Raw genomic sequence first — 57,671 nt, 5'->3', positions numbered from 1 at the left:
GAAGATCATAACCAACCTATTTACGAAAATCCGTCCCCAGGGAATAAAAAAGGCGGAATTACCACTCTGGAAGAAAAATCCCTAGGTTGTACGCAAAAAGGCGGTCGGAGTCAAGTTGTTGATGTTTTAGGATACGGTGATGTGGTAAAAAATAAAGGTCTTACTCTGCTTAGTGCTCCGGGCAATGATATTGTAGCTGCAACCGCATTGGCAGCTTCTGGTTGCCAGATTATCTTATTTACCACTGGCAGAGGAACACCCCTTGGCACTGCTGTGCCAACTATGAAAATTGCAACCAATAGTGAAATCTTTACTCGCAAATCCAATTGGATGGATTTTGATGCTGGTGTATTACTAGAGGGTCAATCCATGGAAGATACTGCGGAGAAATTATTGCAACATGTGATTGACGTAGCTTCTGGATCTTTAACAAAGTCTGAAAAAATGGGATTCCGTGATATTGCGATCTTTAAAAATGGCGTTACGCTATAAGCATACACGTCAGTTACAGTAGTATGGAGATGTTATGATGAGGCAGCAGAGAATTACAGAAGGAGTTCTTTTACTAACGGTTTTCATTTGGGGAGTGAACACTCCTCTTATGAAAATAGGATTAGGTTATCTATCACCTCTTTTATATAATGCTCTTAGGCTACTATTGGCATCCATATTTGCTTGGGTGATACTATTCTATTCAGGGACTAATAAACCAATCAAGGGATGCGATATTCCGTCGATTCTTGCTGTAGGGTTACTAGGATTTTGTTGCAGCCAGTTACTGCTCATGATCGGTTTACCCCATACTACAGCAGGGAATGCATCTATTATGAATGCTCTATTGCCACTTACTGTGATATTAATGAATCGTATATTTAAAAAGGAAACTATTTCTTTTTTTGTGATCGTTGGTATGCTCGTGTCTTTAGTTGGCATTATCTGTGTTGTATTAGGATCAGATAAAAATATCAGCTTGGACAGCAACCATGTAATGGGGGCGGCATTGATTTTAATATCCCAATTTGGTGTGGGTTATTATACTATTTTCTCCAGAGATTTGTTGGAACGGTATTCTGCCCACCAAATTATTGCCTATGTCGTGACGCTCTCAGCGATTGTATTTAGCATGGTGGCCATGCCGGAAGTGAGCCTTGTATCATGGGGAGATGTTCCTATTAAGGCATGGATTAGTATCCTTTTTTCTGGTTTGTTCGCCCTCTTATTGGCCAATGTTGCTTGGATTTGGTGTGTTGGTAAGCTTGGGAGCACAAGAGCCTCTCTCTTTCAAAACCTTGTTCCCATTTTTGCAATTATTGGAGCATGGATACTGTTGGGAGAAGTATTAACTTGGCTTCAATGGCTTGGTATGATCCTAGTGTTTAATGGACTCTATCTAGCACGTACCAATGGTAAAGAAAATTTTCTTATCCGTTTATTAGAACACTTAGCTTGCGCCAAGCCCTAAAAGGTACTCTAAGGTAGTTAAGATAAACAACTAAAAAATAAAAGAGAAGAAGGGAGCTTTTATTATGAAACCATTTATGGGAGAAAACTTTCTGTTAGAAAATGATTCAGCAGTCAAACTTTATCACGAATATGCAAAAGATATGCCAATTATCGATTATCATTGTCATTTAGATGCAAAAGATATTTTTGAGAATAAGCGCTTTAAAAACATTACTGAAGTTTGGTTGTATGGTGATCATTATAAATGGCGAGCCATGCGCAGTGACGGTACGGATGAAGAAAGTATTACAGGCAGTGCTACCGATTATGAAAAGTTCTTGGCGTGGGCGAAAACCTTAGAAAAATGTATTGGTAATCCGCTTTATCACTGGACGCATCTAGAACTTCAACGCTATTTTGGAATTTATGAGCCTTTAACAGTCAAGACCGCTGATGATATATGGAGAAAAGCCAATGCCCTATTAGCTCTTGATGAATATAGTGCTCAGGGAATGATTGAAAAGTCCAATGTAAAGTGTGTTTGTACAACGGATGATCCAGGGGATTCTTTAGAATATCATAAAAAAATTCGCGAAGATGATAGCATCAAAGTTAAGGTATTTCCTACTTTCCGTCCAGATAAAGGCATGGAATTAAATGCTTCTGGCTTTATCCAATGGATCGAAAAGGTTGGTTTGGCGGCAGGAATAACAATTACTAATTACAATGAATTTTTACAAGCTCTTACTAAGCGGATTGAATTCTTCCATGAAATGGGTTGCCGCGCAGCTGATCATGCTTTAGAAAAAGTTCCTTATCTAGAAAGTTCACAAGAAGTTTTAGAAGCAATCTTTGCTGACGCCTTGCAGGGCAAAGTGATTGTTGATGCTGATCTAGAGCGTTATAAGACAGCTGTATTGCAATTTTGTGGAAGAAAGTATGCAGACTTAGGTTGGGCGATGCAGCTTCACATTGGGGCACTACGGAATAATAATACGAAGATGTTCAAAATAATGGGTCCAGATACCGGATTTGACTCTATTCATGATCATCAAGTAGCCTTTTGTTTGTCAAGATTATTAGATTCTTTAGAAATAGAAGGATGCCTGCCAAGAGTTATTTTATACACCCTCAATCCAAAAGATAATGGGGTTTTAGGAACTATGCTTGGTAATTTCCAAGCTGGTGGTATCCCAGGAAAAATGCAATTTGGTACAGCTTGGTGGTTTATTGACAATAGAACAGGCATGATTGAACAGATGATTTCTCTAAGCAATTTAGGCCTATTAAGTCGTTTTGTTGGCATGGTTACAGATTCTAGAAGTTTCTTGTCCTATACACGTCATGAATATTTTAGAAGAATTCTTTGTAATTTATTAGGAACATGGATTGAAAATGGAGAAGTAGCTGCTGATTTTGACATGGTTGGCGAAATTGTGAAAGACATTTCCTTTAACAATGTAAAAACATATTTTGGTTTTCCCTTAGAATAATAGAGAAAAATTAGACAGAAATTAAGAAAAATGGCATCTTGGTTGGTAAATCTGAAGAGATGTATTCATTCGTCTTACTTCCAAAGAAAAATTAGAAACTATGCTACATAAACTTCTGGCTGCACTCAATAAGTTAGCAAAAAAATCTGCAGGAATTCCACCTTTTATAGAGAATGTTAACAAACAGATAGTTAATTAACATAAAAAAGATTTTTCGTTAAATGGAAGTAAGGTGATAAAATGGTAAAAAAACCTGGTAATAGTAAATATGTTAAAAATTTAAATAGAATGACTGTTCTTAATATCATCAAAGAAAATGAATTGGTATCTCGTCAGCAATTAGCTCAATTAACAGGCCTAACGCCACCTGCCATAACGGGTATTATTCGAGAATTACTAGAGATGGGATTTGTCATAGAAGTGGGGCTTGGGACTTCTCAAGGTGGACGTAAGCCTATGAAGCTTAAATTTAATGCTAAAGCTGGTTATGTTATTGGAGTTGAGATCACAAGTCATGAAACAGTGCTTGTGATCGCTGATTTGGAGAATGCTCCCATTCATAGCATAACCCTGGATCTTGATATGACAGAACCGGATATTGGCATTCCTCAATTGATAGGGGCCTTGGGGCAAGTCCGTTATAGTGAAGAAAACCGAAACAAGAATTTTTTGGGCATCGGGATTGCTTTCCCTGGGCTTATAAGTGCTAGAGAAGGGATCGTGAAGCGTTCCGTCAACTTAGGACCTAAGTGGCGTCAGTTTCCTTTAAAAGAAACATTGAAAAATGAAATGAAATTGCCTATATTTATTGAAAGCAACGCCAAATCTTCGGCCCTGGCGGAGTGGTGGTTTGGTGGTGGTATCAGCTTTAGAAACCTAGTTTACGTTAATCTAGGTGAAGGGATTAGTGCTGGTGTTATTAGTGCTGATCGAGTGATACAAGGTGCTCAAGGGCATGCTGGAGAGATTGGACATAGTTTCATGATGGAAAATGGTCCTTTATGTAATTGTGGGAATCGAGGTTGCTTAGAAGCCATCTGCGGCATTCCAGCATTACTGCGCAAAGCAAATGATGAATTAGCAATGATAAACCCTCAAGATCCTCTAAAAATAGTTTGGGAACAGACTGGAAAAATTGGCATTGAAGATATTTTGAAATCGGCAAAGAGTGAAGGTTCTTACTCATGGGAACTCTTGCAACAAGTAGGGAAATACGTAGGCTTGGTCATTGCCAATGTCGTTAATATGTATAATCCAGAAGCAATTTTTATTGGCGGTAAATTGGGGGGAGGGGCAGAAACTTTCATTAATCCTATTATAGATATGGTAAACAATCATTCTTTTCCTGAGGTTGCCAAGTCAGTACAGATCAAAATTTCAGATCTTGGTGTACATTCTGGAGTAATTGGCTCTTGTGCCTTGGCTTTGCGTGAACTGCTACATTCTGATTCCACAATTTTAGAAGATTATCAGTTGATGCTAAAAGAAAATTCTCGAAAATACTTGAAATAATAACTAATGGATGATCCGTATATACGAATGTTAAAAAAGACGCCTCTTTTTGAATCGTTTGTTAGCAACCACGATTTTAGAAAAAATGTCTTTTGTCTTTACTTTCTTTTTAATCAACATGCGTGATATAGAATGTCTTGCTCATCAATATGAATACTTCGTGTCAACATAAGCCACTGTTATGGGAAAGACCTCGGGAATCTCAAATTTATGCAATAAATGAAAAACTACCTATGTATTGTATAAAATAGGTAGTTTTTTATTTATATTATACCGTTTTTATTATTCGTCTTATTCATTATAAAAACTATAAAGAAATGAGAACAATGATAATTGAAATAACTACTAGCAATAAGAAAATAAAGAAAGGCGCTATTTATCGATAAGGTAAATGCGCCTTCTTCTATATAAGTTAAGATTTAAAGTGGATAGGAGGCTTAGTGTTTCAGTAAAATCACCATAGATTATCCCAAAGCTATAAGATAGCGTCAGTTATGTAAATGCTCGTACGTTAGCGGCAGATTATTATTTAAGCCTTTTGAAAAAAGGAGTTGATGAATATCCAGCCCTGTCGCTCGGAACGCAGCAGCGCAGCCTTGGAGGTAAAGACTCCACATTCGGACAAATTGGTCGTCAAATTTCTCTTTAATAATATCGATATGATCAGAAAAATTATGATACCAGCAGTCAAGAGTTTTGGCATAATGCATGCGGAGGCTTTCCATATGGAGGAGATGAAAATCATATTCTGGCAGTTGCCATATGACTTCACGCAGGGACGGAACGTAGCCGCCAGGAAATATAAATTTCTTAATCCATGAATTTTCTGGTTTGTTCTCAGTGGTATCGGTAATGGTGTGAAGCAGCGATAAACCTCCTGGTGCCAGCAGACTGGATATTTTCTCAAGATAATTGGGAATGTTCTTTTTGCCTACATGTTCAAACATACCCACGCTGACGATTTTATCGAAACGATAGGTTTTCTCATCCAGATCAAGATAATTTAGCAGTTTGACCGTTATTTGATCCGTTAAGTTTAAACTGGCAATTCGCTGCTGACTTTTTTTGAATTGCTCTTCACTTAAGGTTATGCCCATAGCTTTCACACCATAGGTTTGCACGGCTTTAATGATAAGCCAGCCCCAGCCGCAGCCGATGTCGAGCAAGGCTTCTCCCGGTTTTAGATTCAGCTTCTTTAAGATATAGTCAATTTTTTGCAACTGAGCTTGTTCCAGTGTATTGTCACTGTGTTTGAAGTAGGCGCAGGAATAGCTCATCGTTTTATCAAGCCATAAAGAAAAGAAATCATTGCCAAGATCATAATGATGTTGAATATTCTGTTTGGCTTGAAATCGGCTGCTTAACCCGCTCATTGCTTGAACAGTCTTTGTGAGAATATTGTTCTTTACAAAAGCCTGAGGGTTGGCATCGAGTAGGCGGAGGAAATCTTCTAGATGCCCTTCGTAATCAAGAGCGCCGCTCATATAAGATTCACCCATAGCGAGAATAGGGTCATTAGCGAAATGTAACGTTGGCATCGTTTTAAAAATAAGTTTCATGTTACCCTTTGGCTGACCGTAGATAATTTCTTCGCCATCCCAGTAGCGGATCGCAAGGCTGCCGTTTTCAATTTTTCCGAAGATGGTATGTAGTATTTGTTTTTCTAAAAGCGATGTTCCTTTTCGTTTCATAAGAAAATCACCAACCATTTAGCTTTCTTTTTATTGTCTTCCTTCTAAAAAGAAATGTCAAATATTGGATAGGGGTTAAATCTCCCAAAATCACGGTTTCTTTGCTAAAAATGCTGTTAAATGACTTACTACAGGTGTAGAATGCAAAAATTGATAAATTTGAATTTGCAACACTCATTCACTGATAGTCAATACATACAATAGTATGTTTTTTCATAGGTCAATTTAGAAAAATACGTAGTAGGCAAAAAAGAAGTATGCATTATTCCGATTGTATGCACGGTTTTTTCGATTATACCTGTCTGATAGTACCGTTTATAATAAAATAGGTTACTTTTGAAAGAAGATATAGCAAAATTGCTGGGAGGACTATATGAAAATATTAGGAATAAGCTGTGGCAGAAAAATGAGCAATACAGAAATATTAGTAAAAGAGGCACTGATGGGAGCGCAAGAGATGGGAGCAGAGGTAGAACTGATACGTCTGCATGATTTGCACATCAAACCTTGTACAGGCTGTAATGCCTGTGTAGTAAACTTATTTGAGAAGTCCGGGCCTGGCGACTGTATTCTAAAGGATGATGATTTTGCATTTATTGATGAGAAAATAATGGAATGCGATGGATTAATTCTAGGATCTCCTATTTATGAGAAAAGCCCAAGTGGATTGCTAAAAGTACTAAATGATAGAATGGGACCTTCTCATGATGTAGCATTCCGTATGATTGCTAAAAAGATACGGAATGAGAAAGGGATTACTACAGGCAGAGGACCGGATGAAAGAGCCTTTAAGCCAAGAGCAGCATCGTTAATTGCTGTTGGCGGAAGCGAGTGGGATAATTTGGCACTTCCTATGCTGCATTTGTTTGCTTTGCCTCTTCAAATCGAAGTGGTTGACAAAATATTGGTGAATTGGGTTGGATTACCTGCTTCAATCGTTTTCAAAGAAGAAGCACTGCAAAGAGCGCATCAGTCTGGCAAGCATGTAGCAAAAACAGTAATGAATCCGATAGCAGACGCCGAGTATATTGGCGAATCAGGAGTTTGTCCTATGTGTCATTCGAAGCTTATTGAAATTAGAAATGAAGAGCATAATTTTCCTGCAATATGTGGGACATGTGGAGTAAGAGGAACGCTGCAGGTGATAAATAATAAAGTGAAGTTTGAAATAGCTGAGGAAGATAAAGCGCATTCTCATGTGCTGCTTTCAGGAAAATTTGAACATGCAGATGAATTGATGAAAGTTTCTTTAAAGCCAAATCCGAATATACAGGAATTGCCGGAACGGCTGAAAAAATATAAAAATTATTTGGATTACTCGAAGCCGCCACGCTCATAGGGAACGTTAGCTAAGATTTGATAAAATCGTATCCAGCTCTTGAAGAAGCAAAGGGATGATTGGATTCGTATTATCTTTATTCCAAGAAATTACAATGGATATGAGGGCATCTTTATCTGAGATGGGTATAAAACGGAGATTTGAGTGACTATTTGCTTGCATTTTATAAGAAAGAATTGAAAGTCCCATACCTAATTCAACTAATAGAAAAAGTGTTTCTAAGGAAGCCGCTTCTTTGGTAATTTTCATAAAAAAGCCTTTTTGTATGCAGAGTTTCGTAATAAAATCAAAGCTATTGGGAACCTCGTTTCTAGACATGATTACGAAGGATTCCTCTGCTAATTCCGAGAGACTGATACTGGTAGTACTGGCCAGCGGATGGTCACAAGGAACGACCACTGCTAAACGATCAGTGTATAAGGTTTTGGACAATAAATTAGGGATATTTTGAACTTCAGACTCTAAAGAAAAACCAACATCGATATGTCCAGCTTCTAATGCCTGATTTAATTTTTTTAGACTAAACCAATCGATATGCAGTTGAATGTGCAGATGCTTTTCTGAAAAATTTTTTATCAGTTCAGGGAAAAAATATTTTTCAACGCCAAGGCAGCCAATTTTTAAATCACCAGTAAGGCCTTCTTGAAGTTGATGAATTTGTGTAATTAAGCCGTCTATCTTGCTGATTAGAGCGTCAGCCTCTTTTCGTAATAGATTCCCTGCTGATGTTAGAGTAACTGTTCGATTTGTACGAATAAATAAGGGAGCGCCAAGCTCTTTTTCCAACTCTGCAATCTGTCTGCTTAGTGAAGATTGTGCAAGAAAGAGATGTTTGGCTGCCTCTGTAAAATTTAAATAATGAGCTACAGCGAGGAAGGATTGTAATTGCCTGGTATCCATAGAGTCATCCTCCGTACTTAGAAAAAGTATCTAGTTATGGAGTCATTATACTCAATTGAAAGAGCACAAAGCAAGGTTTTGTCATAGTATTAATCATTCCGAACATCAGCAAAGAGGAATCGCTGCTGGTGTTTATTTTTTTAGACCGCATCATCATGAAAAGATGATTGCTAGTTTTATTATTTTGATGCTATTGCTACAAAGTGTTATTCCTACTAAAATCAGAGTAGAGGTCAGTCTCTTCTGATTTTAGTAGGAAGGGATAAAACTAGTATTTGAGGTGTATCGTGGATATTCGCTTATTAAAAACCTTTTGTGTAGTTGCTAAACTTGAGAATATTACACAAGCTGCAGAGTTGCTTAATTTTACACAGCCAACGGTTTCGGCCCAAATTCGTTCGCTGGAAGAACATTTTGGGGTACAGTTATTTGAAAGGATTGGTAAAAAACTGTATATTACGGATGCTGGCAGATACTTAATTGATCCTTCAGAAAAAATTCTTAGAATTTATGGTGAAACAGTTACTAACATTCATTGCTTTTCAGAAGTTCAGTATATGAGGGTTGGTATATCAAGCAGTTATATTAATTCTTTGCTTTCACCCGCATTACTACAACTACAAACAAGTGGTAATGCTGATAAAATTAACGTGGAAATTTGCTTAAATTCAAGCTGTGTGCTTAATGGACTTAATAACAATCAATATGACATCGGTATTGTACATGACTTTATCTCTGCGAAATACTTAAATACAATTATGATTCATTCGGAAGATCTTGTTTGGGCTGGGCATAAAAAGCTGATGAAAGATAAGAATTGTCCGCAAATTGATGAGTATCCAGTAATCAATTTTCGACAAGGCTGTACCTTTCGTATGTTGTGCGATGAATTGCTGCAAAAACATGGACTGAATTCAACTTTTGAATATAGTGATTTTGATTCTGTAAAAAATGCGATGATGGAGGGACTAGGGATTGCGCTGCTTCCACGCAGTGTGGTAGAGAATCTCAATAAAGAAAATGATAAATTTTATATATTTAACGAACGAAGTCAATTGAAAATACCGCTGTTTGCGATTACTCGCAAAGATAAAAATCTTTCACCCACAGTACACACTTTGATTAAAAAACTTCAAGAGAATTCGGTTATGATATAGGCTTTTTTTATATCATTCATAATCCTTTTCAATTTCAAAGAGACGTTACCCGCCAGTATAATAAAAGTAATACTAGCTGGGAGGCGAACAGGTTGCAAATAACTGCTTTGGAAATACAAAAGGATATAATAAAAACGTTGGATGCATTTGATCATCTATTATACGGGTTTGCTTATGTAGGTGATTTTTCTTCCGGTAAGTTTAAAAATACTTCATACGCAATAACAATTGGACTGCCTCTTTCGCCAACCATAGTTGATGAGATCATATCAGGACCAAATCAAGTGTATTATGATGAATATCTTAATGTAAATGATAAACTTGATTTGATAACGGAAACATTAAAAAATCAAATCAATAGGCAGGGGTATCTTGCTTACGCAATACCTTCTTCCAAAAGAACTGATTTTGTCAATATCAAAGGTGAATTTCCTCATAAAGTCGCTGCCGTCAGGGGCGGCTTAGGGTGGATTGGTAAAAGCTCTCTGCTAATATCGAAGAAATATGGTCCAAGGATTAGGATTTCTACCGTGTTAACTGATATACCATTTCAGACCAATGGTTTACTTCTAAAAAATTATTGTGGTACATGTAAAAGATGTGTTTATGCATGTCCAGCTGGTGCAATTGCCGGCAATCTCTGGAGTGAGGATTTATCAAGGGAAGAATTAATTGATGTAAGAAAATGCGACGTATGGAAAATAAACCACTACTCTCAATTTCAGGGGCATGTTTGTGGAATTTGTGTTGCTGTTTGCCCACATGGAATGAAAAAAGTCTTGGACCAGTAAATGAAGGGATTGGAAGAGCTAGCCGTTTATAGATGAGCAATAGGACCTAAATCTTGAACCATGGGGTTTAAGTCCTGAAAAAAGCTTGACTTATGTAGTTTTTAGTATTAATATGATGAAAGTAAGTAAATATTTGGCAAACCTGTCGAAAGATGGGGACGCAAAGCTATGGGTCTAAGGACGGAGGTCTATGATTGCCAGGTTGCCGTTTTGGTTTAATAAAAAGTAAACGGTCAGGGTATATCTCTGATCGTTTACTTTTATTTATGGAGCTGTGCGAATCATAGAGAGTAGCAGTGTATGTGATTAGTTCTATAGCAAGTGTAAATTGCATTAATCGGGAAAATGGAAGTAGCGGAGGTGAAAATAGTATAATGTTTATGTTTTTGTATATCATTATGATCATTCTTTTTGTAAGCAGTGTATTCCTATTTAGCCTGCCAGATCTTTATATTGTGGGTGCAATTATATTGTTCCTCTTTCTGCCATTTACGTTTAGAAAAAAGACACACTCTGAGGATGCATACCTTTTTGTGACTGTTGACCCAGTTCGAGTCGTTCCCGCTATGATAAAAGACTCAAACAAAACTTGGAGAAGAATGTAGCTGCAAGAGTTATAAAAATTAAATATTCTTTGCTGCTGTTGTAGGGGACGGCAGCTTTTTCGGAGCCGCATTTCTAGTGATTAAGAAGACAGAAGCTAAAATGATAAGCGCGGCTATAGCAGTGCTGGAGGTTAATTGTTCATTGGCAAATGCCCATCCTAAAAAGACCGCAACGATTGGATTAACATAAGCATAAGTGGAAGCAATAGCTGGTTCGGTTGCTTTCAGAACCCAAATATAAGCACTGAAACCAATAATTGAGCCGATAAAAATCAAGTATGCGAACGAGAAGAGCGAGCGAGTTGATACTTGCTCGATATTCAATTGACCTAATTCACCCAGTGAGATTGCCACGATTAGGCACAGTACTCCACCCATTATATTCTGAATTGCTATAGACATGAGCGCGGATTTGGGCAATTGTGCTTTTCGTGAATATAAGGAACCTATTGCCCACGATAAGGAAGCAAACATTGATACCAGATATCCATAGATTTGTGAGGAATCGTAGCTGGAGGAGTGAAAGGAATTGCTGACTAGCAGTACTTGACCTAAAAATCCCAATAATAACCCAAGCAGTACATAGATAGTGGGTCTTGCATTTCCTTGCCATATCCAAGCCAATATGGTCATCCATAAGGGAACAGTAGCAACAATTAATGCTGCAATACCTGAAGAAACTGTCTGCTCTGCCCAAACTACCAACGAATTACCGCCTAAAAGCATTAGCCCTCCAATAATGGCAGCGTTGCGCCAATGAAGCGTATCAGGCGTTTTTGTTCCTTTATACACCTCCCACAAATATAGGATTGCTCCAGCGATTACAAAACGAGTTCCTGCCAGCAAAAATGGAGGAAGAGTTTCCACTGCGAATTTCATTGCTAAATATGTGCCGCCCCAGGGAAAATAAACTGCTAATAATGCAATTACAATCGGAAAAGTGATGCGATTTGAAGAATTCATTTTTAAAACCTCCATTGATAATTGTATTTGAATTAAAATGTTAGTTTTGAAGTTTCTTTCAACGTAGTAAGAACAATGATTGTCTTTGTTGAGATAGACTCGCCTCTAACTTTTTCTTTTAATAGCTTGCTTAAAGATTCTGTATTCCGAGTCCGAATTTTAATCAGATAGCAATCATCACCAGCAACATTGTGGACCTCTTGAACACCTGGAATAGCAATTAATAAGCTTTCAATGTCTTTATCTCCTGTTACTTGAATTAAAACAAATGCAAGCATGTCTAAACCAAGTTCATGATGATTGAGTTTAGCCTCATAGCCTGTAATGATTCCTTGTTCCTCTAGCTTGCGGACGCGAGATAATGTAACAGAAGGAGCAAGCTTTATTTCTCGGGCTATATTTGCATTTGACATTCTTGCGTTACTTTGCAGTAAATAAAGAATCTTTTTATCAATAAGATCCATTGTTGATCACCTCAATGCTATTATAATTTTATACGCTTTTTCATGTAAATGCTAAAGTTCTCTTACTTATGAATAATTAAGAATAATATTCTAAATATATACTTAATAATAGAATTTTATTCTGTTTTCTGCGTAAAAAAGTAAAATTTAATAAAAGACCTCTAACCTACTTTCTTTTCAATAGGTTGGAGGTCTTTTGCATAAGCGTTAATTGATTGTTATTAAGTCCATTGATTTTCGTTCTTTAAAAAGGTATCCATTTTATCAGCAGGTATGGGTCTGCTGAACAGATAGCCTTGCATGATAGGACAATCAAGCTTTTTTAGAGATGCAAGCTGTTCTGATGTTTCCACTCCTTCTGCTACTACTTTAAAACGCAGGCTTTTAGCCACCTGTAAAATAGCTTGGATAATAGCTTGGCTTTCTTGATTTAAAGTGATATCACGAATAAATGATTTATCAATTTTCAAGATATCAATGGGGAAACTCTTCAAATACATAAAAGAAGAATACCCTACGCCAAAGTCATCAAGAGCTAGGCGCACTCCTATGGAGCGCAGGGAATTTAGCAAAGATAAGGTAAGTTCTGCATTTCTAATCGCTACCGTTTCCGTAATCTCTAGCTCCAGCAAATGAGGAGGTAAGTCTGTTTTTTGTAAAATACTCTGGATGTTCTGTAAAAGATGAGGATTTTGAAACTGTTTCACGGATAGATTTACAGAAATCCTCACAGGAGGGTAGCCTGATTTCTGCCATTGCATATTTTGCCTGCAAGCTGTGAGGATAACCCAATCGCCTAAGGGGATGATTAAGCCTGTCTCTTCTGCTAAAGGAATGAATGCATCGGGAAACAGCAAGCCCTTTGTTGGATGATTCCAGCGTACTAAAGCTTCCACTCCAATAATAGTGCCATCGTAAGAGATTTGGGGCTGATAGTGCAATACTAATCCGGAATGCTCATAAATTGCTTGATGTAAATCCATTTCTAATTGCAGGCGGTCGATCGATCGAACCTGCATTGTCTCAGTGAAAAAATCAAACCGATTTTTGCCTTGACGTTTGGCCTCATAAAGTGCCATAGCGGCGGTTTTAATAAGATCATCAAATAATTGACCGTTTTGGGGAGAAAAAGTAATCCCAGCACTGGCTGAAAGATAATAAAGACTTTCGCGATACGGCCATGGTTCCTTAATGGCATTAATCACTTTTTCAATTGCCAAAGTGGTTTCTTCTTTATCTAAATTGGGCAGCAATAAAATAAATTCATCTCCGCCGATACGAGCAATGATATCATTATTCCGTAAACAACTCAAAATTCTTTGTGTAACCATTTTCAAAAAGTCATCACCGACAGCATGTCCCATCGCATCATTAATTCTCTTAAAATCATCGAGATCAATAAATACAACCGCGAATTCATTTTCACCCTTTTGCGATGCGACTGCTTTTGCAGAGAGCATATTTTGGATGTACAGGCGATTTGGCAGGTTGGTCAAAATATCGTAATAAGCCAAGCGGCGGATTATCTTTTTCTTTTCTTTGAGTTCACTGAACTTTTTTTCTAGACGAAATGTCCTCTTACGTACTATATTTCTAAGTTTGATATTGAAAATGATAAATAAGATCAAGCACAATGTAAGAATGCCAATAATCGCAATGAGTGGGCGAATTAAAGAATTATCTACGCTGGGAAGGGATTGTACGACTTCATCTGCGATGGTAGTCTTGGGAGTTCCTTTTTCAATGGCAGCATAATAACCTGCAGCTTGAAATGGGTGTGTCCATTTTGATTGCAGGAGCATCTCTTGAGCGGATGCGCTAGCTGGTAGTAATAGTATCTTCCATATGGCAATAAACAAAATAAAGTTGCGGATTCTATGGATGACGATTTTCAAAGCTGATTCACCCCAATGCAAGCGCTGAATGTAAGAAAATAAAATTTGTGAAAAATAAGTCGAAAAATAGCGAAATATGGTATTTAAATAGTAATTCGCTACTATTTCTTTTGATACCTGCAACCTGAAAAGTATTTTTTTAGAGCATAGATGCTTTTCGTTTTCTTTAGTGATGTAAGATCGTAATGAATTACGATGCTAGTCCTTTTTATAGTGAATAAGCTGTTTGCACATATATGCAAACAGCTTATTCATCATAGCTTTTTAAAATAATTAGTTGTTATTTACAAAAAGAACAATTGGGATAATGACATCCTTCGGTGCAAGTCCGGCAAAGACCTCCATGCCCTAAGGAAGCAATGATGCGGGATGTAATTTTCTCGCCAACGAGAACTTTAGGCAAGATTACATCTAAAACAGTAATTTTACTAAACATTCCACAAGCAGGAATGCCTAAAATGGGTGTGCCATTAAGATAAGCGAATAAAAACATAGCACCCGGCAATACGGGAGTACCGTAAACAATAACATCTGCTCCAGTTTGGCGTACAGCCAGAGGCGTGATGTCATCAGGATCGACAGACATGCCGCCTGTGACAAAGACCAAGTCGTTTTCGACAGTAAGCTCTTTAATTGCAGCGGAAACTTTGTTGGCATCATCTGGTACAAAAATAGTTTGTGACAGATCACTGCCTAATTCTAACACTTTTTTCTGAATGACTTCTTTAAATCGATCTTTGATACGACCATAAAAAACTTCATTGCCAGTTACAACTAAACCAGCTTTTTTCGCTGGCATGGGTCTAATGGAAATAATCTTTTCCAAAGCGCAGATTTTTTCAATATGATCCAGGGTGTCTTGCGGCAGTGTTAGTGGAATGATTTTGGCAGCAGCCACTATGTCATCTTTTTTGACGAGGGTACCGGTATGCAGAGTTGATAAAGCAACACCTGTCATTTCATTAATTTGTAATAGTTTATCAATGTGGATATCTAATAAGCCAAAAGTGTCAGCTATCATCGTTACTTTACCTTCACTAGCATGCTGCCGAACAATATTAGCTCCAGCTGCAAGCCGTGAAAGCTGCTCTGCTGCAGCGTTTTCATGGACATCTCTAGGGCCCATTTCCAAAATATAAACATGATCTTTGCCCATACTTAGCATTACAGGGATATCTTCCTGACAAATGATATGTCCTTTATGAAATGCGACTCCTTTAAACTCGCCAGGGACAATTTTGGTTAGATCTTGACCAAGTACGAGTCCCACAGCATTGGTTACATGTACAGTTTTCATTTAGAATACTCCTTTAGAAAGAATGGTCCTCATTCTATAGTTGTAAAAGTACTGCTTCCAGCTCTGTTCCATTTTCTATAATGGGATTATGAGCTGGGATTTCAAGTAGTGCATTGGCTTCTAAAGCTGATTTTAGCATTCCATTGCCTTGATGGGATAGTGGTTCTGCATAAATGGTACCTTGCTTTACAAACCAGCGTGCCCAAACGAAACGGCGAGTTGGTGATGTTTTCTTAAAGGTACCCCATAGTTTTACCGTAGATTTTTTATGCTTCCAATTCCTTAATCCTGCAATTTTACGAATAAGTGGGGTGATTAGCATTTCAAAGGAAACACTGCCAGCTGCGGGATTGCCAGATAGAGCCATCAGTAAAGAATTTTTCCAAATCCCAGCTAAAACAGGCATGCCTGGCTTTATTGCGACACCTTTAAAGAGGAGAGGAACTTGTAATTCCTGAAATAGTTTTTCCATTAAATCATAATCGCCAACAGAAGCGCCCCCTGTTGTAATATATAGAGGCAGATTAGGATGAGCAGAAAGCTTTGTGATTATTGAGGATAAATTGTCTTCAACACGCCCAAGTAAAACCGGTTCTCCGCCAGCTTTAAGGACTTTTGCCAAGAGCATATAACTGTTGGAATCACGGATTTTTCCGGGTTTCATTGGATCAGAAGGAGATAAGAGCTCGCTGCCAGTGGCGAGGATACCAATCTTTGGTTTATGAAAAATCAGCGGATTGGCATGTCCCAACATGGACAAAAGCCCAAGTGCTCCTTCTTCTAAGAGAGTGCCTGCTGTTAAGACTTTTTCATTGATACGGATTTCTTCACCTTGCGAACAAATATTGGTTGCTGCTTTTTCAGCAGTCCATATTGCGATTTGACTGTTAACTGTGCCTGTATCTTCTAAGCGAACAACGGCATCAGCACCTTCTGGAATTTTTGCACCCGTCATAATTCGTGTTGCTTGTCCGGAACTGATTGTGTTGTAAGGAACCGATCCTGCAGGAACGGATTCAATTTGCGTCAGCAGGGCAGGATGTTCTGCTGATGCATGGATAATATCTTTGAATTGTACCGCATACCCGTCTAAAGGAGAACGATTAAAAGGAGGAAAATCCATAGTCGAAGTAATATCTTCTGCTAAAATACGGCCAAAACATTCTGCCAGCGGTAATCTCGTGGTATTGCAATGCAGTGGCGCATGGTTTAATAAAAGGGTAAGGGCATCTTCTAATACAATCATTTCATTCACCTGCTTTTGTGATATAAATAGGCCTGTTGATAGTCGGTAAAAGAATTTAAATTTTTAAATAAGAGTTCCAAATTGATTGTAGGCGGCCACATTTCTTCTGATAGGTAGAAGCTATTTAGCAAGTTGCAAAGTGATGATACTTTGTAATGACCAGCGTACAAAGCTTGTTCCATGATTGGGAGAGAACTTTTTTGGTAACAAGCAAAAATCGGTTGTATTTTACCCTGATATAAGGGCAGTATCGCATCTCGCTCTTTGTTAGCTGCTGCGCAGTTTACAATTGTTTGCACAGCTTCTGGTATGACAAAAGGCATATCACAGCTAATAACAAAAATAGTAGCAGATTTAGCATAATGCAAACCTGCATGTATTCCGCTTAAAGGGCCGCATTGGGGAATGATATCGGTCAAGACTCGGACTGAGGGAGGTAAAATACGAGACAGATTGCTGATGACAAGAATGTCTTGTGCGATTTTCTCCATACATTCAATAATACTGTGCAGAATATCATGCTTACCCCAAGGAAGAGAGGCTTTGTCTTGTCCCATACGCTTACTTTTACCGCCAGCTAAGATAACGGCACTGATTTGCTGCTGATTCAAGGCGTCGACGCTCCTTTCTAAAATTAGGATTGAGGAGAGGGAGCTTGCGTGATCGTTGTGAATAAAGTGAGGAAATGACGAGCAGCAGCCGATAAGTGGCGGTTGCGCATCCAGATAACTGCGGATGCAATATTGATACAAGGATCGCTAATCGTCTTAAACACGAGGTTTGTGTTCGGGATCAGACCAATGGCAGCTCGCGGTACAATTGCTAGACCTACATTTGCGTCGGCCCAGGCTAAAATAGGCATAATATCATCACTCTTACAAAGTAGATAAGGGTTAAAACCAGCTTGTTGGCAATGTTCCGTTATAATGATTTCGTATTTACGATGAATCATTAGTGGTTGATCAATCAGTTTTTGCAAGGGAATGGAATCTCCTGCTTCCTCTAAAATTCCAACATTGTCCTTATGAATAGCAATGACTAAAGGTTCCTTCGGTAATTCGATGGATTCATAAGTATCCGTATCAAAAGAGAAACGTACTAAGCCGATTTCAATTAAACCTGCATTTAGCAGTTCAATAATGCGAATTGACTCCCCTTCCCATAATTCAAACTTTAAATCAGGATAATGATTGCGAAAGATACGTGCTACTTTTGGCAGAATGGTTACACCGGACGAGGAAGCTGTGCCTATGGACAATGTACCGTAGGCACCAGAATCAATGTCTCTGATTTCTTTTACCGTTGTATCCATAAGCTTTAGTAATTGCTCCGCTCGGTTGCGCAGCAAGCGCCCTGCTTCTGTAAGTTGAATTTTTCGATGACCACGTTCAAAAAGCTTTGTACCTAAATTATCTTCCAGTTGTTTCATTTGCCGGCTAAGAGGAGGCTGAGCCATATGCAAGCGCTGAGCGGCTGTTGTGATATTGCCTTCTTGTGCAATGGCAAGAAAATATTGTATTTCACGAAGACTGATCATAAAAGCACTCTCCTATAAATATAAATACCTAAAAAGTATGGGAGACGAATGTTATTAGTATTATTAGTATGGAATAAATTTTGATATAATTGTAATCTGAAAGACTTATATAGTCAAATCATAATTGATGTTCGCAAAATACTAGAAAGCGCGAAGAGCAGAAGAAAACACGGGAAATAGGCAGTGTTCTTCATGCACTTCGTGTCTTCGTGTTTACATCTTTTTTAGTATAAGTAAAGAATGGAGGAGTGAGTCGTAATTTGAATTCATTTGTTTTGGGTGATCCAAAAAAATGCATTGGCTGTCGTGTCTGCGAAGTGGCTTGTGCTGTTGCTCATTTGGATACAGAAATTAAGACGGTAGGGAATATGAATTTTTCTCTAAATCCGCGTTTGTATCTCGTGAAAAGTCATGAGATCACAATGCCAGTTCAATGCCGCCATTGTGAAGATGCTCCTTGCTTAAAGAGTTGTCCAGTATCAGCCATAAAAAAGCAGAGCAATCGGATTGTAATTGATGAAACAGGCTGTATTGGCTGTAAAAGCTGTATGATCGCTTGTCCCTTTGGAGCCATTGAATTGATTTTTTCTCACCAAGAGTCCGTAGGTGATGGTGACCTTCTGCAAAATGAACCAGAGGTTATTGCTAGTAAATGTGATCTATGTGGGGGAGAGCCCGCATGTGTAAAGGCTTGTCCCCGCGAGGCCCTTCAATATGTTGATATGGTAAAAGAGCGAACACAACGGCGTATTGCGGCGGCCAATAAAATGGGTGGATTCCATAATGAATTCATGGTCAGGGAGTGATGCGTGGTGGCGAAGAAATTACAAGAAAATATTAAAATCGATGCAGAACTTTGTACAGGATGTGGGCGATGCTCGGAAGTATGTCCTGTGAATGCAATTGAAGGTCAGCAGGGAAAAGCTCAGTCGGTTAATGCGGCGAAGTGTGTTATGTGTGGACAATGTGTGCAAATATGCAGTGGTTACGATTCTCCTTTTGAACAGTACGCAACATCCCGCAGCCAACGACTGCAAGAGCGGAATATGCCAATTGTGAATGAACCACTATTTGCTGCTTATTACCATGGGGACTTTTTCAAAGTAAAGAAGCGGTTAGCGGATAAAAAACAATTTTCCATGGTACAATGTGCTCCGGCAGTCAGAGTCTCTCTTGCTGAAGAGTTTGGCATGCCTCTTGGCAGTCTGGTACCTGGTAAAATGGTTGCAGCTTTAAAGCGTTTGGGCTTTACGAGAGTGTATGATACGAACTTTGCTGCTGATTTAACCATAATGGAGGAAGGCAGCGAATTGGTTAAGAGAATCACAGAGGGCGGACCATTGCCGATGTTTACCTCCTGTTGCCCCGCATGGGTAAAGTTTGTGGAAAATGAATATCCGGAACTGATTGACCATTTATCAAGCTGTAAGTCACCTCAGCAAATGGCAGGAAGTATGTTTAAAACTTATGGTGCGGCTGTAGATGGAGTCGATGCCCAAGAAGTATACAGTGTTGCAATTATGCCTTGTACCTGTAAGAAGTTTGAGGCCGACCGGCCTGAGATGAAGTCCAGCGGTTTTCAGGATGTAGATGCTGTCTTAACGACTAGAGAATTAGCGTATCTGATTAAGGAAGCCTCGATTGATTTTAATGCTTTGCCCGAAGAGAGTTTTGATAAGCCCTTGGGAATGTACTCAGGTGCAGGTACTATCTTTGGAGTAACAGGTGGCGTTATGGAAGCTGCGATTCGTACTGCTTATGAACTCATAACGAAAGAAGCGATTGAAAATGTAAATATAACAAGTGCCAGAGGGGAACAAGGTGTCAGAAAAGTTGTCTTGGATACTGGCTCATTAAAGCTGAAAACCGTTGTGGTTTCAGGATTGAAAAATGTAGTTCCCGTTTTGGAAGAAATAAAAAGAGGAAAGACAGATTTTCACTTTATGGAGGTCATGACCTGTCCAGCGGGCTGCATCAGTGGTGGTGGTCAGCCGAAAATGCTCTTGCCTGTTGATGGAAAAAGAGCTTATGAAAATCGGAAAGCCAGTACCTATCAGCATGATGAAGAGCAGCGTTATCGAAAGTCTCATGAAAATCCAGAAATACAGGAGATTTATCAAAAGTTTCTGGGAGAACCTCTAGGGCATAGATCCCACAAGCTTTTGCACACCCACTATAAGCCTAGCAGATAAGGCTTGCATAATTAAACATGAACAAGTATGAGTAGGGCAGGTGAAGAAATGCTAGACGGGTATAAACGTGTCATAGATTATCTTAGAATTTCAGTAACAGATCGCTGTAATTTTCGCTGTAGATATTGCATGCCGCCGCAAGGAATACAGCTGCTGGATTCTCAGGAAATATTGTCTTATGAAGAGCTGCTGCGTATTATTACTGTCCTTGGTCAGCATGGTATCAGCAAAATTCGAATTACGGGGGGAGAACCACTGCTGCGCAGGGGTATTGTTGATTTTATTCGTCAGATACGTAAGCTTGATACCATTAAGGATCTTTCCATGACGACAAATGGTAGTTTATTAAGTCAGGGCCATATGGCCCTGCGATTAAAACAAGCTGGTTTAGACCGAATCAATATCAGTATGGATACGACCAATTTCATACGTTTTGCCCATATTACTGGTCAAGGGCAATTAAAGCAGGTGCTTGCTGGTGTAAAAAGTGCATTAGAAGCTGGTCTAAATCCTGTCAAACTAAATGTTGTAGTGACAGAAGCGTTATGCGATTCTGATCTTTCCTACTTTATTACTCAAGTGTATCAGCATCCTATTGCCATCCGTTTTATTGAATATATGCCCATTGGGGAGAAAAACATGGGGCAAAAAATTAGTATTGCTATTGTGAAAAGCAAAATTGAGTTCCAAGGACAAGGCGTTTTAGAGCCTGTTATGAACATTGAGGGCAATGGACCAGCCAGATATTATCGCTTACCAGGTGCACAAGGGGTATTTGGTTTTATCACGCCAATGTCCGAACAATTTTGCAATAGCTGCAATCGAATTCGATTGACTGCGGATGGGAAAATTAAGTCCTGTTTATTGTCAAACCAAGAAACGGATATTAAGTCCCTGCTGCGTAAGGGGTGTGATGATGAGGAAATCTATCGTTTATTTACTAACACTTTAAGAAGCAAACATTTGCAGCATTCTTTAAGTTACAAAGATCAAGCTTCAGTAAGACGTCCGATGGTTAGAGTGGGCGGTTAGAGGCAAGTCAAATATTATGAAGATTTAGGAGGTAGGAATATGAATGACTTTGTAATAGCAGACCCAGGGAAATGCATTGGCTGCCGTACATGTGAAGTTGCCTGTGTAATGGCGCATCAAAAGGAGCAACTCTTAGACAAGCTGACAGTAGAAAATTTTTCACCACGATTAAGAGTGGTCAAGACAGCAAAGGTGACTACGCCGATTCAGTGTCACCAATGTGAAGATGCACCCTGTGCTAAGGCTTGTACGGCTCAAGCGATTGTGCAGCAAGATCAGTCTGTGCAAGTGATTCAAGGAAGATGCATCGGCTGTAAGGCCTGTTTGATGGCGTGTCCTTATGGTGCAATGGATTTAGTGCTCACTGCAGCACCTGCACAAGGTGAAAGTAAAGTGGAAGCACTAAAGTGTGATTTGTGCCGCAAACAAGACGAGGGTCCCTCCTGTATTAAAGTTTGCCCAACAAAGGCTCTTTACGAAGTTCGTGGCTCTAAAATGGCAGAGCAGATGCAAAACAGACGCAAACGAGCAGCTCTTGGCGTGATGAGCAATAGATAATAGGAAAATGGAGGGTGTCAAGTGGCTAATAAAGTATTAACAATATGTCCTTATTGCGGCAGTGGCTGTCAAATTTATTTAACAGTAGAAAATGGGGAAGTCATAGGTGCCGAACCTGGCAATGGCCGTACAAATGAAAGTGAATTATGTTTAAAAGGATATTATGGCTGGGATTTTCTTAAGAATTCAAAACGTCTTACAGCGCGCTTAATGAAACCGCTGTTACGGCGTAAGCGTACCGATGAATTTGAAGAAGTATCCTGGGAAGAGGCAATTGAGTTCGCAGCAACCAGGCTGCAGGCGATTAAAGATAAATATGGTGCTGATGCAATTATGGCTACGGGATCGGCTCGTGGTCCCGGAAACGAAGCCAATTATATTATGCAAAAATTCGTGAGGGCAGCTTTAGGAAGCAATAATATTGACCATTGTGCCCGTGTATGTCATGGATCTTCGGTGTCAGGTTTGCAAGCTACTTTGGGAAATGGGGCAATGTCCAATTCCATTCCTGAAATTGAAGATACGAAATGTGTCTTTATTTTTGGGTATAATGCAGCAGAATCTCATCCGATTGTTGCCCGGCGCATTATTAAGGCCAAAGAAAAAGGGGCAAAAGTGATTGTTACCGATCCTCGCTTTACGGAGCAGGCTAAAATTGCTGATTTATGGCTGCCTATTAAGAATGGTACGAATATGGCTTTAGTAAATGCCTTTGGAAATGTCTTGATTGAGGAAGGACTATACAACAAACAGTATGTGGAAAATTTTACAGAAGGTTTTGCTGAATATAAAAAAACGGTTGCAAAATATACGCCGGAATATGCAGAAAGCATTACAGGAATACCTGCAAAAGATATTCGAGAGGCCATACGGACCTATGCTAAAGCTCCAAGTGCTACAATTCTCTGGGGAATGGGAGTTACTCAATTTGGTCAAGCCGTAGATGTTGTAAAAGGACTGTCCTCACTAGCCTTGCTGACAGGAAATCTAGGCCGCCCGAATGTAGGCGTAGGTCCCGTGCGGGGGCAGAATAATGTACAAGGAGCCTGTGATCATGGGGCATTGCCTAACTTATTTCCAGGTTATCAATCTGTGGAAGATGACGCAATTCGAGGTAAATTTGAAAAGTCTTGGGGTGTAGCCTTACCAGCAAAACCTGGTTACCGTCTGACGGAAGTTCCTCATCTAGCAAAAGAAGGAAAAGTGAAAGCGTATTATATTTTTGGTGAAGATCCTGTACAAAGCGATCCTGATGCCGCAGGTGTGCGGGAAGCCCTGGCTAGTATGGAACTTGTTATTGTTCAGGATATTTTTATGAATAAAACAGCATTGCATGCAGATGTTATTTTTCCGGCCACCTCTTGGGGAGAGCATGAAGGCGTATATTCTTCTGCAGATAGAGGCTTTCAGAAATTCAATAAGGCAATTGAGCCGAAAGGCGATGTGAAGCCGGATTGGGAAATCATTTCGTTGATGTCTACTGCTATGGGATATCCTATGAAATATAGTAAAACGGAAGAAATTTGGGAAGAGCTACGAACGTTATGCCCTATCTATGCTGGGGTCACCTATAAACGGCTGGAGGAGCTGGGAAGCATCCAATGGCCTTGTACCAGTGAAGACTCCGTGGGGACAAAATATCTTTATGAGGGAAATAAATTTGATACCCCAAGCGGAAAGGGACTTCTCTTCGCATCGGAATACCGTACACCGAAAGAAATACCTGATAAAAAATATCCATTAGTATTATGTACAGTAAGAGAAATTGGCCATTATTCAGTTCGGACAATGACAGGAAATTGTGCTGCTCTGCAGGTTTTAGCAGATGAGCCAGGTTATATACAAATGAGCCCTGCTGATCTTGCAGCATTGAATATTAATGATCAGGAATTGGTGTGGGTATCATCACGACGCGGGAAGGTCATGGCAAGGGCACTTTCGACTGAACGAGTCAATACAGGTGCTGTGTATATGACATATCATTGGTGGATTGGTGCTTGTAATGAATTGACAATTGATCATCTCGATCCGATTTCTTTTACGCCGGAATATAAATACTGTGCTGTGAAAGTGGAGAACATTGAAGATCAGGATTGGGCAGAAGGTTATGTACAAAGTGAATACAGCAAATTAAAGAAAAAGATGTATTGTTAGTTTGATAAAAAATAGCGTAGCAAAATTTTGCTGACGCTATTTTTTTAAGGATATTTTATTGACCTAGATTTTACCATTGCAGCAGGATCATCATAATAGCAGGTTTTTAATGAAAAAAGCAGAATATTGTCTTCAATAATGTGATTATTGAGAGGAGGATCCGATTCAATGCGATTTTTGCATAAATTCATACTATTACTCTGCTCATTGGTCATTATTAGTAGTTTTATTCAATTTGTTGCTTTTGATCGTTTTTTCCTTGCGAATACCAATTCTTTATTATTGGCGACCAATGAGAAAGCTGCAAATAATCTTAGTGAACAATTGCTCTCATACTTTAAAAATATTGAGAGCTCCCTTGCAATTATTGCATCGGACTCTAGCATTAGAAATAATAAGGAGCTTCTTGACAAAATTAATGCAGTAATTCCTGAGGTAAACGTGATACTAATCATTGATAAAGAAGGGAATATTTCTTTGTCCAGCCAGCCTGAAAAAGCATTAGGGATTAATTTAGCACAAAGAGATTACTTTCTGCATGCTATAAAGGGAGAAACATTTATCAGCGGCGTGTATAAAAGTGTAAAAGGACGTGAAGTGGTAGCCATTTCAGTTCCTATTATTGAGGATGGTATGATAGCCGGTGTAGTTGTCGGGACAGTGTGGCTGCATGAGAATAATTTAGCAATGATGTTTGATAATAAAACCTTTGGTCGTAACGGATATATCGCAATTACTGATCAGCGAGGGATTATCGTGTATCACTCTGATCAAGAGCGCATTGGTAAGAAAGGTGCAATCGTTGCGAATCTGCAAGGAGCAACAGGTTCGGTTATCATAGATAACTATTCTGGATTTGAACATTATATCGGGTATAGCAAGGTGCCGGAACTAGGCTGGCATGTCATTGTCAGTACACCTACAGCAGAGGTAACACAGTATCGCAATATGATGCTTTATCAAATCTTTGCAGTTGGGATATTTACCATTTTCCTGGTTGTTATTATTGCCACCTATACAGTGAAACGCTATATGAAGCCTTTTGAGACGTTGATTGAAGCTTTTGGTTCTGTAAGAACAGGAAGCTATAAAAAAATATCCTCATCTGGTTATGCAGCTGAGTTTGCTGGAATGATTCAAAGCTATAATGATACAATTCGAAAATTAGAAGAAGTTCATATGAACTTAAAAGGAGCAGCAGATATTGACGCTTTGACTGGCGCTTATAATCGCAGATCTTTTGATAAAACAGTGGAATTACTAAGAGGAGAGCTGCAAGCTGGAGCTCTTACTACATTAGGCGTTATGATATTAGATCTGGATAATTTTAAGCAACAGAATGATATTTCTGGTCATTTAGCTGGTGATGATATTCTAAAAGAATTTACAGCTATCGCACAATCCGTTGTAGGATTTCGATCCTTATTTCGGTTTGGTGGAGATGAATTTGCGATTATTTTGCGGAATGTCTCAGATGCGATGGTTATTTCTTATGCGGAAGAGATACGCTTGCAGTGTGCCAAGAAATTAAGTGGTTGTACCGTAAGTATTGGCATTGCAGCCTATCCTAAAAATGGTGATTCTGTAGATGAATTGCTAGTTAGTGCTGATAAGGCACTTTATATGAGTAAGGAAACTAGAAATAAAGTAACCGAGTATTCACGCTAATAAACTGCATGGTATTGAGAATTATTAAAGAAGCAGGATGGAACTGCTTCTTTTGTGCTATATGTAACATGAAAAATTATTTTTATGTTACATATAGTTTTCCAATGAATCTGGTGTAAGATAAAGGGAAAAGAATGGAGGGGTTATGAATAAAAAAGAATGGTTTGAAATTGCTACTATCATTGTTATTGCTGGATTTATTATGTTCTTTCACTTAGGGGAACTGCCCTTGTTTGATCCGGATGAACCGGTTTATGCACAAACGGCAAGAGAGATGATTGCAGCAAAGGATCTGATATCGCCACGGATTTATGGTAATTTTTGGTACGATAAACCGCCTATGTATTATTGGCTTGTGGCTATCTCATTTAAGTTCTTTGGGCAAAATGAATTCGCAGCCAGGTTTCCTTCGGCTTTTTTTGCAGTATGTGGCACTTTACTAATGTACTTTGAGGGAAAATCAATTTTTAATAATCGAGCGGGATGGATTGCTGCTTTAATAGCAGCAACGAGCATTGAGTATTTCTATCTAGGCAAGGCTGCAGTAACTGATATGACGCTGAATTTTTTTCTAACAGCATCTTTGCTGTATTACTTGAAGGAAAAATATTATATTACTTATATCTCTGCTGGACTTGCGATCCTTACTAAAGGACCAATTGGTATTGTATTGCCGATAATCATTATTGTAATTCATTTAATTATGACGGGAAGATTAATAAGATTAAAATACATGAAAATATTTAGGGAAGGATTCTTGTTATTACTGGTCTCTTTACCTTGGTATTTTATAATGTATTATTTTCATGGCATGGATTTTATTAGTACGTTTTTAGGCTATCATAACATAGCTCGATTTCTTCAGCCCGAACATCCCAATGGAACACTTTGGTATTATTATATTCCTGTTTTGGCGATCGGTTTCTTTCCCTGGACAATATTCCTTGTTCAATCAGTTTGGGCAGCATTACGGAGTCAGAATGATCCGAAACGTGAGACACTTCTCTTTTTGATAATATGGGCGAGTGTTGTGCTTGGTTTCTTTACATTGTCACAAACAAAATTAGTTTCCTATATTTTACCTATGTACCCGCCTCTTGCACTGATAATGGGATGGTACATTGACAAATGTATTACCGAAAATATTCTAGGCACATTAAAAAAAGCAGCGTTGATCATGATGCTGTTTATTAGTTTGTTAGAAATGGGTCTTTTTACTATAGTATCTGATTTAGCACCAATTTTTACGAATGGTATGATTTCAACTGGAATTGTTTTTGCCATCGTATTAATAGGAACTTGGGTTATGATTCAATGGGAAGAATATATGGGTTTCTTTGGTGTTTTAGTTGTTGGTATGGTCGCTTTTGTAGCGGTTTTGATGACACAGCTATTTCCAGCAGCGGTTCCATTCTTTTCTGTTAAAGACTTTGTGCCGAAATTTCAAAAGCATTATGATGGAGAAGCCTCTTTGTATGTAGCAAAATTTTATCGCCCTGGATTCATGTATTATATTGGAATTCCTAATATGGAGATGAAAAGCCGGGAGCAGTTTGCTGATTTAGTTGCAAAGGATTCCGGTAGAATATATTTTATTATACAAAAAAGAAGATATTTGAATCTGCCAATATCCGAGCAGAATAAGTTGCAACTAATAGATAGCCAAGAAGGTATGATATTACTCTTAAAAGATGTAAGGTTCTAATGCAGGTATTGAGTTTGACAGAATTATAGTAAATAGTTTGTATTCCATACTTTCATTTGATTACGTACTATTAATATCTAGGTCGAATAGTCCGAATTTTATGACAGGAAAGGGGCTGGACTTGAAAAAGATAGAGATATCAGTTAGAGGGTTGAAGGATATAGTTGCACAAAAGTTTCTTTATTCTTTAAAATCTACGATTTTAAGCTTTTATATGCCAATTATAATTTTGTTTATTTTCATAACAGGTATGGCATCTTATTTAGTGGCTGCTATGCAAATTGAGGAAAATGCATACAGTAATATTAAAACGATAGTTTTTCAAACAAGAAACTATCTTGATAATCGGTTTGCAGATGCATTGCAGCAATTAGCGGAATTATCAGATCATCCTGATATTCTTTCCATCATTAATAAAGATCCTGAAGATATTACTCCTGAAGACTATTTAAGGGTACAGTCTCATGTTAATACAATTCGTTCTGTTAATGGAACATTGATTGATTCCATTTATATTAATTTCCATGATGATAAGTTTATTTTTTTCAGAGGGGATGATCCTAGTTCCATAAGCAAACTTACTTTTCGGCAATACCGTAAATCATTTAAAGATAATCCATATGATATATATTGGGGCAATTTTAGCCATGAGGATGTAAAAAGTGAAGAGAATGTAAGTATTCTAAAACTTTTTGGGCGGGAAAATGCAAAGATTAACGGATTAATTTTATTTAGTTTACGATATGATTTTTTTGAAAAAGTCTTTAGCAGCTCCTTACTTAGTAAAAGTGGATACTTAATGTTAGTCAGCAACGATGGAATGATGACTTTTAAAAAAATTAATAATGAATATCAGATAAATAGTGAAGTAATAAAACAATTACAACAACGTAAGGAAAAAGAAGGAAAGCTTGAATTTAAAAGCTCCCAAGGTAAGAATATGGTTCTTATTTATGATACATTGCCGACGAATCAGTGGAAACTCGTAGCTGTGTTTACGCAAGACGAAGTTCTTGATCGGGCTAAGTATATAAAATATATTACACTATCATTAATCATTTTATTGATCGTCGTTGCTGTGGTTTTGACAAATATCTTAGCGATTTTTATAACAAGACCTATTTCAGCATTAGCAGATAATATGAAACACATACAAGGTGAGAATATAGATTTTGTTTCTGATATTCATCCACTCAATGAAATAGGGATTTTAAATCAAGGCGTCAAAGACTTGGTCGAGCGAGTAAAGGTTTTGCTGGATCAAATTAAAATGGAACAGGAAACTAAAAGACAACTAGAGTTTTCAGTAATGCAAACACAAATTCATCCGCATTTTTTGTATAATACACTATACTCCATTAAAGGCTTATGCGATATGGAATTAAATGAAGATGCAAGTGCGATGATTACTGCATTAGCTAACTTTTTTCGTATAAGTATTAGCTGTGGTAAAGAAATTATCAGCATTGAAGAAGAACTTTCGCACATTCGTAATTATCTATTTATTCAAGAAATGAGATATGGGGATACATTTTCTTATGAGATCAACGTAAGTGATGATATTTTATCATATAGTATTGTGAAATTAACGCTACAACCGTTGGTAGAAAATGCAATTTATCATGGTGTGAAGCAAAAAAGAGGAATTGGCTGGATTGGGGTCAATGGCTATCGAAAAGATGGTTTTTTATATTTTGAAGTACAGGATAACGGACTTGGAATGAATAGTGAACGACTAGAGGAAGTTTATAAATGTCTAGAGAATAGAAATTTTTCGTTAGGAAAGGGTGGACTTGGTGTACGCAGTGTTCATGAGCGACTCCAACTTCACTATGGCAAAGAAGCTGGATTGAAGATAGCTAGTGAATTGAATGAAGGAACTATAATAAAGATTATTATTCCGATGAAACAATTGGAGGATGAACAAAATGCATAGGATTTTAATTATTGATGATGACCGCATTATCCGCAAAGGGTTGGCTAAGACAATTCCCTGGGAGAAATATGGATTTCAACTTGGAGGAGAGGCTGCTGATGGTGAGCAGGGGCTCAAATTAATTGATGAATGGCATCCTCATATAGTAATATCGGACATTAGGATGCCATTTATGGACGGTTTGGATATGGCACGTATTGTTAAGGAACGGTATCCAATGATTAAATTAATTCTTTTAACAGGATATAATGATTTTACATATGCACAGCAGGCTATAAAGATAAAAGCGTTTGATTATTTATTAAAGCCAGTAGATAAAGAATTGTTACTTGAAAAAGTGAAAAATGCTGCTGTGGAATGGGATGAAGAACATACAGCACAACAAAAAATAAGGGAAGCCAAGCCGTTTCTTAGGAAGGCATTATTAACAAAAATCATAGAATGTCAACAAAAGGAAGAAGAAGAAGAATTATTGCAGAATGCTATGTCATTAGGTATTCAATTGACAGGGAACACTTTTATTGTTTTCTTAATAAAAGTAGATGAGTACTATAAAGAAGCAATGAAGATGGCAGAATATAGCGAATTAAAGAAAGCTTTAAAATATTGTGTTTTTAACATATGTGAGGAATTAGTATATACTCGGAGAAAGGGAGGAGTTGTTGAATTAGAGCAAGATGAGCTTATTTTACTCTATTCTAGCGATGAAACCCTTAATGAAGCAGAACAAAATGCTCGCAATTTTGCCGAAGAGATCCAAAATACAGTAAAAGCATATTTGAAAACAACGGCAACTATTGCTATTGGTGGTGTTCATCAGGGGATTTCCTGTATTAGGTTTTCTTATCAGGAAGCGCGATCGTTGCTCCGTTTTCGTCACGTCATTGGTAAAGATAAAGTATATTCTCTTGCTGATATTGGCTTTTCGCCAACTAATGATCATAATATACAGATTGAAGGGAAAGCATATGAACTTGTAAATCATATTAAGCTTGGTTTGTTAAATGATGCATTAGGTGTTATAAATGATCTTGAATATGTGATGATGCAGCAAAAATATATATCTCTGTATCATGTTCGACTTTTTAGCGTACAAATTATAATATCTTTGTTTAGCGGTGCGGCTGAGTGGGCGCGAGAATGGGAGAAGACACAGCAAGCCAATGTGACTATTATTTATAACCGGATTAATGAAATGCAAACCATTAAAGAAATTATGGATTTAATTCGAACAATTGTATGTGAGCTTGTTGAATTCATGACGAATCAACGTGAAAATCATAGGTACGGGATAATCGGAGAGGCCGCAAAGTACATTGAAGAGCATTATAACAAGCAGGGACTTTCATTGCAGGAAGTAGCTAAGCATGTCCATATCAATCCAGTGTATTTGAGTGCCTTATTTAAGCAGGAAAAGAGGATTACTTTTTCAGAATTTTTATTGCATATACGGATGAAAAAAGCGATGGAGCTCTTGCGATTAAATGATATGAAAACCTATGAAGTAGCTGAAGAGGTGGGATATAGCAGTCCTGAATATTTTAGTGTCTGTTTTAAAAAATATACTGGAGTTCCACCCCTTGAATTTAAAAATAAGATATAAATTTGATTGGCATGGAAGAATAAGATCATCTCTATAAATATTAAAGGTTTATCTTAATATCTTTAATTTACAGAGATCTAATATTAATTTAAGATTGAACCAATAGGTCGAGTATAAGGAGTTAATATAGTAAAATATATCTAAATCAGACATTCTTTCTCAAAATGAGTGGTCGGGAGCATAAAACCAATCTTATGAAAGAGAGGGTTTGTCCGTGGGAAAAGTCAAAGTAATATTTTGGAGGATATGCTTGATGGGGTTGTTCGTTGTTTGCCCATCAGTAGTACATGCCGATACATCTCAAGCTTCAGTAGGTGGATATCAGGTTTTAGGTATAGATAGGAATAATTTACCTGTCTTTTATCAGCGTTTAAAGGATAAATTAACATTTCCATTGTCGTGGAATTCTGGCAAATATACAAATTTTAATATCTGGAGAAAGACGGCAAGAAATAAAGTTATGGAACAAATTTTAGCTTTTCCAGATTGTACTCCATTTACTCCACGGGTGATTGATGAACAAGATCAAGGTTCTTACATAGCTAGAAAGGTAGCTTTCAATATTTCGGCAGAAAGTCGTGTTTTAGCTCTTATGCTAGTACCAAAAGGCAAAGGACCATTTCCTGCCGTCCTTCTTTTGCATGACCATGGTGCTAAATTTGATATTGGTAAAGAAAAAATGATTGCACCATGGGGGGATGAAGTAAAGAGTAGGTCAGCAAAGTCTTGGTCAGATAAATATTTTAGCGGACGTTTTATTGGTAATGAGCTAGCTGCTCATGGATATGTTGTATTGGCTGTAGATGCACTAGGATGGGGCGATAGAGGAGGGATCAAATATGAAAGTCAGCAAGCGCTGGCTAGTAATTTATTGAGTATGGGAACATCTCTTGCTGGTCTTGTGGCTTATGAAGATATACGGTCAGCTGATTTTCTTGCATCTTTACCCGAGGTCGATAAATCAAGAGTTGGAGCTATGGGGTTTTCGATGGGGGCCTATAGAGCTTGGCAAGTAGCCGCTTTAGCGGATTCGATAAAGGTCGGTGTGGCAGTTTGTTGGATGACAACAACAAAAAGTGTGATGGTTCCCGGCAATAATATGTTACGGGGCCAGTCCTCGTTTTATACGATGATTCCAGGAGTAGTCAATTATCTGGATTATCCTGATGTTGCAAGTATTGCTGCTCCAAAACCAATGCTTTTTTATAATGGAGATGCTGATGAGCTTTTTCCAATAGATTCAGTAAAAGAAGCTTATAGGCAAATGCATCAAGTTTGGCAGTCGCAAAGAGCAGATGATAAACTGAAAACAAAAATATGGCCTTCCTTGGGGCATCTCTTTGTAAGAGAAGAACAGGAAGAAGCATTCCAATGGCTGGACTCGTGGCTAAACCCAAGAGTGCACTAAGGGTTTATAACAAGCGTTTTGTTCAAGAGTATTATAGCAAGGGTTCAGCTAAGGTCTGTTTGACTGACCAATGTGAAAATCAGTGAGCCTAAAGGGATAGCTGAAGAAATATTAATAGTTATGTCGCAAATAACTATACAGGCTACTCAGGGATAAGATGATATTAGGGAGATGGTTGCGACATGAAGAGAGCAAAGATAGTAATACTGATGTTTTTGTTGATGTTCTGTCAGATTTATGGCTTGGAAGAATGCATGCCGAAAGCTTATGCGGCCACTGTCATGCCACCTCAAAATTTGAGAGTTCCAACCCTGGCATACGATGAGAAAAGTATTACATTGGTATGGGAAAAACCAAGGAATTATTCTGATATTGTAAACTACAATGTTTATATGAATGGAAAACTAATCGGTAATGCAAATGAAAATAATCACTCATTGGCAAAAACCAATATTGACAAATTTTATGAGGACCCTAGCAATCGTGCAGCGCAAAAAATCTCGATGCATAATTACATGGTTACCGGTCTTAAAGCAAAGACGTCATATACTTTTACAGTAAGAGCAGTCAATAAAGAGGGGAAAGAATCAAAAGATAGTATTCGGGTGACTCAAACCACAATGAATATTCCTAAGGTATTTAATATAGTTGACTATGGAGCCGTGGGAGATGGAGTTACATCAAATACCAAGGCTATTCAAGCAACAATTGATGCTTGTACTACGGGAGGGAAAGTTTTAATACCTGCTGGAATATTTAAAACGGGTGCTATTTGGTTAAAAAGTGACATGACTCTTGAGATTAGTAAGGGTGCGACTTTACTTGCAACAGAAAATGCTGATGAATACCCTTATCATTATTTGCTGTATAGTTATTCTACAGATGAACGTTTTTATTCAATGATCAATGCCCATACCTATGATAATGGCAGTATTTCTAATATAAGAATTGTCGGTGAAGGTATAATTGATGGCAATGGGTGGGCACAGGAAGGTTTTGACAAGGAAGATCCTTCATTACCTGTATATTATAAAGCTAAAAATAGTAGTAAAAATAATGTTCTTGCCCCTAATCATACTTTAAATATTGGCATGCTGGCAAAAACTAGTGTTGAAAAGGCAATGGAATTCGGTAATATGGATTTTAAAGCTGCGTATCCTAGAAGACCAAGTATGGTTACCCTTAGAGGTGTTACTAATGTTTATTATGGTGGTTTTACCATGAGAAACCCAGCGAATCATGGATTGATCAATATAAACTGTAAGAACGTCACAGTCAATGGAATAATTATGCAAACTTATAATGCTAATAATGGAGATGGAATCGAATTAATCAATAATAATGGTCTAACGATATTTAATAGTTTCTTCGATACAGGTGATGATGGCGTAAATTTTGCCGCCGGGCAGGGGGCTATCGGACAGAAGGGAGAAGCTACTAAAAATGCCTGGATATTTAATAATTATTTTAGACATGGGCATGGAGCTATTGTAGCAGGAAGTCATACAGCTGCTTGGATTGAAAATATACTGGCAGAAGATAATGTTATCTATCAAAATGAGGTAGGTCTTCGCTGTAAAACCAGTAATACGATTGGGGGAGGAGCCAGAAATATCTTATTTAGGGATAATGCATTGAAAAATATCAAGTTTCAAGCGTTCATTTTTACGTCAATATATTCTGATGAGAATGCAGTAGCCAAATTTGAACCTGCAATTGCGCCTGGACGGTTTAAGAATATTACTATAAAAAATTGTACGGTGGACACTACGGGTGCTCCTGTCATAGAAGTGAATGGAGAAAGTGATGGATTTCATGAGAATATTAATTTTGAGAATTTAAGATTATATAATGTTAAACCTGCAAAGATTAATTATATGAAGAATAGTTCATTTACTAAAGTTATATTTGAAAATATTGAGTCCAACCCATGGAGCATTACTAATTCGATAGGACTTTCATTTGATAAAGATACTACAGTTAGTAAGAACTAAGGTATTGGTGAATTGTTCACATGCTGTGGCATTAGACTAGAATATAAAGCTTTTAACTAAATAAATCATTATTCCAAATTTGAAATGATATAGGGAGGAGTATAATCGTGAAAAAAACAATTTTAGTTTTCTTTTTAGCTTTGCTGCTAATAAATGGAACCTTGCCTAGCAAAGCTGCCAATACATCTATCGATATTATTCCACCATTGCCTTCAACTGTTATTGCGAAAGATAGTCCTGAAAATGCGAATGCAGTTGATCCTAGGGCATACGGGGCAAAGGCTGACGGTGTTACTGATGATGCTGTAGCTATTCAAAAAGCGATTAATAGTTGTGCGCAAAAAGGTGGCGGGATAGTTGTCCTAAAAAATGGTACCTTTTTGTCGTCTCCTCTTGTTTTAAAAACGGGTGTTTATCTCAAAATTGAAGCACTTACAGTTCTTAAAGCTGTACCTTATGCAGACTATCCCAAAAATATAAAGCCACAATCAAAACCCGCTGCCTTAGTTGGTGCAAAGAATGCATCCCACTTTGGTGTTTTTGGTAATGGAACGATTGATGGCAATGGCCAAGATTGGTGGCGTACGCAAGGATGGCAAGGAGAAGATCTACCTAAATTAAAGATACCCAATACCATTAAGCGTCCAAGTCTTTTGGATTTTTCGGATTGTAGTGATATTATTGTAAAGGATGTTACTTTACAAAATTCGCCCCAACTTACATTGGTTCCACATAATAGTGATAATGTAGTTATATCGAATGTGAAAATTTATAATCCAGCAAACTCTCACAATACTGATGGTATAGATCCCTCTGGTAATAATGTTTTTATTGACGGTTGTACTATTGATACTGGCGATGATAACATTGCCATAAAAGGGCAGCGTAATGGAAGTACCCAAAATATATACATTACAAATTCTACCTTTTATCATGGACATGGTTTGTCAATTGGCAGTGACTTTGTAGAAGGAGTAGAAAATGTTTATGCAAAGAATATTACATTTGCTGACACGGAAACCGGCATTCGCATTAAGTCAGTACGAGGTCGCGGAGGGCTAGTGAATAATGCTAATTTTTCTGATATTACAATGAAGAATGTAGGGCGGGCCATAGTCATTGCAGGATATTATCCGAAGATTCCTCCTGCAGGTGAAGATGTAGCTCAGGCTATAATTTCCGGGACACCTCGATATCAAAATATCACGATCAGTGGTATTACAGCTACAGCAGTAAAAGAGGCAGGTGCGATTGTCGGCTTGCCGGAGAGCCCTATTCAAGGAGTTACTTTGACCAATGTAATGATTAATGCACCTAGAGGATTGACAATTAGGAATGCACAGGTTTCTACAACACAAACGACTATAAACGCTGCCAATGGCCCTGAGTATGTTGCAGAAGAAAATAGTGTGATTAACTCAAATTAGTTGCTTATATAAAGGAAGAAAGAAATGTTAAAAAAGTTTATTTTATCATTCATTATTGTTTTGATGACTATAAATATACTGCATCCTATTTCAATTTCATTTGCTGCAAATAGGCCAATAACAGTTTATCTAGCGGGGGATTCAACTGTTATGACTTATTCAAAGGAACAAGCACCAAAAGCTGGCTGGGGTCAGATGTTGAGTAAGTTTTTATCTGGAGACGTTACAATTAAGAACTTTGCTAAAGGCGGCCGGAGTTCTAAAACTTTTATCAATGAGGGAAGATTAAATCAGATATTAGATCAAATACAACCAGGAGACTATCTGTTGATTCAATTTGGTCATAATGATGAAAAATCGATAAAAGTGGATCCAGAGCGGAAGATATATACCGAGCCTAGTACTGAATATAAAGGATATATTCAGCAGTATATTTGGGGGGCAAGACAGCATCATGCAGTACCTGTTCTGGTTACACCGGTAGAAAGAAGAAGATTTGATGAAAATGGCAAAATCAATTCTACCCATACGGCCTGGACTGCGGCAATGAAGGAAGTGGCTCTTGAAGAGCATGTTCCTGTTATTGATTTGGAAAGGTCTAGTAAAGAGTTGTTTGAATCATTAGGTATTGAGGGAACCAAGCCGATATTCTTCAATGTTGCCCCTGGCGAAAGTGAAAATTATCCAAATGGTGCTGGTGATAATACTCATTTTATGGAATATGGTGCTCATCTTATGGCGAAACTTGTCATTGATGAAATTAAAAAGTTAGATATAGGATTAAAATCCTATATTATTGAAACTGGATGGCAGAATGCGGCATTTGGACTTAGTAAAAATTTTGTAGTTAAGAACAAACAATACGATAGTATTGTTGACAGCAATTATGAAGGTAATGATGGTAAGTTGGTAAATGGCCGTAAGATGTATAAAACCGTACAGGCAGCTGTTGATGGTGTCGATAAAGAAAATAATACACAGAAAACTATTTTTATCAAAAAGGGAACCTATAAGGAAAAACTTATTATTGACAGGCCGCATATTACCTTGATTGGCGAGGATACAGCAGAAACAAAAATTACGTACGATCTTCCAGCTGGCGCTTTGAAAGAGGATGGAACTAAATGGGGGATGCTTGCGGCAAGTGTCAATATATATCCATTAGCTACTGATTTTATAGGCATCAATATTACCTTTGAGAATACGTTTGATCGGCTAGAGTATCCAGGTCTGAAGGATGGCCAGGCTTTAGCTTTAAGAAATGATGCTGATAGAAGCTTATTTGTTAACTGCAGTTTTTTAAGTCATCAGGATACTTTACTGGCCAGCTTTGGGAAAGCGAATAGACAGTTTTATTACAAATGCTATATTGCTGGTGATGTAGACTTTATTTATGGGATGGCTCGCGCCGTCTTTGAAGATGTTGATATCATGTCTCTGGAACGGGACGCTAAGAAGTATAATGGGTATATAACAGCTGCAGGGACCGATCAGGAGAGTAAATATGGGTTCTTAATTGAGAATTCAAGACTCATTAGTAATATAAAAAAACCGGGAACGGTTTTTTTAGGAAGACCTTGGCGGCAAGGTGCTCAAGTTGTTTATAAGAACTGCTATATGGGGGAACATATTTCAACAGTAGGATGGATTGATATGAGTAACAATACCGCTGCTGCTGCCCGACTGTATGAATATGGCAGTACTGGTCCTGGGGCAGTAATAAGTAATACTAGAAGAGTATTGTCAGATGCGGAAGCAAAAGAATATACAATAGAAAAGGTTCTAGAAGGTTGGAACCCAATGGCATCTATTGATCGTATTTAACAAAATTAAGATAACTATTACTTATTTGATTATTGATCTTATCGGTGTAGTATAAAAAGATGCAAAAGGGGCGCCTTCTTGATAGGAGGTAGCTCCTTTTATAACATAATTATAAATTTAAAAAGAGAATAATAAAATCGAAATGTGAGTTGTTTATATAATTGGTATCAGGAGGATTGTATTATGAAAAAAAGAGTTTTTATTTTTTTATTATCCGTATCATTGCTTTTTCTCTGCAAGATATTGATTCATGTAGAGACAACATTACCAACGTGGGTTTCCAACATTCCTCCTGTACCGTCAACCTATATTTCTAAGGATACGCCGGATAATAGGAATGCGATTGATCCAAGAAATAACGGGGCAAAGGCGGATGGAATAACTGATGATGGATCTGCTATTCAGCAAGCGATTGATGCGTGTGCGCAAATGGGCGGTGGTATTGTTATTTTAAAGAATGGTACTTTTTTATCTTCACCGCTCATTCTGAAATCGGATGTATATTTGAAGATTGAACCTTCTGCTGTTCTAAAAGCCCTGCCTTATGCAAATTATCCAAAGGGAAATACGCTTCAATTAGAAGATACTGCCGACTATCCGCAGGGTGATTCGCCTCAACCTTTTATTACTTCGGAATATGCTCGCAATTTCGGCATTTTTGGTGGAGGTACAATTGATGGTAATGGACAAGATTGGTGGGATGCTTTTGAGAAAACTAAAGGAACGGCATATCCTCTGTCTAGGACATGCCTTATGTATTTGTTCCAATCTCAGAATATCATCATTAAAGATGTGACTTTGCGAAATTCACCAGAATGGACTGTGCTTCCTAAGAATTGTGAAAATGTTATCGTCTCCCATGTAAGTATTTTCAATCCTCCTAAAGCCTATAATACAGATGGTATTAATCCATCTGGCAGTCGTAATGTCTATATTGATAGCTGTATTATTGATACTGGTGATGATAATATTGCAATTAAGGCACATCGAGCACCTACACAAAATGTATATATTACTAATAGTACCTTCTATCATGGGCATGGACTTTCAGTAGGGAGTGAGACCTATAAGGGAGTACAGAATATTTATACTTTTAACTGTTCGTTTGTGAATACCGATAACGCTATTCGTATTAAATCGGCAAGGGATCGAGGCAGTGTAATTAAGAATCTCCATTATGCGAATATCACGATGACGGATGTCGGTACAGGGATATTGCTTACGATGTATTATCCCAAAATCCCGGAAGCAGGTGTTGATTTACCTCAGCCGATTATGGAATTTACTCCTTTCTTTGAAGACATTAGCATTGACGGGCTTACGGGGACGGCAAAATATGCAGGTGTAATAGTTGGGTTGCCGGAAAGTCCAGTTAAGAACTTAGTATTAAGGAATATTAAAATAACTGCTGCCCTTAATGGGCTGAAAGTGAGAAATATTGAAGGGATAATTTCAAATATTGATATAACGGCGGGATTTAGAGAAGGAATTATTCAAGAAGAAAATAGCACTTTAATTCAAAGATAATGGAGTATGGTAAGAGAATAAAACATCATTATTTCATAATCATTTACGTAAGGAGGGAAATGATGGAAATTAGATTTTCTGTCAGTTTAATGTTCAGCTTTTTTATGATCTTTTTTGTAGGTATAGGGAACGTAGTAATGGTTCAGGCTGATTCCGTACACTATAATGCTATAGCAGATAGTAGCTATAAGGGTGTAGACGGTATGAAAGTTGGTGGCATAAAGACCTATAAATCTATAGGAAAGGCATTGGATGATGCACCTGCCGATGGTATTAAGCCTTATTTGATTTATATCAAAATTGGACGATATTACGAAAAATTGAAAGTGGAAAAACCTTTTATTACCTTCCTGGGAGAAAATAAAGATAAAACCATACTTACTTTTGATGCGGCTTCTGGTACACTGAGTTCTAATGGGACAAAGTATGGTACTTCAGGCAGTGGAACGATTATTGTCAGGGCGGCTAATTTTCGAGCTGAAAATATAACTATTGAAAATGGATTTGATTTTGTCGCGAACCAAAATAAAGAGAGCGATGATCCAACAAAGGTTAAAGATACACAAGCCGTGGCTTTAAAGCTGGAATACCAAAGCGATAAAGCTGTTTTTCGCAATGTAAAAATGACTGGTTACCAAGATACACTTTATGTTGATGCTGGCCGATCATATTTTATTGATTGTTATATATCCGGTCATATTGATTTTATTTTTGGTGCTGGTCAGGCTGTATTCAATAATTGTACCATAGTTTCACGGTTGGGTGGGTATGTAACGGCTCCTAGTACCAAGGAAGACGAGCAATATGGTATTTTGATCATGAATAGCCGCTTAGAAAAAGAAGGTATAGAGGTTGCTGATGGCTCTGTTAATTTAGGGAGACCTTGGCATCCAGGAGGGAGGCCAGGTGTAAATAGTGAAGTTGCTTACATTAATTGCTATATGGACAATCATATTTCAGCTGAAGGTTGGAGTTCTATGTCGGGATTTAGACCAGAAGATTCCCGGTTTTATGAATATGGCAGTAACGGGCCAGGTGCAAGAACAAGTCTGACTAGACAACTGCTTAGTGAAAAAGATGCACAGAATTTTAGTTTTGACCACGTATTAAATGGATGGAATCCTGAGGAAAATAAAGAGAACTTTTACTGAATCTAAACGAGTAATATGAGAAGATATTATATAAAGAATCGCTGAAATACAAGAGAGTGAATTTTCATTAGAAATTCACTCTTTTATATTTGCGACTAGAAACTATAGCAGGTCATACAGCCAGAAATGGGAGAAAAAATTGCGCTAAAATATTAAATGAAGATCTTAATATTTTACATCATTGTCTTAATATATCAAATTTACGGAAAATTCATAGTAGATTAAAATTACTTTAAGGTATCATTTTATATGTAAAAAATAAAGAAAGAGGGTTGAAAATGTTAAGTAGAATGCCAAAACATGGTAAAAAAGCTATTGCTCTTACCGCGGCCTTTTCTGTATTGTCATTCTTGCCAGCTTTTGCGGCGACGCGTCCTGATGCTGGTGAAACCATTGGTACTATACAGAATCGTAATGAAGTAATAGTACCAGGGAAAACTGCTCCAAATGTGGAAAGCGATGCAAAACAAAACAAGGGAGTAAAGGAGAACCAGGGGCCGAAAATCCACGTTGCAAGTATTCATATTACCGGACAGGATTTATATCGTGAGGATGTATTATTGTCACTTGTAAAAGATGGAATAGGTAAGGACCTTACAATGGAAGAGTTGAATACTCGGGCTGAGCGTATTTCTAAGTATTTCCATGATAAAGGATATCTTGTAGCTGCCGCATATATCCCCGCGCAGAGTATCCGTAATGGAGCGGTGGAGATTAGGGTAGTCGTAGGGATGTACGGTAATATTGATGTGAAAAACAATTCAGAATTGTCCAAGGGGAAAGTCAATGCCTTTTTGAAAAATCTCAAGAGCGGTCAATATGTTAAAAAGGACGTGCTGGACCGGGCATTATTGCTACTCAATGACACCAGTGGAATTAATGTAAAAGCGAAACTTGCACCAGGTAAAAAACAGGGCACAACGGATCTTACTGTAGAGATTAAGGATGTACAAAAAATTGTTGGCGCAATATCGGTAGATAACTATGGAAATAGCTATACTGGCAATGAGCGTGCCAGTATTGGTATTACGTATCGTAATGCCAGCGGCGTAGGTGATGAGCTAATCGTAACCGGAATTTATGCTGGCTCAAACTTGCGAAATTCTGGCATTTCCTATCAGGAACCAATTGGCACACAAGGTGGGCAGCTTGGAGTAAAATATGCCCGCACGCACTATTATTTAGGTGGATCATTCAGGGCGTTGCAGGCATCTGGTGATGCTGATGTGAGGGGGATTTATTATACACAACCTATTGTGCGTTCCCGCAATTTTAACCTGTATGGACGTGCAGGCTACGATCACAAAACACTTGACGACCATATTGCTACACTAACTGATGCGGATGATTCAGACAAGAGCTATGTAAATAATAAAAATGATAATATATTTAATTTTGGCATCATTGGTAATAAATTTGATGCTAAAGGCAATGGCGTAACTAGTTTTTCACTGACAAGTTCGCTGGGGGATCTTAGTATTAACACAGCAAGTGTTTTAACTTATGATGCATATTATGCAAAAACAAATGGCCATTTTGCTAAAACGAACTTAAACATACAACGTCAAAAATATATTGCTAAACGGTTAAGTTATAACTTGCTGCTAAGTGCACAAAAGGCTAGTAAGAATCTAGATTCCTCAGAAAAAATGTTTTTAGGTGGAGCTAGTGGTGTAAGAGCTTACCCGAATGGAGATGCTGGTGGGGATACTGGAGCGATTATTACTGGTGAATTACATTTTGATATGCCTACACCAAGTTTTCAATTAGCTGTTTTTATTGATAATGGACGAGTTGTAATTAATGAAAATGCGTATGACAGCTCATCCAATAAAACCGTACTTACGGGAGCTGGCCTTGGATTCATTTGGAATAAGCGCAATGATTATAGCCTTCGCCTTGATTTTGCATGGCGATTGACAGATCCACTGTATGGTGACAATGATAAAAATGGTCGTGTATGGCTTCAGGGAATAAAACATTTTTAAGAGGAGGAAACAATAATGCAAAGAAAATGGCGGCGAAATTGGGGACGTTATGATGTGAATGTACGCCAGCAGATCATGGAACATATTCATATTGGCAGCAAGAGTCTCAATCTAACAAGAAAATTCTTGTTACCAATCTTAGTGACAGGCGCATTTTTGAGCAGTATGACAGGAGGATATGCAAGCCCGACAAATGGTGTGGTCACTACTGGTACTGGAGAAATTACTCAGGCAGGAACGACTACAACCATTACCCAGACAAGTGATAAGCTGGGGATTAATTGGGATAGCTTTAATATTGCTGCTAATGAAACAGTAGTCTTTGTTCAGCCGACGAGTACTTCGGTAGCAGTCAATCGGGTTGTCGGATCTGACGCATCATACATTTATGGTGTACTCAGTGCTAATGGAATCGTGTATTTAATTAATCCTAACGGCGTATTATTTGGATCAAGCGCTCAGGTCAGTGTAGGCAGCTTAATAGCGTCTACTTTGGATATTTCGGATAGTGATCTTCTGGCGGACAATTATACATTCAGTGGTACTGGTGGGACTGTTGTCAATCAGGGGACGATTACTGCAAGTGATGGCGGTTATGTAGTATTATTGGGCAACCAAGTTTCTAATCAAGGGACGATTATTGCTAATCAAGGTACGGTAGCTCTTGGGGCCGGGAACCAAATTAGCATCGACTTTGACGGTGATGGGCTGTTGAGTTTAAGTGTAGACAAGGGTGCAGTAGCAGCATTGGCAGAAAACAATAACCTGATTCAGGCTGATGGGGGAAAAGTTGTCCTGACGGCTAAATCGACGGATACGTTGCCTGGTACGGTAGTCAATAATAGCGGGATCATTCAGGCGAGAAGTATAAAAAATGTCAATGGTGTTATTATCCTTGACGGAGGTACCAGTGGTACTGTGACAAACAGCGGTACGCTGGATGCATCTGGCTTGGCAACAGGTCAAACTGGCGGTACGGTCAAAGTACTGGGCGAAACAGTGGAGCTTACAGATGGTGCACTAGTAAATGTATCTGGGGATGCGGGCGGAGGAACCGCACTTATTGGTGGGAATGCTCAAGGCCAAGGAACAGAGCAAAATGCAACGACAACGACTGTAGCGGCTACTGCTACGATTAATGCAGATGCAATTACAAACGGAGACGGCGGTACAGTAGTGGTTTGGGCTGATGGTACCACTAACTACTACGGAACCATCTCCGCGAAAGGCGGGGCAACTAGCGGAGACGGCGGCAATGCTGAGGTCTCGGGTAAGGAAAAATTAGTATATAAAGGGACAACAGATCTTACTGCTGCGAATGGTACTACTGGTACCTTACTTCTTGATCCTACAAATTATACTATTGACGATTTGTACGGCGACATGACGTCGGCAGAATTGGCTGCAGCTCTGGAAACTGCCAATATAGAAATCAAATCCAGCTACGGTGCTGCAGAGGGCGACGGTGACGTGAATGTTACAAGTGCCGTAACATGGACAAGTGGTAATACCTTAACCCTGACTGCTTATAATGACGTTAATATCACGGCTAGCATCACTAATACCAGTACTGGCAACCTTATACTTAAGGCTGGATATAATGATGACGGTACGAATACTGGTGTAGGCACGGTATCGATAACAGCTCCTATTACCTTGAGTGGCGGTACGGTTACAATTTACTACAATCCAACAGGCGGTTATGCCAAAGCAAAGAATTTCTCTTCCTATATCACTGGATCTTATACGGCATACATGCTGGTCAATAGTCTTGCCGATTTGCTGAACATAAGCACTAATACATCTGGTACTTATGCATTGACTACAGACATCGATGCCAGTACTGTAACCTTGACTGCTCCGATCAGCAGTTTTAGCGGCATACTTAACGGCTTTGGGCATACGATTAGTAATCTTACCATTACCGACACAACGTCAACAGGTACTGGTGTTGGATTGTTTTCTAGTAATTCGGGTACGATAACCAATCTTGGGTTAATTAACGAGAGTATTACCGGCTTAAATTATGTTGGTGGTCTAGTGGGAATAAATACAGGAACGATTAGCAACTGCTACACTACAGGTGCTGTAACAGCAACTAGTGTTTACAATACTTATTACACAGGAGCTGGTGGTCTCGTAGGGGTTAACAGCGGTAAGATTACTGATTCCTACAGCAGTGATACGGTAACGGGAACGGATACCACTGGTAAGGCTTATGGAATTGGTGGCTTAGTCGGGATTGCTAATAATGGTACTATTATCAAAAATTCCTACTTTAGTGGTTCGGTTACTGGAACAAAGATACAGGCTATTGGCGGCATAATAGGGCTGGTCAATAATAGTGCCGCAGTCACTGTTATCAACTGTTTAAATTCCGGTGCGTTGTCAGGTCAAGCTTCGATTGGTGGTCTGATAGGACAAGATAAAGGCGCGGGGGGAACCGTTAGTTATTCTATCAGTACGGGTACACTTACTGCTACTGGAAGTAATGCATATGGCTTGGTAGGAAGCAATTCTGGTACAACAACATATACTAGCTGCTATTGGGATACCACAACGTCAGGAAAGAGCAGCTCTGGCGTCACCTCTGGAGCCACAGGGCTGACCACGACGGCGATGGCGACTGCAAGTAATTTTAGCGCCTATGACACCTCCGTTTGGAATATTACCGATGGAGCAGCACCTACTCTTGAAAATGCCGGCACATATACAGTTACACCAATCACCTCAACGGTGATAACAACAACTTCAGGGAATTCGTTGAAAACAGCACCACCAACGATAGCTACTTCTAGCTTAAAAGATAATTGGCAATGGGGCATAATTGCTGCACAACAGTCTGATGCAGTGAGTGAAATAGCTGTTGATGCTGATGAAACACCTGCACAATTAGCAGGTATTGCCGAGCAGGGCAATACCAATGTGGAAAACCCATCAGGTAATATCATTAAGATTGTAGACTCTGGTGTTAATGTCGATGGAACACAAACAACGACTCCAGCTAAATCTATTAAGTCTAACAAAAAGAAAAAATAATCTTTGGTGGATCAGATGGTTTCTGTCTTGCAGAGATAAAGCAATGCAGTAAGTGAAATAAGTAGAGTGGTAATAATTTTATAAGTGAAACAAAAACTAGGGGGAAAAGCTATGAAAAAAAAAGGTGTGATTTATCTAGCGATTATATTTTCACTAAGTGTCGCAAGTACTGCATTTGGAGCAGAGACATCTTTTTCGGATGTGCCAAAAGATCATTGGTCTTATAAGGCTGTGGATCAATTGGTGAAAGATGGTCTTGTTAGCGGTTATGATGATAAAACATTCCGTGGCGATACAGTGATAAGCCGATATGAAATGGCTGTTATTGTTGCGAAAGCAATGGAAAATATTGATAAGGCTGATAGCCAGACAAAAACGCTTGTAAATAAAATGAGCACTGAATATAGTAAAGAATTGCAGGCTATGGGGGTTCGTGTAACTCGTTTGGAAAGAGCTGTTGCACAAGCTGAGCCCAGCCTGATTGATTGGAGTGGCACGAACCTTTCTTTTCAAACTAATAATATGACTAAAGTCATTAATGGGAAAGCTTATAGTCAAAGCATAATTAATGGTCGCGACAAGTATCAAGATCTTCATTTTTATACCACAGAACTAGTCATGAGTTCTCGCGTGAGTGAAAACTGGCGGTTGGAAGTAAAGGCTGAGGGCAGCAAAAATTTTGAGGGCAATAATGTTATTCAGAATCACTTGACAGGTTTACTTGATTTGAAAAGTTATAAGGTGTCAGGAAAAGTATGGGGCGGCACTCTTACCCTTGGCAGAGCGGAGGATAATATTATTAATGGCCTGGTCTATGATGATTTTATGTCAGGAGCGAGGTTTGAATTTGGCAAAAAGGACACAGGCCTGAAAACAACTGTTTATGTAGGGAAAGTCGATAACTCTAATACTTCCTATGGTACTCTGCAAGTCATTCCAACATATATTAACCAATATTTTGGCGTTAATTTAACGGCACTCAAAGTAGATTATACTTTAAATGACAGGACGGATCTTCATGCTGCAGCTTATAGGACAGAAGCCTATAATGATGCCTATCAAATGGCTAGCATTTGGGAGGCTGCATTTAATACGAAACTTAATCAGAAACTTGAATTGAAGGGAGATTATGCCAAAAGTAATTTTGATGATAATAATACATCCTATATGGTTGGCCTGAACTATAAAACAGTGGATCGAAGTGTACCACGTTCGAATGGATGGGTACTTGATTATGTCAAGATTGGAGCCAAGGCAGTCATTGAAACAGGGTATGACTTCAAAAATTATCAGTATACTAGTGCTACTAATATGGGAGATGTTAGTTGGAATACTACCACGAAGGTTACTACACTCAATTCTACGAATGGACAGAAAGGTTGGCAATTCACATATCGGTATGTTCCAATAAAAAATGTACTACTAACTGTAAGATATCTTCGCGCAGAACCAGTTAATGGGAATGATTATGATGTTATAAAATGGTTCCGTGCTCAGCTGGCGTTCTTCTTCTAAGTATAAATAAAACGCGGGCGTATTAGGGGGGCAGTAAATGAAAAAAAAATTATTACTATCTTTGATGTTGTTATTTGTATTTAGTATTGTTGGTACGGTATTTGCGGCAGAAGGTACTTTTACAAATGTGCCTGCCAACCATTGGTCTTATGATGCGATTGTACAACTAGCAAAAGCCGGGATTATTGAAGGCTATGATGAGAAAAGTTTTAACAAAGACAGACTCTTAACGCGCTATGAGATGGCGTTGATTGTAGCCAAAGCTTTGCCAAGATCTACAGAGGCGGATGAAAAAACAGTAAAGCTGATGAATAAACTGGCTGATGAATATAATAAGGAGCTTAGTGATCTTGATGTACGCATTGCAAAAGCGGAAGCGACTATTGAAAGAAATGCGAAAGGAAATATTTTTATTTGGAAGACTGATTTATATTATCGTTATATGAACTATGGGAAAAGTAATGCGGCAAAAACGATCACACCTTATTGGATATTCTCAGAGCAGCCTACCATAAAAATGAATTCTGGTTGGACGCTTTCTGCTGGTACTTTTTATAGTTCAAGACTGCAGGATGGACAGACTCGTGGTTTTATATATTATGGTGGTTTTAGTGCTGCAGGACCATTTGAGGGCGGGAACTTAAGTGTTGGTAATTTTAGTGATGTAGTACAAAGTGGTATGGTTCTCGACACACACATGAGTGGATTCAAATTTGCTTTTGGTAACAATAAAATGAAATCTGCAGTATCCTATGGCAAAACATGGGCAAAGAATAACTATGTGACAAGCAGTGATGGTGTTCGGTATGCAACATATGCTTTTGATTATGCACTTCGAGGTTCTGCTACGAGTCCTGGTAAGGCTTCAGTGGGGGATGATTCGAATGCTACTGAAATGCTGCCACCAGGAACCACACAAATCATTGGGGCGGTGATTCGTACTGCTAGCTACCGCAGTTCATACGAACCGAAGATTTTCACTGAGTTCGGTGCTGCTACAGGACTAAAATCAGGACATACCTTTACGGTTGATACGGTTAGAAGTTCGAATGTTCCATTCGGCAACACTGGCTATAAGTTTCAGTTAGATTATGCTGCTGGTCAAGCTTATAAGCCAGGATATCATACATGGATGCTTCGTTATGCAAAGATGGGGGCTAATGCGAATATTTGCACGAATGATATCATCACCGATTATTCTGTTAAATCAATCTCTAATGGTGTAGTTACATTTAACACGACGACAGGGCTAAAAGGATGGGAATTAGAATATCGTTATTATTTTGAAGAGAATATAGACTTGAAACTAAATTATGTCCAGGCGTCGCCAATTACTGGGAATGGATATAAGGATTACAAATATTTCCAAGCAGAACTTCGCTTTGGCGTTCGTTAATAAAAGCGGCATAATGTAATTAGTTAATTTTAAAAAGTTGCTTCAAAGGGGCCCAGTACAACTAGCGAGGCAGATTTAGTAAGATAAATGAAGCTTCGCTTAGTTGTAAGGACAAATTAATAATTTTTATAGATTTGTTTAGAAAGGAGGAAATAAAGTGAAATATTTTTTCGTATTGATATTCTATGTTTTAGTACTACCTTTTGTTGGTGTGGGGTATCCGGCAGCGGCTCAGGCATCCGGTGTTCATTATGATGCTATAGTAGACAGTAATTACGAAGGAATAAGCGGGGCTGAAGTTAACAATGTAAAGATGTATTCAAATGTAAGAAGAGCAATAAGAGATGCATCTGGTACTGCTCGTCAACAGTATGTGATTTTCATAAAAAAAGGAGAATATTATGAAAAGGTGAACGTAGATCGATCCTATGTTACTTTGCTGGGGGAAGATAAAGATAAGACCATAATTACGTATGATGCAAGTGCTGCCACGTTGGATGCTCAAGGAAATCCATGGGGCACATCGCGCTGCGCGACACTTACTATTAGATCAACTAATTTCCAAGCAGAAAATCTAACCATTGACAATGGGTTTGATTATCTTGGTAATGCGGCAAAGGATAAAGATGATCCAACAAAGATTAAAAATACACAAGCAGTAGCATTGAAATTAGAAGGTAAAAGCGATAAAGCCATATTTCGTAATGTGAAAGTGACGGGATTTCAAGATACTATTTTTGCTGATGCTGGTCGTTCCTATTTTCTTGATTCTTATATATCTGGAAATGTTGATTTTATTTTTGGTTCTGGTCAGGCTGTTTTTAATCAATGTGATATTGCTTCACGCAGGCGTGGTTATATCGCAGCTCCTAGTACAAATGCTAATCAGAAATATGGTATTTTAATTATTAACAGTCATTTGATGCGAGAGGGACCAGAAGTTGCGGATGGTTCTGTTAATTTAGGACGACCTTGGCATGCTTGGGGGGTTGTAAACAGCGAAGTGGCTTTCATTAATTGTATTATGGATAGTCATATTTCACTTAAAGGCTGGGATAAGATGTCAAAAGATTTGCCAGAAGAAAACCGTATGTATGAATATGGCAGTACAGGTCCTGGTGCAAAAATGAATTCGTATAGGGAAACGTTTGTGCTTAGTGATGAAAGTGCCAAAGATTATACAATTGAAAATGTATTAAATGGATGGGATCCTGAAGAATAATAAGAGATAATGTAAACCGTTCCCTTGTGAAAAGTCGAAAAGCTTACTATATTGTCTATCGTGCTACTACTTGGATGGGGGAGTCAGCATGTCAGTATTGTTATTTACCCTTGGGTGCTTTATAGGCTGTTTCGTTGGAGTACTAGTAACTTGCATGTGCGTAATTGCTAAAGAGAGTAAATAGATGAACGTAGTGGGGGACCCGTGAAGATTTATCTTACGGGTTCCATATGCTCTAAGTTTAGGGCAAGTGTATTAATTTAATAGTAAGGGATAGTGGTTGGCAATGAGATGGCTCAAGAATTTAAAAATAGCTAGGCAATTAAGTATACTTATTTTTGCATTTATATTGTCGTTAATTACTGTAGGATATACAGGATATCATTATTTATTAAAATCAAATAGTGATGTAGAAGAGATGTATACAGAGCGGTTATTACCTATCAAATGGGTTAATGATAGCCGTACTCAGTCTAGAGGAATTGATGCAGATATGTTTGAGCTTTTACTTACCAGTACAAAAGAGGAGAATAAAAAAGCTTTGCTTCAAGATATTACGAAGAGAGATATCAGTATTAATAAGAGTATTGAAAAGTATGAAGGAACTAGGTTAGTTCAACTTGAGATAGATATCTTGAAGAATTTACATGAAAATTTAAATAAATATCATGAGGCAAGAGCCGTTGTAATTAACTTAATTATGCAAAATAAGAATAAAGAAGCGTATGAGTTATTTAATCAAAACGTACGTCCCTATTCTGAAGCAATTCACAATAATTATTATGACCTTTCAGCTTATAATTCAAATAATGCTAGTGAAATCAATAAGCAAAATAAAAATAACTTTATAAATGCAATACGATTATTTATTGGGATTATACTATTTGATTTGCTAGCAATTATTTTACTTGCATGGGTTATTGTTAAATTTATTACAAAACCACTTACAAATACTACCCAATTTTTAAATACTATGACAGAGGGGGATTTTTCGCAAACGATACCGGAAAAATATATTTATTTAAATAATGAATTTGGAACATTAGCGAAAGCTCTTGATAAAATGAATAAAGGGATAAAGAATTTGCTGGGCCAGATAGCAAATTCTTCACAACAACTGGCAGCATCATCAGAAGAAATGACAGCAAGTGCTGAGCAGTCCTCGCAATCTTCCAGCCAAGTGGTGATTTCTATTACAGGAGTGGCGCAGGCTTCTGCAAGACAACTTAAGTTAGTCGATGCGACAACACAAATTGTTGGACAAGTGTCAAGACGAGTTCAGCAGGTCGCTGAACACGCTGTGATAGCATCTCAAGCGGCAGAGAAAACGGAATGGGTAGCTAATGATGGTGGCCATGTCATAGAAAAAGTAATCAATCAGATGAATATGATTGAAGAAAAAACGACTGATACAGCCAATGCAATTGGACGATTAGTGGATAAATCAAATCAAATTGGTCAAATTGTTGAAACGATATCAAACATTGCAAGGCAAACTAACCTTTTATCCTTAAATGCGGCAATTGAAGCTGCAAGAGCAGGAGAAGGCGGAAAAGGTTTTGCTGTTGTTGCTGATGAGGTTCGCAAACTAGCAGAACAATCCCAACGTGCAGCAAAACAAATAGAAAATTTAATTAGTGAAGTTCAGCAAGAAACCAAAAGTGCGGTTATCTTTATGGAGCAAGGTAAGAAGGAGGTAGATAACGGAACGAATGTCGTAACTATAGCAGGGCAAAGTTTTAGTGCGATTATCCAAATGATTAAACAAATATCTGATCCAATTCATGAAATCTCTGCTGCGATTCAACAAATAACGAGTGAAAGTGAGCAAGTTGTTATTGCTGTGCAAAAAATTGATAAGGAAAGTAGAATGACAGCTGAACAGACAGAAATTGTATCAGCGGCAACAGAAGAACAATCGGCATCTAGTACAGAAGTCTCAGATGCTAGTCAAGCTTTGGCTAAAATGGCGGATGAATTACAGAATATAATGCAGATGTTTAAAGCTTAATAACTTAATTCGATGAGTTATTTTGGTAAATAGTAATTAGATCTATGAGTGCAGGAAGTTATATGAATTTTTATGCCTACGAAGGGCAGGAAGGAAGGTCAATTATGTTTGAACAAAAGGAAAAAGGTTTGATAAAAAATCTAATCGTATTATTTTTTGTCGCAATGTTTGGTGTAATAATAATCCAACCCGGCATAGCCCGGGCTGCTGCAACTGTAGCTCCACCAGTTGGTGTGGTAGACTATATAAGTTTAATTAATCAACATCCAGATACAGCGAAGGGGAATGCTGCACTAAAGGCCGAGCAAGAGGAAATGAAAAAAGAATTTGAGGATAAAGCAGCCAATTTGAACGATCAGGAGAAGCAAAGCCTTAACCTTCAACTTAGTCAGCAATTAGAGCTGAAACGACAAGAATTGCTCAAGCCCATCGTGGAAAAGATTAACGTTGTAATTACGCAAGTAATGGAGGCCAAAGGGTTAACGATTGTTGTGCAAAAAAACAGTGTGGTTTGCGGTGGCCAAGATATTACCAATGAGGTATTAAAGAAAATTATGAGTAAATAAATACGGAGGAAAAATATGTTGAAGCGTTTTTTATTATGGGGTGTAGCTGTATGTATAAGCTTTTCTGTTTTTGGTTTAAATATGGCTTTTGCTAGTGAGAAAAGTAAAGAAAAAGTGCCTATTTCCATATTTCTTGCTGGTGATTCTACTGTTTGCAATTATAAAAGCGAACGGGCGCCGAGGGCTGGCTGGGGACAAGTGATCGATAGATATTTTTCAAAAGAAGTAACTATAAAAAATTATGCGACTAGTGGACGCAGCACAAAAAGTTTTATTGATGAGGGAAGACTAGATACAATTCTCAGCGAAATAAAAGCCAAGGATTATTTACTTATTCAATTTGGGCACAATGATGAAAAGAAGGATGTACTTAGCTTGTATACAGAGCCAAGCACAACATATAAAGAATATCTCAAGCAATATATTAATGGTGCAAGAAAACATGGAGCGATCCCCATTCTGATTACTCCTGTTGAAAGAAGAAATTTTGATACCAATGGAAAAATAATTGCAAGTCATGGGAAATATCCTGATGCGATGAAAGAAGTTGGGGCTGCAGAAAACGTCCTGGTTATCGATTTGAGTACTGCAAGTCGAAATTATATTGCTTCTTTGGGTCCAGAAAAAAGTAAAATTATATTTATGCAGCTACAGGCAGGGGATAGTTATAATTATCCTCAAGGCAGTAATGATAATACTCATTTCCAAGAAAAAGGGGCAATTGAAATAGCAAAACTTATTATTGAAGAAATGCTAAAAACTGATTGTGATTTAAAAAGATATATTAATAAACCAATGTTAAAATAAGAAGTTGGCTCACTTATAGATCAATCATCAGAAGCTAATTATAAAGGACGTGAAATTGGTCATTGAAGGAATAACACAATAACAAGAGAGTATAAAATCATTTTGTGTAAATGGTTTTGGAAACACTATCAAGTTCTTGGCTAAATAGAATCCAATCGACCTACTGAAATACAGTCTGTCCAATTTCTGATTGGCGTAGTTCATTTCTTGGCAGCCTCAACTGTCGCCAAGTAGAGGATCTTACGCAGAGCCTCGTCAGAAGGATGGGCTGTTTTCGTTTTTGTCACCTTTCGCAATTGCCAATATCCTTGTATTAAGTTCATCGTATAAATCATTCTGCGAATTTCATATGGATATTTGAAATATGTTGTTCGTTCCAATCAATTATTCTGCCAAGAACGAATTACATATTTTTGTTGAGTAATGTAGCGCGTGAAACAAAAAAAATGCTATGTAACGGGGGGGTTATGATTTGATTAGTATACCTAAGAGTCCTGACCGCCTTAAGATTCTATAAATAACAAATACTTATCTTAATATTATTAATTCTCCCAAAAGTCATTGTAAATTATAATAAAATTGGATTTAGCAATAGTGGAGGTAGAGTTATGAATGTTAAACAAATTCCAGTTGACGGAGCAGAAATAGAGGAGCAAGGATGGCGACAACTCCAGAGTATTTTAAGTAAAATTATCCCCCCTATTTTCCCTAATCGTGATTTTGTGATAACAGAATATGGTGCAATTGGAGATGGGGTAACAGATTGTACAGAGGCTTTTCGTAAGGTGATTACTTTAGCTAATAATATTGGTGGCGGACGAGTGGTCGTTCCTGCAGGAATCTATCTTACAGGTCCAATTCATTTTAAGAGCAATATTAATTTACACGTATCAAAAGAAGCTATTATAAAATTCAGTCAGGAACTGGAGAAATATTTACCCATGGTGCTAAATCGATTTGAGGGCGTCGAACTGTACAATTATTCACCTCTAATCTATTCTTACGAAGCTGAGAATCTTGCTATTACTGGAGAAGGTGTCCTTGATGGTAATGGGGATAAAGAACATTGGTGGCCGTGGAAAGGGAAAAAGGAGTATGGTTGGCAAGAAGGGCAGCCTCATCAGGCTGAAGATCGTGATATACTTTTTGCGATGGCAGAACGAAATGTATCTGTTAAAGAACGAAGATTTGGCAGCGGGCACTATTTGCGTCCAAGTTTTATTCAATTTTATAACAGCAAGAATATCCTCATTGAAGGTGTTACGATAAAGGACTCACCTATGTGGCAGATTTCTCCTGTGCTTTGTGAAAATATTACGATTGATAAAGTAAAAATAATTGGACATGGTCCGAATACTGACGGTTTTGATCCTGACTCCTGTAAGAATGTTGTGATCAAAAATTGCTATTTTGATAATGGCGATGATTGTATTGCTATTAAATCAGGCAGAAATGCTGATGGCAGGCGGATTAATATTCCCTGCGAAAATATAGTAATCCAAAATAATTATATGAAAGATGGGCACGGTGGAATCACTATTGGCAGTGAAATATCAGGAAGTGTTCGCAATGTTTTTGCAGACAATAATGTGATGGATAGTCTGAATTTAGATCGTGCACTACGGTTTAAAACTAACTCTGTACGAGGTGGCATCATTGAAAATATTTACTTTAGAAATACGGTTGTAAAAAGTATCGGAGAAGAAATACTCATTGTGGATATGAATTATGAAGAGGGAGATGTTGGTGAATATACGCCCATTATCCGCAATATCTTTGTTGAGAACTTAGAAAGTTATGGTGGAAAAACCGGCTTTTTGATGAGTGCATATAAGCGTACCCCCATTACCAATGTACAATTTAAAAATTGTACATTGCATAACGTAGAAATACCATTTGTTTTTAAGAATGTTGAACAATTGGTATTTAAAAATGTCAATATTAATGGGGAAAATTATGATAGCGTAAGGAATTATTTATCTTGTATCAATTTACAGACTAGGTAAAATTTTAGTCATTCTTACTTAAAATCAGACAGTATCTTATTTTCTGATTCTGCAAAAATAGCCTTTATTATATAGCTGATAGATCTTTATCTAGCAAGAAAGAAAAGTCCTTTTTGTCTTTCCTGACAAAGAGGGCTTTAATTTTTAAGTCTTTTAAAATAGTGTAGAAAACTTATTAAAATAGTAAATAATTATCTTAATATATCAAATTCTTGGAAAATTATTTTTATTTTATAATAAAAGAAAGAACAAAAAGTATTTATATCTATTTGCTATCTCTAATTCATTAATGATTTTGAATGTTGTCTTAAGTGGTTTTTTATAAGGAGGTGGAGCATTGTGGACGAGATAAGAAAGTGGAAAAATCTATGCAAAGCAAGAGACATGGTGGAAATCTTGAATAAGAAATATTTTCAGGCATCCTATGTGCAAAATACAGATGAGGCAAAGAAAAAACTTTTTAATATGATTGAAGAAGGATCAACTGTTGCTATAGGAGGGTCTGTAACATTAAGTGAGATGGGATTGGTAGATATCTTGAGAAATGGCAATTATAAGTTTTTTGACAGATATCAAAATCTCCCTTTTGATCCAGATATAGTGGATATTCATAGAAAAGCTCTTACTGCTGATTTTTTGCTGACAGGGACGAATGCTATTACTAAAAATGGAGAACTAGTAAATACAGATTGTACTGGGAATCGAGTAGCACCAATGATTTTTGGTCCTAAGAATGTAATCATAGTAGCAGGAATTAATAAAATAGTAAATTGCTTAGAGGATGCTTTTAAAAGAATAAAAGAAATAGCACCGATGAATTCTAGAAGAATAAGACATGAAACACCATGCGCAGAAACTGGAACGTGCGTGGACTGTGATTGTAAAAAAAGAATATGTAATTTTACTACAATTATTCATAATGGGATCAAGTTTGAAGGAAGAATTAAAATTATCATCATAGCTGAGGAAATTGGCTATTAATGAAAACTTTTTAGTTAATGTAAAAGAGAAAGACAAGAGGTGAAAATGTGAAAAACTATGCGCAATGGATGGCAGATTCAATAATTGCAAGAAAGACGAATTTAGTGGATCACTGGGGATATGAGTATGGCTTAACTTTAGATGGCATTGCAAGAGTTTGGCAAAAAACAGGAGAGAAGAAGTATTTTGATTTTATAGTGGAAACCATGGATCACTTTATACAAGAAGATGGAACGATTAATGGATATCAATTAGAGGAATATAATATTGATCATTTAAATAATGGGAAAATATTAATAACCTTGTATAAAGAAACTGGCAATGAAAGGTATAAGCAAGCATTATTGTTGCTAAGACAACAAATAGAAACCCATCCACGTACGAGTGAAGGTGCCTTTTGGCATAAACAAATCTACCCTCATCAAATATGGTTAGACGGATTGTATATGGGAGCTGCTTTTTATGCCGCCTATATAAAGGAATTTGGAGATCTAATAGAGTTTAATGATGTTTCGACCCAATTTATCATAGCTGAAAAAAATCTAAAGGACAAAAAAACAGGCCTTTTATATCATGCCTGGGATGAAGCAAAAGAACAAATTTGGGCAGACAAGAAAACAGGTCTATCTCCACAATTCTGGGGAAGGGCTATGGGGTGGTATGTGATGGCTTTAGTGGATACATTGAAAAATTTTCCAGATAACAATAAAGATAGGGGAACGTTAGTGAGCATATTCAATAAATGTATGCAAGCCTTGTTGAAGGTACAAGATCAAGCAAGTCACGTATGGTATCAAATTTTAGATGCAGGAGAGAGGAAAGGCAACTATTTAGAAGCTTCAGGATCTGCAATGATTGTATATGCTTTATTGAAAGGCGTAAGAAATGGATATTTACCAGGAAGCTTAAAGGAAACTGCAAAGCAAGCCTATCAAGGATTAGTTGATGAGTTTATTTTAGAGACAAAAGAAGGACTTATCAATTTAAACAAGATCTGTTATGTGGCAGGGCTAGGCGGAAAAGACAAAAGAGATGGAACGTTTGCTTATTATATTAGTGAACCAATCATCAGTAATGAGCCAAAAGGTTTAGGACCATTCCTACTGGCATCTGCGGAAAATGAAATTTTATAATAATTGGGTTTTAGCAAAACATTGGAGGGAACTATTTTGGCTAGAAAAGTAACTTTAAAAAATATTATTGGCTATGCTTCAGTAAACTTTTTAGGCGGTGGAGCTCAATTACTGATATCGCTATGGCTAATGTATTTTTATACAACTATGTGTAATATGAGTGCGGTACAAGCAGGGATTATTTTTACTGTGGCAAGATTATTAGATGCTGTTGCTAACCCTGTCATGGGCTTTATAACTGATAACTTTCGCAATACTAGATTAGGACGAAAGTTTGGTCGGCGAAGATTTTTTATTCTCATGGGTATACCAACTATCGCGATTGTATATCCTTTATTATGGATTACTGGTCAATCCTTTACTTATTATCTCATTATGAATCTGATCTATGAAGCAATATTTACTATGGTTATCGTCCCTTGTTCCACATTGCCTGCTGAGATGACACAAGATGCAGGTGATAAAGCCAAGCTAACAGGAACAAAACAATTTTTT

General features: G+C 37.8%; 44 protein-coding genes, 1 pseudogene and 1 riboswitch (2 of these 46 cut by a window edge). Of the genes and pseudogenes, 35 read left to right on the top strand and 10 right to left on the bottom strand.

Features of this window, described 5'->3' with window-relative positions; all coding sequences use genetic code 11:
* The 4 genes from BMZ99_RS09600 to BMZ99_RS09585 all read left to right on the top strand — a co-directional run.
* Positions 1-492: the final stretch of a UxaA family hydrolase gene (locus tag BMZ99_RS09600; protein WP_090935929.1), read on the top strand. 996 nt of this gene lie to the left of the window's left edge; 492 of the gene's 1,488 nt are visible here — the last part of the coding sequence; its start codon lies off the left edge, out of view; the stop codon is at positions 490-492.
* 34 nt (positions 493-526) lie between these two features.
* Positions 527-1,462, top strand: coding sequence for a DMT family transporter (locus BMZ99_RS09595; protein WP_090935926.1), 936 nt, complete (start codon positions 527-529; stop codon positions 1,460-1,462).
* Between the two features lie 64 nt (positions 1,463-1,526).
* Positions 1,527-2,936, top strand: coding sequence for a glucuronate isomerase (gene uxaC / locus BMZ99_RS09590; protein ID WP_090935924.1), 1,410 nt, complete (start codon positions 1,527-1,529; stop codon positions 2,934-2,936).
* Positions 2,937-3,176: 240 nt separating this feature from the next.
* Positions 3,177-4,448, top strand: a complete 1,272-nt coding sequence (locus BMZ99_RS09585; RefSeq protein WP_090935921.1) for an ROK family transcriptional regulator — start codon at positions 3,177-3,179, stop codon at positions 4,446-4,448.
* A 488-nt stretch (positions 4,449-4,936) separates the two neighbouring features.
* Here BMZ99_RS09585 and BMZ99_RS09580 read toward each other — a convergent pair whose 3' ends face one another.
* Positions 4,937-6,139 carry an SAM-dependent methyltransferase gene (locus tag BMZ99_RS09580; RefSeq protein ID WP_090935919.1) on the bottom strand — a complete coding sequence of 401 codons (1,203 nt, stop codon included), beginning with the start codon at positions 6,137-6,139 and terminating at the stop codon, positions 4,937-4,939.
* Positions 6,140-6,512: 373 nt separating this feature from the next.
* On the opposite strand from BMZ99_RS09580, the gene BMZ99_RS09575 reads away from it, so the two are divergent.
* Positions 6,513-7,478 carry a flavodoxin family protein gene (locus tag BMZ99_RS09575; RefSeq protein ID WP_090935916.1) on the top strand — a complete coding sequence of 322 codons (966 nt, stop codon included), beginning with the start codon at positions 6,513-6,515 and terminating at the stop codon, positions 7,476-7,478.
* Positions 7,479-7,484: 6 nt separating this feature from the next.
* Here the strand turns inward: BMZ99_RS09575 and BMZ99_RS09570 are convergent, their stop codons facing one another.
* The gene (locus tag BMZ99_RS09570) at positions 7,485-8,378 is read right to left on the bottom strand and encodes a LysR family transcriptional regulator (RefSeq protein WP_090935913.1); all 894 of its coding nucleotides are present in this window, start codon (positions 8,376-8,378) and stop codon (positions 7,485-7,487) included.
* A gap of 55 nt (positions 8,379-8,433) precedes the next feature.
* On the opposite strand from BMZ99_RS09570, the gene BMZ99_RS25935 reads away from it, so the two are divergent.
* The 3 genes from BMZ99_RS25935 (at position 8,434) to BMZ99_RS09560 (ending at position 10,326) form a co-directional block, all read left to right on the top strand.
* Positions 8,434-8,625 (top strand): hypothetical protein, encoded by a 192-nt coding sequence (locus tag BMZ99_RS25935; protein ID WP_139214755.1) that lies wholly within the window; start codon positions 8,434-8,436, stop codon positions 8,623-8,625.
* A 40-nt stretch (positions 8,626-8,665) separates the two neighbouring features.
* Positions 8,666-9,535, top strand: coding sequence for a LysR family transcriptional regulator (locus BMZ99_RS09565; protein WP_090935910.1), 870 nt, complete (start codon positions 8,666-8,668; stop codon positions 9,533-9,535).
* 92 nt (positions 9,536-9,627) lie between these two features.
* The gene (locus BMZ99_RS09560) at positions 9,628-10,326 is read left to right on the top strand and encodes a 4Fe-4S double cluster binding domain-containing protein (RefSeq protein WP_090935907.1); all 699 of its coding nucleotides are present in this window, start codon (positions 9,628-9,630) and stop codon (positions 10,324-10,326) included.
* A 125-nt stretch (positions 10,327-10,451) separates the two neighbouring features.
* A riboswitch (cyclic di-GMP riboswitch) is annotated at positions 10,452-10,536 on the top strand.
* 413 nt (positions 10,537-10,949) lie between these two features.
* On the opposite strand, the gene BMZ99_RS09550 is transcribed toward BMZ99_RS09560, so the two are convergent.
* The 7 genes from BMZ99_RS09550 to BMZ99_RS09520 form a co-directional block, all read right to left on the bottom strand.
* Entirely contained in the window at positions 10,950-11,894 is a 945-nt protein-coding gene (locus BMZ99_RS09550; RefSeq protein WP_175490521.1) for an EamA family transporter, read from the bottom strand.
* A gap of 32 nt (positions 11,895-11,926) precedes the next feature.
* A complete protein-coding gene (locus tag BMZ99_RS09545; protein ID WP_090935898.1) occupies positions 11,927-12,358 on the bottom strand; it encodes an Lrp/AsnC family transcriptional regulator in 432 nt (143 codons plus the stop codon).
* Between the two features lie 221 nt (positions 12,359-12,579).
* On the bottom strand, positions 12,580-14,253 hold the full coding sequence (locus BMZ99_RS09540) for a putative bifunctional diguanylate cyclase/phosphodiesterase (protein WP_245754899.1): 1,674 nt from the start codon (positions 14,251-14,253) through the stop codon (positions 12,580-12,582).
* A 280-nt stretch (positions 14,254-14,533) separates the two neighbouring features.
* A complete protein-coding gene (locus tag BMZ99_RS09535; protein WP_090935896.1) occupies positions 14,534-15,550 on the bottom strand; it encodes a molybdopterin-binding protein in 1,017 nt (338 codons plus the stop codon).
* 34 nt (positions 15,551-15,584) lie between these two features.
* Positions 15,585-16,796 (bottom strand): molybdopterin molybdotransferase MoeA, encoded by a 1,212-nt coding sequence (locus BMZ99_RS09530; RefSeq protein WP_090935893.1) that lies wholly within the window; start codon positions 16,794-16,796, stop codon positions 15,585-15,587.
* Between the two features lie 5 nt (positions 16,797-16,801).
* Positions 16,802-17,407, bottom strand: a complete 606-nt coding sequence (locus BMZ99_RS09525; RefSeq protein ID WP_090935890.1) for a molybdenum cofactor guanylyltransferase — start codon at positions 17,405-17,407, stop codon at positions 16,802-16,804.
* Positions 17,408-17,430: 23 nt separating this feature from the next.
* On the bottom strand, positions 17,431-18,333 hold the full coding sequence (locus tag BMZ99_RS09520; RefSeq protein ID WP_090935887.1) for a LysR family transcriptional regulator: 903 nt from the start codon (positions 18,331-18,333) through the stop codon (positions 17,431-17,433).
* A gap of 260 nt (positions 18,334-18,593) precedes the next feature.
* Here BMZ99_RS09520 and BMZ99_RS09515 point away from each other — a divergent pair, with 260 nt between their 5' ends.
* The 23 genes from BMZ99_RS09515 (at position 18,594) to BMZ99_RS09405 (ending at position 53,056) form a co-directional block, all read left to right on the top strand.
* Entirely contained in the window at positions 18,594-19,139 is a 546-nt protein-coding gene (locus BMZ99_RS09515) for a 4Fe-4S dicluster domain-containing protein (protein WP_245754898.1), read from the top strand.
* Between the two features lie 3 nt (positions 19,140-19,142).
* Positions 19,143-20,525, top strand: coding sequence for a [FeFe] hydrogenase, group A (locus tag BMZ99_RS09510; protein WP_090935882.1), 1,383 nt, complete (start codon positions 19,143-19,145; stop codon positions 20,523-20,525).
* A 27-nt stretch (positions 20,526-20,552) separates the two neighbouring features.
* Positions 20,553-21,557, top strand: a complete 1,005-nt coding sequence (gene moaA, locus BMZ99_RS09505) for a GTP 3',8-cyclase MoaA (RefSeq protein ID WP_245754896.1) — start codon at positions 20,553-20,555, stop codon at positions 21,555-21,557.
* A 39-nt stretch (positions 21,558-21,596) separates the two neighbouring features.
* The gene (locus BMZ99_RS09500) at positions 21,597-22,115 is read left to right on the top strand and encodes a 4Fe-4S dicluster domain-containing protein (protein WP_090935876.1); all 519 of its coding nucleotides are present in this window, start codon (positions 21,597-21,599) and stop codon (positions 22,113-22,115) included.
* Positions 22,116-22,136: 21 nt separating this feature from the next.
* The gene (fdhF, locus tag BMZ99_RS09495; protein ID WP_090935873.1) at positions 22,137-24,269 is read left to right on the top strand and encodes a formate dehydrogenase subunit alpha; all 2,133 of its coding nucleotides are present in this window, start codon (positions 22,137-22,139) and stop codon (positions 24,267-24,269) included.
* Between the two features lie 168 nt (positions 24,270-24,437).
* Positions 24,438-25,937: a sensor domain-containing diguanylate cyclase gene (locus tag BMZ99_RS09490; protein WP_090935870.1), complete on the top strand. Its 1,500-nt coding sequence runs from the start codon at positions 24,438-24,440 to the stop codon at positions 25,935-25,937.
* 145 nt (positions 25,938-26,082) lie between these two features.
* Positions 26,083-27,642, top strand: coding sequence for an ArnT family glycosyltransferase (locus BMZ99_RS09485; RefSeq protein ID WP_090935867.1), 1,560 nt, complete (start codon positions 26,083-26,085; stop codon positions 27,640-27,642).
* A gap of 121 nt (positions 27,643-27,763) precedes the next feature.
* Positions 27,764-29,578 (top strand): sensor histidine kinase, encoded by a 1,815-nt coding sequence (locus BMZ99_RS09480; protein ID WP_245754895.1) that lies wholly within the window; start codon positions 27,764-27,766, stop codon positions 29,576-29,578.
* Positions 29,571-31,181 carry a response regulator gene (locus BMZ99_RS09475; protein ID WP_090935861.1) on the top strand — a complete coding sequence of 537 codons (1,611 nt, stop codon included), beginning with the start codon at positions 29,571-29,573 and terminating at the stop codon, positions 31,179-31,181. The genes BMZ99_RS09480 and BMZ99_RS09475 overlap by 8 nt, the downstream gene beginning before the upstream one ends.
* Positions 31,182-31,434: 253 nt before the next feature.
* Complete coding sequence (locus BMZ99_RS09470; RefSeq protein ID WP_090935858.1) at positions 31,435-32,589, top strand: dienelactone hydrolase family protein; 1,155 nt, start codon at positions 31,435-31,437, stop codon at positions 32,587-32,589.
* A 182-nt stretch (positions 32,590-32,771) separates the two neighbouring features.
* Complete coding sequence (locus tag BMZ99_RS09465; RefSeq protein ID WP_090935855.1) at positions 32,772-34,583, top strand: glycosyl hydrolase family 28 protein; 1,812 nt, start codon at positions 32,772-32,774, stop codon at positions 34,581-34,583.
* A gap of 107 nt (positions 34,584-34,690) precedes the next feature.
* Positions 34,691-36,010 (top strand): glycoside hydrolase family 28 protein, encoded by a 1,320-nt coding sequence (locus BMZ99_RS09460; RefSeq protein WP_175490520.1) that lies wholly within the window; start codon positions 34,691-34,693, stop codon positions 36,008-36,010.
* A gap of 24 nt (positions 36,011-36,034) precedes the next feature.
* Complete coding sequence (locus tag BMZ99_RS09455) at positions 36,035-37,834, top strand: pectinesterase family protein (protein ID WP_090935849.1); 1,800 nt, start codon at positions 36,035-36,037, stop codon at positions 37,832-37,834.
* Between the two features lie 183 nt (positions 37,835-38,017).
* A complete protein-coding gene (locus BMZ99_RS09450; RefSeq protein WP_090935846.1) occupies positions 38,018-39,361 on the top strand; it encodes a glycoside hydrolase family 28 protein in 1,344 nt (447 codons plus the stop codon).
* Between the two features lie 59 nt (positions 39,362-39,420).
* Positions 39,421-40,512 (top strand): pectinesterase family protein, encoded by a 1,092-nt coding sequence (locus tag BMZ99_RS09445; protein ID WP_175490518.1) that lies wholly within the window; start codon positions 39,421-39,423, stop codon positions 40,510-40,512.
* Between the two features lie 278 nt (positions 40,513-40,790).
* Complete coding sequence (locus tag BMZ99_RS09440) at positions 40,791-42,500, top strand: ShlB/FhaC/HecB family hemolysin secretion/activation protein (RefSeq protein WP_090935838.1); 1,710 nt, start codon at positions 40,791-40,793, stop codon at positions 42,498-42,500.
* Positions 42,501-42,515: 15 nt separating this feature from the next.
* Positions 42,516-45,539 carry a two-partner secretion domain-containing protein gene (locus BMZ99_RS09435; protein ID WP_090935835.1) on the top strand — a complete coding sequence of 1,008 codons (3,024 nt, stop codon included), beginning with the start codon at positions 42,516-42,518 and terminating at the stop codon, positions 45,537-45,539.
* 111 nt (positions 45,540-45,650) lie between these two features.
* On the top strand, positions 45,651-47,054 hold the full coding sequence (locus BMZ99_RS09430) for an S-layer homology domain-containing protein (protein WP_090935832.1): 1,404 nt from the start codon (positions 45,651-45,653) through the stop codon (positions 47,052-47,054).
* Between the two features lie 37 nt (positions 47,055-47,091).
* On the top strand, positions 47,092-48,450 hold the full coding sequence (locus BMZ99_RS09425; protein ID WP_090935829.1) for an S-layer homology domain-containing protein: 1,359 nt from the start codon (positions 47,092-47,094) through the stop codon (positions 48,448-48,450).
* 157 nt (positions 48,451-48,607) lie between these two features.
* Positions 48,608-49,672, top strand: a complete 1,065-nt coding sequence (locus BMZ99_RS09420; protein WP_090935826.1) for a pectinesterase family protein — start codon at positions 48,608-48,610, stop codon at positions 49,670-49,672.
* A 286-nt stretch (positions 49,673-49,958) separates the two neighbouring features.
* A complete protein-coding gene (locus tag BMZ99_RS09415; RefSeq protein WP_090935823.1) occupies positions 49,959-51,683 on the top strand; it encodes a methyl-accepting chemotaxis protein in 1,725 nt (574 codons plus the stop codon).
* Positions 51,684-51,787: 104 nt separating this feature from the next.
* Positions 51,788-52,249 carry an OmpH family outer membrane protein gene (locus tag BMZ99_RS09410; RefSeq protein WP_175490517.1) on the top strand — a complete coding sequence of 154 codons (462 nt, stop codon included), beginning with the start codon at positions 51,788-51,790 and terminating at the stop codon, positions 52,247-52,249.
* 81 nt (positions 52,250-52,330) lie between these two features.
* Positions 52,331-53,056 carry a rhamnogalacturonan acetylesterase gene (locus BMZ99_RS09405; RefSeq protein ID WP_090935939.1) on the top strand — a complete coding sequence of 242 codons (726 nt, stop codon included), beginning with the start codon at positions 52,331-52,333 and terminating at the stop codon, positions 53,054-53,056.
* A 203-nt stretch (positions 53,057-53,259) separates the two neighbouring features.
* Here BMZ99_RS09405 and BMZ99_RS09400 read toward each other — a convergent pair.
* Positions 53,260-53,463 (bottom strand): annotated as a pseudogene (locus BMZ99_RS09400) (transposase); the annotation flags it as partial.
* Between the two features lie 201 nt (positions 53,464-53,664).
* Here BMZ99_RS09400 and BMZ99_RS09395 point away from each other — a divergent pair.
* The 4 genes from BMZ99_RS09395 to BMZ99_RS09380 form a co-directional block, all read left to right on the top strand.
* Positions 53,665-55,062 carry a glycoside hydrolase family 28 protein gene (locus tag BMZ99_RS09395; RefSeq protein WP_090935817.1) on the top strand — a complete coding sequence of 466 codons (1,398 nt, stop codon included), beginning with the start codon at positions 53,665-53,667 and terminating at the stop codon, positions 55,060-55,062.
* Positions 55,063-55,449: 387 nt separating this feature from the next.
* Positions 55,450-56,043 carry a lactate utilization protein gene (locus tag BMZ99_RS09390; RefSeq protein ID WP_245754902.1) on the top strand — a complete coding sequence of 198 codons (594 nt, stop codon included), beginning with the start codon at positions 55,450-55,452 and terminating at the stop codon, positions 56,041-56,043.
* A gap of 47 nt (positions 56,044-56,090) precedes the next feature.
* Positions 56,091-57,176 (top strand): glycoside hydrolase family 88/105 protein, encoded by a 1,086-nt coding sequence (locus BMZ99_RS09385; RefSeq protein WP_090935811.1) that lies wholly within the window; start codon positions 56,091-56,093, stop codon positions 57,174-57,176.
* 36 nt (positions 57,177-57,212) lie between these two features.
* Positions 57,213-57,671, top strand: the beginning of a protein-coding gene (locus BMZ99_RS09380; RefSeq protein WP_090935808.1) for an MFS transporter. The gene runs 1,065 nt beyond the window's last position; only the first 459 of its 1,524 coding nucleotides appear in the window; its start codon is at positions 57,213-57,215; its stop codon lies beyond the right edge, outside the window.

Source organism: Pelosinus propionicus DSM 13327 (assembly GCF_900114615.1).
Taxonomy (GTDB): Bacteria; Bacillota; Negativicutes; order DSM-13327; family DSM-13327; genus Pelosinus; species Pelosinus propionicus.
Note: the sequence above shows the minus strand (reverse complement) of the source record. Positions and strands in the feature narration are given on the sequence as shown.

Coding starts and splice junctions, on each gene's coding strand:
- BMZ99_RS09530 (WP_090935893.1), bottom strand. CDS start 16,796: ATGATTGTATTAGAAGATGCCCTTACCCTTTTATTAAACCATGCGCCA.
- BMZ99_RS09580 (WP_090935919.1), bottom strand. CDS start 6,139: ATGAAACGAAAAGGAACATCGCTTTTAGAAAAACAAATACTACATACC.
- BMZ99_RS09570 (WP_090935913.1), bottom strand. CDS start 8,378: ATGGATACCAGGCAATTACAATCCTTCCTCGCTGTAGCTCATTATTTA.
- BMZ99_RS09415 (WP_090935823.1), top strand. CDS start 49,959: ATGAGATGGCTCAAGAATTTAAAAATAGCTAGGCAATTAAGTATACTT.
- BMZ99_RS09425 (WP_090935829.1), top strand. CDS start 47,092: ATGAAAAAAAAATTATTACTATCTTTGATGTTGTTATTTGTATTTAGT.
- BMZ99_RS09500 (WP_090935876.1), top strand. CDS start 21,597: ATGAATGACTTTGTAATAGCAGACCCAGGGAAATGCATTGGCTGCCGT.
- BMZ99_RS09475 (WP_090935861.1), top strand. CDS start 29,571: ATGCATAGGATTTTAATTATTGATGATGACCGCATTATCCGCAAAGGG.
- BMZ99_RS09440 (WP_090935838.1), top strand. CDS start 40,791: ATGTTAAGTAGAATGCCAAAACATGGTAAAAAAGCTATTGCTCTTACC.
- BMZ99_RS09595 (WP_090935926.1), top strand. CDS start 527: ATGATGAGGCAGCAGAGAATTACAGAAGGAGTTCTTTTACTAACGGTT.
- BMZ99_RS09470 (WP_090935858.1), top strand. CDS start 31,435: ATGGGGTTGTTCGTTGTTTGCCCATCAGTAGTACATGCCGATACATCT.
- BMZ99_RS09430 (WP_090935832.1), top strand. CDS start 45,651: ATGAAAAAAAAAGGTGTGATTTATCTAGCGATTATATTTTCACTAAGT.
- BMZ99_RS09445 (WP_175490518.1), top strand. CDS start 39,421: ATGATGGAAATTAGATTTTCTGTCAGTTTAATGTTCAGCTTTTTTATG.
- BMZ99_RS09585 (WP_090935921.1), top strand. CDS start 3,177: ATGGTAAAAAAACCTGGTAATAGTAAATATGTTAAAAATTTAAATAGA.
- BMZ99_RS09535 (WP_090935896.1), bottom strand. CDS start 15,550: ATGAAAACTGTACATGTAACCAATGCTGTGGGACTCGTACTTGGTCAA.
- BMZ99_RS09450 (WP_090935846.1), top strand. CDS start 38,018: ATGAAAAAAAGAGTTTTTATTTTTTTATTATCCGTATCATTGCTTTTT.
- BMZ99_RS09435 (WP_090935835.1), top strand. CDS start 42,516: ATGCAAAGAAAATGGCGGCGAAATTGGGGACGTTATGATGTGAATGTA.
- BMZ99_RS09575 (WP_090935916.1), top strand. CDS start 6,513: ATGAAAATATTAGGAATAAGCTGTGGCAGAAAAATGAGCAATACAGAA.
- BMZ99_RS09465 (WP_090935855.1), top strand. CDS start 32,772: ATGAAGAGAGCAAAGATAGTAATACTGATGTTTTTGTTGATGTTCTGT.
- BMZ99_RS09550 (WP_175490521.1), bottom strand. CDS start 11,894: ATGAATTCTTCAAATCGCATCACTTTTCCGATTGTAATTGCATTATTA.
- BMZ99_RS09490 (WP_090935870.1), top strand. CDS start 24,438: ATGCGATTTTTGCATAAATTCATACTATTACTCTGCTCATTGGTCATT.
- BMZ99_RS09455 (WP_090935849.1), top strand. CDS start 36,035: ATGTTAAAAAAGTTTATTTTATCATTCATTATTGTTTTGATGACTATA.
- BMZ99_RS09395 (WP_090935817.1), top strand. CDS start 53,665: ATGAATGTTAAACAAATTCCAGTTGACGGAGCAGAAATAGAGGAGCAA.
- BMZ99_RS09520 (WP_090935887.1), bottom strand. CDS start 18,333: ATGATCAGTCTTCGTGAAATACAATATTTTCTTGCCATTGCACAAGAA.
- BMZ99_RS09405 (WP_090935939.1), top strand. CDS start 52,331: ATGGCTTTTGCTAGTGAGAAAAGTAAAGAAAAAGTGCCTATTTCCATA.
- BMZ99_RS09410 (WP_175490517.1), top strand. CDS start 51,788: ATGTTTGAACAAAAGGAAAAAGGTTTGATAAAAAATCTAATCGTATTA.
- uxaC (WP_090935924.1), top strand. CDS start 1,527: ATGAAACCATTTATGGGAGAAAACTTTCTGTTAGAAAATGATTCAGCA.
- BMZ99_RS09545 (WP_090935898.1), bottom strand. CDS start 12,358: ATGGATCTTATTGATAAAAAGATTCTTTATTTACTGCAAAGTAACGCA.
- moaA (WP_245754896.1), top strand. CDS start 20,553: ATGAGTAGGGCAGGTGAAGAAATGCTAGACGGGTATAAACGTGTCATA.
- BMZ99_RS09485 (WP_090935867.1), top strand. CDS start 26,083: ATGAATAAAAAAGAATGGTTTGAAATTGCTACTATCATTGTTATTGCT.